Below are 55,481 nucleotides of genomic sequence, written 5' to 3' on the forward strand. Positions count from 1 at the left end.
GGGCCTGTTGGGGGGTGCGGGGATTGGCGTGAGTAGCGACGGCGTGCGGGAACGGGCTTGCGGCGGGGGGCCGTTGGAGGGCGTGTCGTACGGGAACGGGCGCGTGGCGGGGGCCTGTTGGGGGGTGCGGGGATTGGCGTGAGTAGCGACGGCGTGCGGGAACGGGCGTGCGGCGGGGGGCCGTTGGAGGGCGTGTCGTACGGGAACGGGCGCGTGGCGGGTGTCTGTTGGGGGGTGCGGGGGTCGGCGTGAGTAGCGACGGCGTGCGGGAACGGGCGTGCGGCGGGGGTCGTTGGAGGGCGTGCCGTACGGGAACGGGCGCGCGGCGGGGACCCCGTTAGGGGGCGCGGGGAACGGCGCGAGCAACCACGACGTACCGCAACGCGCACACGGCCCCCCGGCAGGGAACCGCGAGCAACCCGGGCCCACCCCGTAACCCGGCGGAGCCCCCCGCCTCAACCGCCCAGCGCCTCCCTCAACGCCGCCACAAACCCCGCACTGACCCCCCGATCCCGCACAGCGACCCGCACCCAATCCGCCCCCAGCCCCGGAAACGTATCGCCCCGCCGCACAGCAAGACCGCGCCCACGCAACTGCTCCCGCACAGCGCGAGCGCCCGGTACCCGTACCAGCACGAACGGCCCCTCCGCAGGGCCCGCCACCGACACCCCGAGACCGGCCAACTCCCGCAGCAGGCCCACCAGATACTCCCGGTCCGCCGCGACGGCCAGCGCCGCGTCGGCCGCCTCGGAGACCCCGCGCGCCGACACGCACGCCTGCGCGGCCGCCAGCGCGGGCGACGACACCGGCCACAACGGCTGAGCGTGCTCCAGCGCAGCCACCACCTGCGGCTCGGCCAGCACGTACCCGATGCGCAGGCCCGCCAGCCCCCACGTCTTCGTCAGGCTCCGCAGCACCACGAGACCGGGCACGTCCGTCCGCCCGGCCAGGGACTCCCGTTCACCCGGTACGGCGTCCATGAACGCCTCGTCGACGACGAGCACCCGCCCCGGCCGCGCGAGCCGGGCCACATCCTCGGCGGGATGCAGCACGGACGTCGGGTTCGTCGGATTGCCGACGACCACCAGATCGGCGTCCCGGGGCACCAGCGAGGCGTCGAGCCGGAACCCGTCCTCCTCCCGCAACAGCACCCGCCCGACCGCGTGCCCGGCATCCGCCAGCGCCGCCTCCGGTTCCGTGAACTGCGGATGGACCACCACCGGGCGCCGCACCCGAAGCGCCCGCGCCAGCAGGACGAACGCCTCGGCCGCCCCGGCCGTGAGCAGGACCCGCTCCACCGGCACCCCGTGCCGCGCGGCCACCGCCGCCCGCGCCGCCCGCCCGTCCGGATACGCCGCGAGGCCTTCCAGTGAGCCGGCGAGATGTTCCCGCAGCCACGTGGGTGGCGTACCGGTACGGACGTTCACGGCGAGGTCCGTCAACTTCTCGCCGTCGTCCCGCACTTCCGCGTCCCCGTGATGCCGGAGGTCGGGCCCGCCCGCCGCGTTCGACGGCCCGTCGGGGAACGTCCCGCGCCGCACCTCCACCTCCGGGCGCGCGTCGGCCCACCCCGAGGCATGCGCCCAGAACCGGTCCGACGGCAGCGCCTCGTACGGCAGCACGACCACCCGCCGCGCCCCGAGCGCCGCACACCGGTCGAGCCCCGAGGGCACGTCCGGCGCCGCCACCGACACAAAGGCGGGTTCGACCCCGGCGTACCCGCTGCCCTCCCACAACAGCCGTGCCGCCGCGCAGAGTTCGGCATTGACCGCGGGGTCGGCGGAGCCCTGCCCGACGAGCAGGACCATCACGTCGGCCCGGTCGTACGGGCCGCGGGCGTCGTCGAGCCGCCGCTCCAGGGCGGCGAGCTGGGCCGGGGGCGGAGTGTGCACGGGACGGGCTCCTTGCGGGGGACGTACGGGAAGACGTACAGGGGGCGTACGCAGTCTGAACACGAAAGTCACGAAAAGACGGGGCGCGGAAGGCGGAGAGGGACCGGACCCTACCCGGCCCGGGCCACGGCGCACGTCACCCGTCCGGCCCCGCCACCCGCCCCCGCCGAGATCCGTTTGGGTACGAGCAGCTCACCCCCGCCGGCGAGCGCGGCCGCCTCGGCGACCGACGGCGTGCCCACCGCACCGCGCGCCCTCCGCGAAGGGTGCGGGACCGGCACGGCGGCGAGCAGCCCGGCGGCGTACGTCACCAGAGGCACCCCGAGCGCCGCGGCCGCCGCCACGATCCCGGGCTCCCGCCCCTTCGCGTCGACCGTCGCGAGCGCCACCACGTCGCCCGCCCCGGCCCCCGCCTCCGCCAGGACGGACCGGACGAGCCCCAGCACCTCGTCGGAGGCCGCCCCGGCGCGCGCCCCGACCCCGACGACCACGGCGTCCGGACGGTGTCGGATGTGCGCCACGGGGGTCGGATGGGTTAGGCAGGGCCTATGGCGGTGTTCGTGGCGCTCGGCGCTTTTGTGATGACCCTGGTCGGCGGCTGGACCGCGAGGCGGGTCACCGACCGGCGCCACCTGGTGCTCGGTCTGGCGGGTGGGCTGATGCTCGGCGTGGTCGGCCTCGACCTGCTCCCGGAGGCCCTGGACGCGGCGGGCGGACCGGTCTTCGGGGTGCCGGCGGCGCTGCTGCTGTTCGTCGCGGGGTTCCTCGGCGCGCACGTCCTGGAACACCTCCTCGCCCAGCGCCAGGCCGCTCACGGTGGCGACGAGCACGAGCACGGCAGAGCCCCCGAGGTCGGCCTCACGGCGGCCGGGGCGATGGTCGGGCACAGCATGATGGACGGCATCGCGATCGGCGCCGCGTTCCAGGTGGGCGGCGGCATGGGCCTCGCCGTGGCGCTGGCGGTGATCGCGCACGACTTCGCCGACGGCTTCAACACGTACACGATCACGCGCCTGTACGGGAACGCCCGCCGCAAGGCGACGATGATGCTGCTCGCCGACGCGGCGGCCCCGGTGGTGGGCGCCGCGTCGACGCTCCTGTTCACCATTCCGGAGCAACTGCTCGGCGGCTATCTCGGATTCTTCGGCGGAGTGCTGCTGTACCTGGCCGCCGCCGAGATCCTGCCCGAGGCCCACCACGACCACCCCGCCCGCTCGACACTGCTGTGCACGGTCGCGGGAGCGGCGTTCATCTGGCTCGTCGTGGGCCTCGCCGGCTGAGCTCACGGCGCCGCGCACCGGTCCACGATGCGCCGGGCGATGTCCGGCAGCGCCGCCCAGTGGGTGTGCAGATAGCTGGCGTGCACCCCCTGCTGTACGAAGCCCTCGACGCGCGGTGCCGGCAGCCGCATGCCCCACGCGGGCGCGGGCCCGGCGCCCGGTTCGAGGGCGGTGCGGTGGAACTCGTGGCCGCGCAGCCGGGCGCCGGCCGGGGCGAGCACGCTGTCGGAGACGGCGACGGCGTCCCGGTAGCCGAGCGTGAGCCGGCTCGTCATCCGCGCGTCCGCGTCCAGCACGCCGCACATCTCCTGGCCGTCGAGGGACCGCGACAGGTACAGCAGGCCCGCGCATTCGGCGACGACGGGGGCGCCGGTGCGGGCCAGTTCCGCGACGGCCTTGCGGAGCCGGCCGTTGGCGGAGAGCTCGGGGGCGTAGACCTCCGGGAAGCCGCCGCCGATGACGATCGCGGCGGTGCCCTCCGGGAGCTGTTCGTCATGGAGCGGGTCGAAGGTGGCCACCCGGGCGCCCGCCGCGGTGAGCAGTTCGGCGTGCTCGGCGTAGGAGAAGGTGAAGGCGGGGCCGCCGGCCACCGCCACGACCGGGGCGGCGGCGCGCGGCCCGGCCGGCCGCTTCTCCTGGGGTGCGGGACTCCACGCCTCCGTCACCAGCGGCGGAGCCGTACGTGCCAGCGCCAGCAGGCCCTCCAGATCGCAGCCCTCGCGCACCATCGCCGCGGCCGCGCGCACCGAACCCACCGCATCGGAACTCCGCTCGGCCACCGGGACGAGCCCCAGGTGCCGTGCGGGCGTGGCCACTTGAGGTACCCGGCGCAACGCGCCGAAGACCGGCACACCGACCTCCTCCAGGGCCTCCCGGAGCAGCAGCTCGTGCCGCTCCGAACCGACCTTGTTGAGGATGACGCCCGCGAGCCGTACCTGTGGGTCGAACGAGGCGAAGCCGTGCACCAGCGCCGCCACCGAACGCGACTGCGACGAGGCGTCGACGACCAGCACGACGGGCGCCTTGAGCAGCTTGGCGACATGAGCCGTCGAGGCCAGCTCGCCCTGCCCCGAGGCGCCGTCGAACAAGCCCATCACGCCTTCCACGACGGCCAGTTCGCAGCCCTGCGCGCCGTGCGCGAACAGCGGGCCGACGAGGTCGGGCCCGCACATGTACGCGTCCAGGTTCCGGCCGGGACGTCCCGTCGCGAGGGCGTGGTAGCCCGGGTCGATGTAGTCGGGCCCGACCTTGTGCGGCGACACGGCGAGACCGCGCTCGGCGAACGCGGCCATCAGGCCCGTCGCCACGGTCGTCTTGCCGGACCCGGACGCGGGCGCGGCGATGACCAGCCGCGGAACGTCCACGGTCGCCCCGGTCGTGCCTGTCACCACTCGATGCCCCGCTGGCCCTTCTGGCCCGCGTCCATCGGGTGCTTCACCTTCGACATGTCGGTGACGAGATCCGCGAACTCGACCAGTTTCTCAGGGGCGTTGCGGCCCGTGATGACGACGTGCTGCGTGCCGGGCCGGTTGCGCAGCACCTCCACCACCTCGTCCACGTCGATCCAGCCCCAGTGCATCGGATACGCGAACTCGTCGAGCACGTACAGCTTGTACGTCTCGGCGGCCAGGTCCCGCTTCACCTGCTCCCAGCCCTCGCGGGCCTTCTCCTCGTTGTCGGAGTTGTCGCCGTGGATGCCGCGCTGCACCCACGACCAGCCCTCGCCCATCTTGTGCCAGTCGACGGTGCCGCCCTCGCCGGAGGCGCCGAGGACCTTCAGCGCGTTCTCCTCGCCGACCTTCCACTTCGCCGACTTGACGAACTGGAACACCCCGATCGGCCAGCCCTGGTTCCAGGCCCGCAGCGCGAGCCCGAACGCGGCCGTCGACTTGCCCTTGCCGATGCCGGTGTGCACGAACACCAGCGGGCGGTTGCGGCGCTGACGTGTCGTCAGCCCGTCGTCCGGTACGACACTCGGCTGTCCCTGCGGCATCAGGCGGCCCTCCTGCGGGTCTGGTTCGTTCCCTGTACGTCCTTGACGAGTCCGGCGATGGCGTCGGCCCGCAGTTCCTCCAACGTGACGGCGGAGCCGCCGAGTTGACCGGCCAGCTGCCCGGCGAGCCCGAGCCGCACCATGCCCGACTCGCAGTCGACGACGACGGACGCCGTCCCCTCGACGGCGTGCAGTCCGGCCGCGCGGCCGGCCAGCTTCACCGGCTCGGGCCCGCCCGTGGCCCGCCCGTCGGTCACCACGACCATCAGCGGCCGCCGCGCCGGGTCCCGCAGCCGCTCGACGCGCAGCACCTCGTGCGCCTTGAGCAGCCCCGCGGCCAGCGGCGTGCGCCCACCTGTCGGCAGCGATTCGAGCCGGGCCGCGGCCGTGTCCACGCTCGACGTCGGCGGCAGCGCCACCTCGGCCCCCGTCCCGCGGAACGTCACGAGCCCCACCTTGTCGCGCCGCTGGTACGCGTCGAGCAGCAGCGACAGCACGGCGCCCTTCACGGCGCCCATCCGCTGCCGCGCGGCCATCGACCCGGAGGCGTCCACGACGAAGAGGACCAGATTTCCCTCGCGACCCTCCCGGGTGGCCTGCCGCAGGTCGTCGCGGCGCACCACGAGCCCGCGCCCCGACCGTCCGCGCGCCCGCTGATGCGGCGCGGCCGCCTGCACCGTGGCGGCCAGGTGCAGCTTGGTCAGGGTGCCCCGGGGCCGGACGGCGCCCGTCGTGCGGCCGTGCTCGGTCCGCGCCCTGGACCGCCGCCCGGCGGCCCCCTCGCCCAGACCCGGGACGCTCAGCATCTTCGTACGGAACGGCTCACCGGCCGAGACGGCCCGCTGCTCCCGGGCGCCGCCGGGCGCGGGCGCGCCCGCCGGCTCCTCGGCGGCCTCCCGCGGCTCGGCGCCGTCCGCCTCGGGCCCGTCCTGCGAGGACCCGTCCTGCTCAGGGCCGTCCTGCGGGCCGTTCCGGGGCGGCAGGCCGCCGCCACCGCCGGGGCCCCCGTCGTCCGGGCCGTCGCCCCCGGGATCGTCATCGGGGTCGTCGGGCCCGAACTCGTCCAGGGTCTCGTCGAGCTTGTCCTCGTCGAGGCCCGGCGCGTCGAAGGGATTGCGGCGCCGCCGGTGCGGGAGCGCGAGCAGCGCGGCCTGCCGCACGTCCTCCGCGAGCACATCGGTGCGCCCCGCCCACGCGGCGAGCGCGGTCGCGGTACGGGCCATCACGATGTCGGCCCGCATCCCGTCCACCTCGAACGCGGCACACGTCGCGGCGATCCGGGTCAACGCCCCGTCACCGAGGCGCACTTGGGGCAGCAGGGCGCGGGCGGCGGCGATCCGCTCGCGCACGCCGGCCTCCTCGCCGGCCCAGCGCGCGGTGAAGCCCTCGGGGTCGTCGTCGTAGGCGAGCCGCCGCTTGACGACCTGCACGCGCTGCTCCGGCTCCCGCGACGCGGCGACCTCCACGGTCAGCCCGAACCGGTCGAGCAACTGCGGCCGCAGCTCGCCCTCCTCGGGGTTCATCGTCCCGACGAGGAGGAAGCGCGCCGCATGCCGTACGGAGACGCCCTCGCGCTCGACGTAGGAGGCGCCCATGGCCGCGGCGTCGAGGAGCAGGTCGACCAAGTGGTCGTGGAGCAGGTTCACCTCGTCGACGTAGAGGATCCCGCGGTGCGCGTCGGCGAGCAGCCCCGGCTCGAAGGCCTTCACGCCCTCGGAGAGCGCCCGCTCGATGTCGAGCGCGCCGACGAGCCGGTCCTCGGACGCGCCGACCGGCAACTCGACCATGCGCGCGGCCCGGTGAACTCCCGGGCCGACCTCGTGCGGACCGTCCGGGCACTGCGGGTCGGGCGCGGCCGGGGCGCACGAGAACCGGCATCCGGGGACGACGTCCACATCGGGCAGCAGCGCCGAAAGGGCCCGCACGGCAGTGGACTTGGCGGTCCCCTTCTCGCCGCGCACCAGTACACCGCCGACGGCGGGGGAGACGGCGTTCAGCAACAGGGCGAGCCGCAGGTCGTCCTGGCCGACGAGGGCGGTGAACGGGTACGGGGTGGGCATCAGCCGTCATCCTCCGATGAGTTGAGGCGCCCCGTGAGGGGCGCGGGGCTGTATCGATGAGCGGCTCCGCCGCGGGCCGCGAGAGTGCGTGCCGGGCGTCGCCGGGCAGAGGGGAGTTTGCAGACGGGCCCTAGGGGGGACCGGGGGCGCAGCCCCCGGGGCCGGGTCGGGTCGGGGCGGCGGGGGCGACCTCCCAGGGCTGCATGCGCGACGACACTCACGACGGGGCCCCCGGCGGAACAAACGGCAACCCGGCCGGGGCCCCGCCTTCGATCAGCCGCCACAAAGCCTCCGTATCGGCATACCGCTCCACCAGATCCCCGAGCCGGTCCAGCTGCTCCTCCCGCAACGCGGCGAACGACGTGTCCGGCGCCGGCACGAACCGCCGCCCGGCCGCCTCCGCGACCGCCCGCAGGAACGCCCGCCGGAACCCGTCCGACTCCAACGACCCGTGCCAGTGCGTCCCCCAGACGGCCCCCACCCGGCACCCGTCCAAGAAGGCGTCCCCGCCGAGCACCTCCGCGACCCCGTGATGGATCTCGTACCCCTCGACATACTCCCCGAGCGCCTCGCCCACCGGCCGCGCCAGGGTCTTCTCCCGCTCGAACCGCACGCGTACGGGAAGCAGCCCGAGCCCGCTCACGACACCGGCCCGTGACTCGACCTCGTCCTCGACGCGCTCCCCGAGCACCTGGAACCCGCCGCAGATGCCGAGCACCGGGCGCCCCTCGGCGGCCCGCCGCGCCAGCGCGTCCGCGAGCCCGCGCTCCCGCAGCCATTCCAGCGCCTTCACCGTTCCGCGCGTGCCCGGCACGACCACCAGATCGGCGTCCACCAGCTCCTCGGCGCGGTCCACGAACCGGACCACGACACCCGGCTCGGCGGCCAGCGCGTCGACATCCGTGAAGTTCGACATCAGCGGCACCGCGCACACGGCGACCCGCAGCACGTCCTCGCCGACGGGCGGCGCCACCACGGACTCGCGCACCGTGCCCCGCAGGGACACCCGCAGCCCGTCCTCCTCGTCGATACCGAGACCGTGCTGATAGGGGAGTACGCCGTAAGTGGGCCGTCCGGTAAGGGACTTGAGCATGTCGAGCCCGGGTTCGAGCAGGCTGACGTCACCCCGGAACTTGTTCACCAGATACCCGGCGAGCAGCTCCTGGTCCTCGGGCGCGAGCAGCGCCGTCGTACCGAAGAACGAGGCGAACACACCACCCCGGTCGATGTCCCCGACCACCAGCACCGGCAGCCGGGCCGCCCGCGCGATCCCCATGTTCACGATGTCGGTACGCCGAAGATTGATCTCGGCCGGGGAACCGGCCCCTTCACAGATCACGGCGTCATGGCTGCCCCGCAACTCCTCCAGGCATCCCACGACGGTGTCGAGCAACGCGCCCTGCCGCGCCCCGTGATAGCCCCGCGCGCTCATCTCACCCACGGGCTTGCCCATGAGCACGACCTGGCTGCTGCGGTCGCTGCCCGGTTTGAGCAGCACCGGATTCATCAGCGCGGTCGGCTCGACCCGGGCGGCCTGCGCCTGCATCGCCTGCGCCCGCCCGATCTCGGCGCCCTCGCGCGTCACGAACGAGTTCAGGGACATGTTCTGCCCCTTGAACGGCGCGACCTTCACGCCCTGCCGTACGAGCCACCGGCAGATCCCCGCGGTGACCACGCTCTTCCCGGCGTCCGACGTGGTCCCGGCGACGAGCAGCCCGCCTCCGCGCCCACTCATCGACGTCCTCGCAGAGACCCTCGCACCAACAACCGCCCGGCCACACAGACTCCCCACGCCGCCACACTCACCCGCCGCGACAACCGCGCGGCCCGCTCCACGTCCGACACCCGCACCGCGCGCCCGCGCGCGTTCAGCACGGGCCGGTGCTCGATCCTGCCCCCGTACGCCAGCGTCCCGCCGAGCCGCACCCCGAGCGCCCCCGCGAACGAGGCCTCGACGACCCCCGCGTTGGGACTCGGATGGCGCCCCGCGTCCTCGCGCCAGGCCCGGGCGGCCTCGCGCGGCCGCCCGCCCGCCAGCACGGCCAGCGCTCCCGTCAGCCGCGCCCCCGGCCACCCGGCCACATCGTCGAGCCGGGCCGAGGCCCAGCCGAACCGGCGGTATTTGAAGGACTTGTGCCCGACCATCGCGTCCAGCGTGTTCACGGCCCGGAAGGCGAGCAGGCCCGGCACCCCGCCCAGGGCGCCCCACACCAGCGCGCCCACGACGGCGTCCGAGGTGTTCTCGGCGACGGACTCGACGACCCCGCGCGCGATCCCGTCGGCGTCCAGTCCCTGCGGATCCCGGCCGCACAGCCGCGGCAGCAGCTCCCGTGCCAGCTCCACGTCCCCGGCCTCGAGCGCGGACCCGACGCCCCGCGCCTCCCGGCCCAGCGAGGTGCCGCCGAGCACGGCCCAGGTGGCGGCGGCGGTCAGCGCGACGGAGGCGGCGGGGGAGCGGCGTACGGCACGGGCGGCGAGGGCGCCGACAGCGGCGGCTCCACCCGCGCAGATCACGGTGTGCGCGGCTCCCCACCCACGGTGGTCCCGCCACAGCACACGTTCCACGGCTCCCGCGGCCCGGCCGAAACCGGCGACGGGGTGCCCTCGACGCGGATCACCGAACAGCAGGTCGGCGAGGAGTCCGGCGGCGGCACCGGACGCGAAGACGCGCTCGGCCCGCGCCGCGCCGCGCAGGGCGAACATGGCGGTAGTTGTCCTCACTCAGGGTGTCCACGCCCTGGTTCGACGAGACCGGCAGCGAGAGTTCCTGGCTCGCCCTCCCCGGAGGAGGGCTCACAGTGGCGGGACCGCGCCGGATTCGCACCGGCTTCCTCGGACTGCTGCCGTATATGGCCCGGGAAGTCCACCACGGTCCGCGAAGGCGCGTCAACTCGCCGTTGACCTGGGAGAGCGGAGTGTGGGGAGGTCCACACAGAGGCCCCGACGCGCCGGACACGCGTCCGACCCCGCCCCAGCGCGCAAAACAAAGGCGGGCCGCTACGGCACGCGACGGCAAGGGCCGCGGACGAACCGAGCAGCAGGGACAACTGGAGAGCGACGCCTGCGTGGAAGCGGCCATCGACGAGACGTACGTACAGGTACGGGACGGGAGGCCGTGCCGCCGTCCTTCTCCTCGTCCCCGCGCGGACGACGGTGGACGACGGACGACGGCGCCCCACGGACAAGGAGTCCGTGGGGCGCCGTCGTCGGTTCGGGTCGGGGCAGGTCCAAGTCAGGCCACGATCAGAAAGATTCCGTACGCCACGGCGGCCGCGCACAGCGCGAAGCACAGGTACGCGCCGGACGTGGCGACCGTCGCCGAGCCGCCGCGCTGCGCCGTGGACTCCCGCTTGGAGAGGCCCACGATGCCGAGGGTGAACAGGCCCACCAGGGCCACGGTGACCACGAGACTGACCCCGAAGACGGAGCCGAGAGCCGCCCAGTCGATCTTCATAGCTGGTCCTGCTTCCTTACAGCGTGGCGCCGGCGGGGCGCGCGGGGTCGGCCACGGCCGGGGCCGGTGCGGGGATCGTGGACTTCATCTCGGCCGATGCCCCGGACTCCACGAGCGCGGCGATCGGCGGCGGGCTGACGGCGGCGATCGCCGTGGTCACGACGCCCGCGGGCTCCTCGGCGGAGTCGGCCGCGTCGGGGGTGACGCTCGTGTGGTCGACGGAGTCGCGGCGGGACAGCTTCCAGATGACCGCGGCGCCGCTGATCAGGAGAAGCGCCGTGAGTCCGACGCCCCACGGGCCCTGCTTGGTGAGGAACTCGGCGCCCGCGCCGACGAGACCGGCGGCCGGCAGGGTCAGGCCCCACGCGACGAACATCCGGGTGGCGGTCGACCAGCGGACGACACCGCCCTTGCGGCCGAGCCCGGAACCCATCACGGCGCCGGAGCAGACCTGGGTGGTGGAGAGCGAGAAGCCGATGTGCGAGGAGGCGAGGATCGCGGTCGCGGCGCTGGTCTGCGCGGCGAAGCCCTGCTGCGGGGCGAGGTCGGTGAGGCCCTTGCCCATGGTGCGGATGATGCGCCAGCCGCCCAGGTAGGTGCCCATCGCGATGGCCATGCCGGCCGAGACGATGACCCACAGCGGCGGGTTCGCGCCCGGCGCGAGGACGCCGCCGGTGATCAGGGCGAGGGTGATGATGCCCATCGTCTTCTGCGCGTCGTTCGTGCCGTGCGCGAGGGAGACGAGGCCGGCCGAGGCGATCTGCCCGGCGCGGTAGCCCTTGGCGGTCGCCTTCTGGTCGGTCTTCTTGCTGATGCGGTAGGTGAGGCGCGTGGCGAGCATCGCGGCGAGACCGGCGACGATCGGCGCGGCGACCGCGGGCAGCAGCACCTTGGTGACGACGGTGCCGCCGTTCACCGACGACCAGCCCATCGACATGACCGCGGCGCCGATGAGGCCGCCGAACAGCGCGTGCGAGGAACTGGACGGCAGGCCGACCAGCCAGGTCAGCAGGTTCCAGAGGATGGCGCCGACGAGCGCCGCGAAGATGACCTCGGTCTTGAGGCCGTCCTCGTTGATGATGCCGCCGGAGATGGTCTTCGCGACCTCCACGGAGAGAAACGCTCCGACGAGGTTCAGCACGGCGGACATGGCCACCGCCGTCTTCGGCTTGAGGGCGCCTGTCGAGATGGTCGTCGCCATCGCGTTGGCGGTGTCGTGGAAACCGTTGGTGAAATCAAAGACCAGCGCGGTAACGATCACGATCGCAAGGAGCAGCGTGATGTGTTCCATTTACCCAGGCTTCGTTCGGACGTCAGTGGCACGATGAACGTAAGCAAGCCGAGTGAACGGAAGATGAACTGGGTCGGGCTGTGCGGTGACCGCAAGCGGAGTGCTGCCGCTCCGCTTCGTCCGGCGCGGCGGCGGAGGTTCCGGATCGGTCCCGCGGAGGGCCCGGAATCAAGGGTTCCGCGGGACTGCCGGCCCCGGTCGGCTACCCCCGGGCGAACCTCTTCAATTGGGCCATCGAGCCGTTGAACACATTCTGGTCACCCGGCAGGCTGCCGCCGTTGTCGTACTGCCAGAAGGTCCAGTACGACCACCCGGCGGGCAGCGCCCCGGAGCTCTCGTCGTAGCGGGCGAGCCACAGGGCGTGGTTGGCGGCGAAGGCCTGGCTGTTGCCGGTGCACTTCTTCCACCAGTTGTAGTTCGTGTAGATCACCGGGCGCCGCCCGGTCGCGCGCCTGACCTCGTCGCTGAAGGACCTGATCCACGAGACCATCCGGGCCTTGCTCAGGCCGTAGCACTTCTTCGCGCTGTACGGGTTGTATTCGATGTCGAGCGCGGGTGGCAGCGTCCAGCCGTCCCCCGACCAGGCCCCGCCGTTGCGCACGAAGTACGAGGCCTGCGTCCTGCCCGACGACTTGTTGGGCACGGCGAAGTGGTAGGCGCCCCGGACGATGCGGGCCTGGCGTGCGCCGTTGTACTGCTGTGTGAAGTAGGGGTTCTTGTAGGTCGTCGACTCGGTCGCCTTCACGTAGACGAACCGGGCCCCCTTGCTTTTCGCTTTACCCCAGTTGACGTGCTTCTGGTGCGAGGAGACGTCGTGGCCCCGCGGCAGGCCCGCGGCGTGTGCGGGCAGTTCTGCCAGTGCGGTCCCCCCCAGTGTCAGAGCGGCCACCGACGTCGCCGCCGCGATGGTGACGCGGCGGCGGGACGGTTTGTGATCACGAGCCATGTTTCCCCCCGGATGGCGACGTTCATGACAAATCTCCCAGAGATTACTGGAAGATCCCGTCTTGCCCGTCGAAGGCCAGCCAATGGTTCTGAGAGGGCGATCTATGCCCTTATGTCGTATTACGTATACCTGACAGGATGCGTTCCATGACGGAACTCGCGCAGGCGTGGGAAGAACTGGTGGCGACAGCCCGCAGGACAGTGAGCGACGGGCTGGTCGTGGGCACTTCCGGCAATGTCTCCGTACGCGTCGGAGAGGCCGTCCTCGTCACCCCGAGCGGCGTCCCCTACGACCGGCTCGGCCCGCGCGACCTCGTCGCCGTCGATCTCGACGGCAGACAGCACACCGGCACGCTCGCCCCCACCAGCGAACTCCCGATGCACCTGGCCGTCTACCGGCACACCGGCGCGCGCGCCGTCGTGCACACTCACGCGGTGCACGCCACCGCGGTGTCCACGCTCGTCACCGAACTCCCGCCCGTCCATTACATGACGGCGGCCCTGGGAGGCTTGGTGCGTGTCGCCCCTTATGCGACGTACGGAACGGACGAGTTGGCCGAGAACATGCTCGTCGCCCTGGCCGGACGCTCCGGGTGCCTGCTGCAGAATCACGGGACCGTCACATACGGATCCACCCTCACCGCCGCCTACGACCGCACAGCACAACTGGAGTGGATGTGCCGCCTCTGGCTCACCGCCCACTCCGTCCCCGGCCGCACCCCCTCTCTCCTCACCGACGAGCAGCTGCGGGAGGTGGGGGAGCGGCTGAGCGGCTACGGGCAGCAGCCGGGCGCCGAGTAGGCTGGCCCCTCCCCGGAAAATCCGACCCGCCCGGCACGCGGGCCGACGGGTGTCACTCCCACCCGCCGCCCCACTGGCCCGCGCGGGCCCGTCCGTCGACACTGGACGGGTGCGTACCGTCAAAGCGACAGCCGCTGCCGTCACCGCCGTGCTCGGGGTCTCCGCCGCCGCGATCGCCGCCGGCCGGCTGGCCAGCGACGCCGCGCTCAAGGCACCCGCGGGGCGCCCCCTGCCCACCGAGCCCCGGCTCACCGTCCACGCCGTCGCCGCGGGCCGGATCACCCTCACCCGTGACCTGGCCTCGCTGCGTCCCGGCACGTACGGCCTCGCCGGCGACAACTACCACGCGGTCGTCGGACCCGTGATCGAATCGGCGCCGCACGCGGCGGACACCGTCGTACGCCGCCTGGAGCGCGTCACCCACGGCACCGTCGAACCCGGCGGCAAGGGGTGGCTCACGCCGCAGGTGCACATCGGCGACCCCAAGTCCGCGCTCGGCCTCGACCACGCCGACGTCGACGTCCCGGGCGAACTCGGGGCGCTGCCCGCCTGGTTCGTGCCCGGCGTGCGCGACACCTGGGTCATCACGGTGCACGGCCTCGGCACCACGCGCGAGCACCCCATGAACGTCATGGGGTTCCTGCACCACCAGCAGTTCCCGGTGCTCTCCCTCGCCTACCGCGGCGACCTCGGCGCGCCCCGCTCCCCGGACGGCCTCGGCCACCTCGGCGAGACGGAGTGGCGCGACCTGGACGCCGCGATCCGCTACGCCGTGCGTTTCGGCGCCCGGAACGTGATCCTGCACGGCTGGTCCACGGGGGCCGCCATGGCCCTGCACGCCGCGGCGCACTCGGCGCTGCGCGACCGCGTCACGGGCCTGGTCCTCGACTCCCCGGTGCTCAGCTGGGAGGCGACGCTGCGTGCCCTGGCCGGCGCCCGGCGCACGCCGGCGCCACTGCTGCCGCTCGCGGTGCGGGCCGCGCAGGGTCGCACGGGCCTGAGCGGCGACCGGCTCACCGAGGCCGTCGACCCGCGCGCCCTCAAGGTCCCCACGCTCGTGCTGCACGGCCCCGACGACGAGGTGGCGCCCTGGGCGCCCTCCCGCAGGCTGGCGGACCGGCGCCCGGACCTGGTCACCCTGCACACGGTCGACGACGCCCCGCACAACGCGATGTGGAACGCGGACCCGGAGAGGTACGAGGAGACGCTGCGGCGCTTCCTGACACCGCTGATGTGAGCCGCCGACGGCCCCGGCGAACCGCGGGCCGAACACCGAACAACAGCTCCCGTTTGGGAATTCGCGGGGTGACCCTGGACACTGCTCCAGTGACGTCCCGTACCCCGCGCGACTCCAGGCTCCGACTCGTCGGCCCGCGCCGCCAGCCCCTGGCCGCCGCCGCCCCGCGCACCGCGGTCCGGCGGCCCGCGCCGCGCCCCCCGGAGGGCACCCCGCCGCCCGCCGAGCTGGCCCGTGCCGCCCGGCAGGGCCTGGCCGCCGCCGTCCGCGTGGCGCGCTGGGCGGACTCCACGCTGAGCCCCGGCAACGGCACCGGCACGGATGACGGCAAGGGCACCCTCTCGGACGCCACCGCGCGCCGCGCCGCCGCCGATCTGGGCCTGACCGTCGGCCAGGTCCGCGCCGACTGGGACACCGCACGGCTGGCCGGCCTCGTCGAGGTGCACGGCGACATCGCCCGGCCCGGCTGGCGGCTGCGCGTCTGGGATCGCGACGACACGGCCGTGCTGCGCGGCTGGGTCGCCCTGTTCGACGCCTGGTCGCTCGTCCACCCGGCGCCGGACTCCCTGGAGCCCGCCTCGGTGGCCGAAGTCGTCGAGGCCGTACCGCAGTTGCTCTCCTTCTGCCAGCTGATGGCGGGCCCGGTGCCGGCCGCCCAGCTCCTCGACCTCCTCGACCAGCGCGTCGCCGAACTGCGCACGGAGCGCTGCGAGATCCCCTACGGGCCGCAGCCCGAGCCGGTGCCGCCCGAGGACACCCCGCTCCTTCCCCTGCTCGACTGGTCCCTCGCGGGCCTGGCCTCCGTCGGCGCGCTGACGTACGCCGACGAGGCCGCCACCCTTACGCCGCTGGGCAGTTGGGCGGTCTGGGTCAAGCTGGAGCAGATCTGCGTCGCCGCCCAGTCCCCGGCCGGGAACATCGAGGTGGCCGCCGAGGACATGCTGCGCGGCTGCGCGCGCCTGCGTCCGAACGCGGCCCGCGCCGAGTACCGCGCCTGGCTCGCCGCCCGCGACGTCGGGAACGCCATCACCGAACTCCTCGGCGCCGCCCGCGGGGAGGACGCGCTCCTGCGCGGCCTCGCCTTCGAGGCGCTGCGTGTCGTCGGCGCGCCGGCCGAGCCCGAGGTACGCCGCTGCGCGGAGGAGCCGGGCCTGCGCGCCTACGCCCTGCTGTGGCTGGCCGAGTACGAGGGCGCCGACCCCGAGGACGTGCACACGGTCCTCACCCGCGAAGAGGCCACCTGGCTCTGGGTCGACACGGCCGCGGCCGTCGCCGATCACGGTGAAGCACCGCTGCTCGTACGGCACTTGGAGTCCGCGGTGCAGCCCACCGTGCCCGCGCTGATCGAAGAGGTCCGCGCCGTCGGCCACCCCCGCACCGTGCAGGTCCTGGTCGCCCTCGCCGCCGCACACCCCGACCCGGCCCTCGCGAAGGCGGTACGCCGAGCGGCGTTCCAGGTCCACACCGGCGGGGCCTGACCGCAAGGAACGGCTCACCGCCGAACGGGGGACGGCCGCCGGCCCGCCCGCCGTGTCGCCGCCGTCCGCGAACCCCGCACCCCTTGCCGCCGCTACGCTCTGCGCTTGATTTGTGCCTGGTGGTGAGGGAGGGGGCGTGGGATGGCGGTCGTACCGCTCGACGTGACGACAGAGGCGGGACCCGCACGGCGGACCGCCCCGCCACCGCTGCCGCGCCCGGAGCCCGCGCCTCGCCGCCCGCGCGAAAGCTTCCTGCGGCCGCTCGCCGCCGTCCTCCTCGCCCTGCCCCTGATCGCCGCCGCCCACCACCTCCGGCCCGCCCCCTTCGGGGACCACCTCACCCGCCACGCGCGCGTGGCCGCGGATTCCGCGCAGGGCGCTCCCCGGCTGCGTACGAGAGGCGGGGCGGTCGAGGCCTTCGACACCGCCCTGCGCTGGCGGCACACCCGGGAAGGGCGCCGTCCGCTCGCCGTGCTGGCCGCGCCCGGGCAGGCCCTCGCGCTGTGGAGCGACGGCATGGTCACCGACACCGAGGGCGCCGACGGGCGCGCCGTCCGCTGGCACCGGGTGGTCCCGGACGCCGCGGCCTGGCTGCGTACGCCGGGCGCGCGCGGCGGTGCCGGGGTGCTGCAGCCGCTCGACCCCGGCGGCCGGATGCTCGCCGTCGTCACACCGCACCGCATCGCCGCCTACCGCACCGCCGACGGCGACCTGCGCTGGGTGCTGCCCGCGCGCGCGGGTTGCGCGTTCGAACCGGCCACCTACGTAAGACGGCAATCCGCTCTGCTGGTCGCCCAGCCCTGTGCGGACGGCGCGGACGACGCGGAGGGTGAGGTGGCCTGGAGCGAGCAGATCGTGGCCGTCGACGGCCTGGGCAGGATCGTTCCCCGCCGTACGCCCCTGGGCAACGAGCTGCCGGGCACCGCCGGCACCGCCCGGTCCACGGCCCCGGCAAATCCGTTTGCATCCCACCGTTAAACTGGCTCGTATGACGTTTTCTCTCTGGGTGGTCTAGCGGCGCCGACCGGCCCTCGCCTTGTCAACCAGCCGTTAACCCTGTCCTGGAGTACCCCCGTGATCACCGCATCCGGTATCGAACTGCGCGCCGGCGCCCGCATCCTCATCGAGAACGCCTCTTTCCGTATCGCCAAGGGCGACCGCATCGGTCTGGTCGGGCGCAACGGAGCGGGCAAGACCACCCTGACCAAGTGCCTCGCCGGTGAGGGCATCCCGGCCGGCGGCACCATCTCGCGCTCCGGTGAGGTCGGCTATCTGCCGCAGGACCCGCGCACCGGCGACCTCGACGTGCTGGCCCGCGACCGCATCCTGTCCGCGCGCGGCCTCGACAGCCTGATGCGCAAGATGCGCGAGAACGAGCAGCGCATCGCGACCGGCTCGGGCGCCACCCAGACGAAGGCGCTCAAGCAGTACGAGCGCCAGGAGACCGAGTTCCTCACCAAGGGCGGGTACGCGGCGGAGGCCGAGGCCGCCACCATCGCCGCCGCGCTGAACCTGCCCGACCGCGTCCTCGGCCAGCCGCTGCACACGCTCTCCGGCGGTCAGCGGCGCCGTATCGAGCTGGCCCGCATCCTCTTCTCGGACGCGGACACCCTGCTCCTCGACGAGCCGACCAACCACCTCGACGCCGACTCGATCGTCTGGCTGCGCGACTACCTCAAGACGTACAGCGGCGGCTTCATCGTCATCTCCCACGATGTCGAGCTCGTCGAGACGGTCGTCAACAAGGTCTTCTACCTGGACGCCAACCGCTCCCAGATCGACGTCTACAACATGGGCTGGAAGCTCTACCAGCAGCAGCGCGAGGCCGACGAGAAGCGCCGCAAGCGCGAGCGCCAGAACGCCGAGAAGAAGGCCGGCGCGCTGAACGCGCAGGCCGACAAGATGCGCGCCAAGGCGACCAAGACGGTGGCCGCCCAGAACATGGCCAAGCGCGCCGACAAGCTCCTCGCCGGCCTTGAGGAGGTGCGCCGTTCCGACAAGGTCGCCAAGCTGCGCTTCCCCGAGCCCGCGCCCTGCGGCAAGACCCCCCTCATGGCCGAGGGGCTCTCGAAGTCGTACGGCTCGCTGGAGATCTTCACGGACGTCGACCTGGCCATCGACAAGGGGTCAAGGGTCGTCATCCTCGGCCTCAACGGCGCGGGCAAGACCACCCTGCTGCGGCTGCTCGGCGGCGCCGAGAAGCCCGACACCGGGCAGGTCATCGAGGGCCACGGCCTCAAGCTCGGCTACTACGCGCAGGAGCACGAGACCCTCGACCCCGAGCGCACGGTCCTGGAGAACATGCGCTCCTCCGCCCCCGACCTCGACCTGGTCGAGGTGCGCAAGACGCTCGGCTCGTTCCTGTTCTCCGGCGACGACGTCGACAAGCCGGCCGGGGTCCTCTCGGGCGGCGAGAAGACCCGGCTGGCCCTGGCGACCCTGGTGGTCTCGGCGGCGAACGTACTGCTCCTCGACGAGCCCACGAACAACCTCGACCCCGCCAGCCGCGAGGAGATCCTCGGCGCGCTGCGCACCTACAAGGGCGCCGTCGTCCTCGTCACGCACGACGAGGGCGCCGTCGACGCGCTCCAGCCGGAGCGCATCATCCTGCTCCCGGACGGTGTCGAGGACCTGTGGGGCCAGGGCTACGCGGACCTGGTCGCGCTGGCCTGACGCGCTTCGGGGCCGATTCGGCGCGAATCGGCCCCGCTGTGGACGCGTCAGCACGGCTTGATCGAATGATTGATCCACTTGGTATGGATCATTCGGCCGATCCGTGATCCCTCATCTGAGTGAGATCGCCTCGTACCGCGGTGTGTCATACACGGATTTTCTCGCGGTCCGGTCCTTGTCGGCCTTGTGGCGCCTGGGATATCGCTGACCTGCCAGTTCTTCGATACGGAGGGTTCCGGCCGGTGCGCGAGGCGTCCGGAATTTCGAATTCCAGTCGTGTGGAACACCGTGCCGCCAGGAATTGAGCGCCCACGGACCTTGCCGAATGGGTGGCCAGGAACGCCGCAAGGGGTGATCATGGGAAATCCAGAGCGCACTTCCCATGAGGAGGCACGGGTGGCCGAGACTCTGAAGAAGGGCAGCCGGGTAACCGGCGCCGCGCGCGACAAGCTCGCGGCAGACCTGAAGAAAAAGTACGACTCCGGTGCGAGCATCCGGGCACTGGCCGAGGAGACCGGTCGCTCGTATGGCTTCGTTCACCGGATGCTGAGCGAGTCCGGGGTCACGCTGCGAGGTCGCGGCGGGGCCACACGAGGCAAGAAGGCCGCGGCGAACTGACGCGTCCTGGCTCGTTGTTTCCTTCGGTGACCACCCGGTCGGTCAGCTGATCGGCCGGGTGGTTACTGTGCAGTCACTTATGACCGCGCAGACTCGGAGGTCCAGATGACCATGCCCGCACCGCTGCTCGACCAGGACGGCGTCCGGCTCACCGTCGACGACGCGATCGCCACGGTGTCCCTGACCAACCCGGACAAGCGCAACGCCCAAAGTCCCGCTCTGTGGCGGGCGTTGGCCGAAGCCGGGAGGTCACTGCCGGGTTCCGTGCGGGTCGTCGTGGTGCGTGGTGAGGGCAAGTCCTTCTCCGCGGGCCTGGACCGTCAGGCGTTCACGCCCGAGGGGTTCGACGGCGAGCCGTCCTTCATCGAGATGGCACGCGGCGGCGAGGAGTTCCTCGACTCCACGATCGCCGAGTACCAGTCCGCCTTCACCTGGCTGCGGCGCGGCGACATCCTCTCCGTCGCCGCGGTCCAGGGGCATGCGATCGGCGCGGGCTTCCAGCTCGCCCTCTCGTGCGACCTGCGCGTCGTCGCCGACGACGTGCAGTTCTCCATGCGCGAGACCAGCCTCGGGCTCGTCCCCGACCTCACCGGTACGCACCCCCTCGTCTCGCTCGTCGGATACGCGCGGGCGCTGGAGATCTGTGTCACCGGGCGCTATGTGCAGGCCGACGAGGCCGTGGCCAGCGGCCTGGCCAACGTCGCCGTGCCCGCCGACCAGGTGGACGCCGCGACGCAGGATCTCGTCGCGGCGCTGCTCGCCGCTCCGCGGGACGCCGTGATCGAGACCAAGGCGCTGTTGCAGGGTGTGGGCGGACGCACGCTGGACGAGCAGCGCGCGGCCGAGCGCGCCGCGCAGGGGCGGCGCTTGCGTGACCTGGCCGGACTCGGCGACTGAATTCCTGCCGGGTCCCTCCCGGGTCCCTCATTCGGGTCAGCCCGCGGAAAGTGTCGCGCCCCCTGCCGTTCGGGGCGCGATCTCAATGATCAGCACCGCGACGGTCGGGGCGTCGGAGAGCGCCGCCGTCACGGAGTTCCGGACCGCCCGCGTGACGTCGAGGGCGCGGGTTCCGTCCGACACCGCCAGCTCCACCCGCACATGACGCCGCGGCAGCGCCGCCGCCTCCGCCCGCTCCTCGATGTGGATCGCGCGGCCCAGACCGCCCAGGGTGCCCGTCAGCCAGGCCACGCCGGGCACGGCCCGCGCCGCCTGCGCCACGCGCTCCTCGTCGCCGGAGAGTGACGCCGGCTTCTCGGTCGACCCCGGTTCCGACTCCTTCTCCGGGGCCGGCTCCGTCCCCGCGTCGGCGTCCAGCAGCGCCGTGACGTGCAGGTCCACCTCCGCCACCACCAGACCCAGGCCCTCGTCCGCCGCCCGGGAGAGCGCCGCCCGCAGCCGGGCCGTGGCCGACGGCAGCGGCTCGTCGGCCGTCGCCGTGCATTCCGCCACGATCCGCAGCGGCCCCGGCGGCAGCGCGCTCGGCGGGGCGGGCACCACGGATTCGTACTCCCCGTCGGGGTCGGCCGGCGACAGCCGCACCGAACCCAGGCGCACGCCGCGCACCCCGGCCACCGCCCGGCCCAACACCTCCCGCGCCGCGGACTCCACGATCCACGCCCCGTCACCCGGCCCGCCCAACGGCAGCAGCCTGCCGATCCGCAGCTGTTGCCGTACCGCCTGTGCCCATCGGTCTACCGTCATTGCCCCAGGCTGCCCCATAGCGGGCGCGGGACGGGGGAACCGCACTTAATGTGGGCAAAAGAAAGCACCACCCCACCTGGATCACACCTCATAGAGGGGACGGCCTGATGAGCGACACCGCGCAGAAGCCGGGCGACATGTCCGCGGCCCCCGCCGGAAAGACCAACGTCACCAAGCGAGGCGGAGGCGACCCCGCGAGCCGCGGACGGACCACCATCGCCGACGGCGTCGTAGAGAAGATCGCCGGTCTCGCGGCGCGCGACGTGGACGGCGTCCATGCGATGGGCAGCGGCCTGTCCCGGACCTTCGGCGCCGTGCGGGACAAGGTGCCCGGCGGCTCCAAGTCCGTGTCGCGCGGCGTGAAGGCCGAGGTCGGCGAGGTCCAGACGGCGCTCGATCTGGAGATCGTCGTCGAGTACGGCGTGTCGATCGCGGACACCGCGCGTGCCGTGCGGGAGAACGTCATCGTGGCGGTCGAGCGCATGACCGGGCTGGAGGTCGTCGAGGTCAACATCGCCGTCAGCGACGTGAAGCTGCCGGACGACGAGGACGACGACGAGCAGGAATCGCGGCTCCAGTGACATCCCGGTCCGTACGCAGCGTAGGCAAGAGGAGCGCACGATGAATCTGGCCGTGATCGGAATGATCGCCGGCATGGCTCTCGGATTCGCCGGCTACTTCGGCGGTTTCGGGGCGTTCGTGCTGGTGGCGGCGCTCGGCGCCATCGGCTTCATCGCCGGGCGGTTCCTCGAAGGGGACCTCGAACCCGGCGAGTTCTTCCGCTCGCGCGGCGACCGGCGGCGGTGACCCGTGGCGACACAGGTCGCGCCCGCCGAGCGCGGCGCGACCCGGATCGCCGACCGGGTCGTCGCGAAGATCGCCGCGTACGCGGCACGTGAGGCGCTGGACGGCGTCCCGGACGACGGGTCGCCGCCGCACGCCACGGTCACCGTGCACCACGACACCGCTCGCGTCCGCATCAGCCTGGAGCTGGACTATCCGGCGGACATCGGCACCCAGTGCGGTGCCGTGCGCCGTCAAGTCACCGAGCGGGTGAGGACGTTGGCGGGAATGGAGGTGCCGGAGGTGGCGGTCCAGGTGGAACGGCTGCACCCGGCCCGCACACGCGGCACGGCCCGGGGGAGGATCCGGTGAGCGAACCCACCCAGCGGTTGCCCGTCATCGAGCGCGAGGAGACGGATCCCGACGACCGGTCGGCGTCCCACGCGGCGAACCCCGCCGGGAACAGCGGCAAGAAGTCCGGCCGCTTCTGGTCGGCCCGCCGCATCCCGGCTGCGCTGACCGCCCTGGTGCTCCTCGGCGCCCTGGGCATCCTGCTCTACGACATCGCGTCGGTACGCTCCGGACGCCCGGCCATGCAGTGGCGCCGCAGCCTCGTCCGGGAACTCGCCGAACGGCCGCTGGAGAACACCGGTGTGCTGGTCGGCGCGGGCATCGCCGCGGCGCTCGGCCTCTGGCTGCTCGTCCTCGCGATCACCCCCGGGCTGCGCGGCGTCCTGCCGATGCGCCGCACCCACCCCGACGTACGGGCCGGGCTGCACCGGGACGCGGCCGCGATGGTGCTGCGCGACCGGGCCATGGAGGTGTCGGGCGTGCAGTCCGTGCGCGTCCGCGTGAAGCGCTCCAAGGCGGATGTGCGGGCGGTCTCGCACTTCCGTGAACTCGACGACGTACGGGCCGACTTGGACTCCGCGCTGGGCGACGGCATCAGGGGGCTCGGGCTCTCCAGGGACCCCAAGCTCGCCGTGCGTGTCGCGCGGCCCGGCAGGAAGGGATGAGCGGCGTGCTCAGAACCGTGAACCGGATCGTGCTCGGGCTGCTCGGCCTCGTCCTGGTGGTCGCCGGCGGCTCCGTGCTCGCCGTCGGCCTCGGCGCGAAGCCACCGTCCTGGTGGATCTACGACAGCCGCAAGGACGTCCTGCTCGGCGTCGCCGACCGGCAGCGCTGGCGCGACGAGGGCTGGTGGTGGCCGACGGTGATCGCCGTGCTCGGCGTCCTGGTGCTGCTCGCGCTGTGGTGGCTGGTGGCACAGTTCCGGCGCCGTCGCCTCACCGAGGTGCTCGTCGACACCGGGGACGGCGAGGGCGCGCTGGTGCGCGGCCGGGCCCTGGAGAGCGTCCTGGTGAGCGGCGCCGAGGAGCTGGACGGCGTGGCGCACGCGGGTGCCACCCTGACCGGCCGCCGCTCGGCGCCGCGGGCCCGGGTGAACCTCACCCTGGAACCGCACGCGGCGCCCGGTGAGGCCCTGCGGCTGCTCGGCGAGGACGCGCTGGCACAGGCGAGGAACTCGGCGGGGCTGGAGTCACTGCCCGCTGAGGTCCGGCTGCGGGCGGTCAAGCACCGCGCGGAGCGGGTGAGTTGAGCGCTGTCCTTCGGGCCCGTCCGGTGTCACAGGGCGGGCCCGAAGGGCGATGAGCGCTTCGCAAGGCGCAGAACCCCAGAACCCCAGAAGCTCAGAACCCGTGTCGGTAGCCGCCGTCGACCGGCAGCATGACCCCGGTCAGGTACGAGGCGGCCGGCGACAGGAAGAACGCGGCGGCCCGGCCGAACTCGGCGGGCGTCCCGTACCGCCGCAGCGGAATCCGCGACTCGTTGGCCACCCGGGTCGCCTGCGGATCGGCCGACATCCCGTCCAGCTCGCGGACGCGGTCCGTGTCGATGCGGGCCGGCAGCAGCCCCACCACGCGGATCCCGTGCGGGCCCAGCTCGTCCGCGAGGGACTTGGCGAACCCGGCGAGGCCCGGGCGCAGCCCGTTCGAGATGGTGAGGCCGGGGATCGGCTCGTGCACGGAGCCGGAGAGCACGAACCCGATGACACCGCCCTCACCGAGTTCGGCCGCCGCGGCCCGCGCGAGCCGCACCGCACCGAGGAACACCGACTCGAACGCGGACTGCCACTGCTCGTCCGTGTTGTCCGCGACGAAGCCGGGCGCGGGCCCGCCCACGCTGACGAGGATCCCGTCGAACCGGCCGAACTCGGCCCGCGCCGCCCCGATCACCTGCTCCGCGACCCGCGGATCGGCGTTGTCGACCGCGACACCCAGCGCGTTCGGGCCGAGTTCGGCCGCCGCGTCCTTGGCCTTCTCCTCGTCGCGCCCGGTGATGACGACCTTCGCGCCGTCGGCGACGAGTTCGCGCGCGGCGGCGTTGCCGAGGCCACGGGTGGCGCCGGTGACTACGTAGACACGGTCCTTCAGTCCAAGATCCATGGTTCCTATCCTGCCCTTTCGGTGCCGGTGGTGCCGAACAGGGTCAGCGCCGTGGTCACCAGGCCGACGTGGCTGAACGCCTGCGGGAAGTTGCCGAGCTGGTGGCCCGCCCGGGGGTCGTACTCCTCGGCGAGCAGCCCCACGTCGTTGCGGAGCGACACGAGCCGATCGAACAGCTCGCGCGCCTCCTTCGTGCGCCCTGTCATGTGCAGCGCGTCCGCCAGCCAGAACGAGCAGACGAGGAAGGCCCCTTCCTGCCCCGGCAGGCCGTCGACGGAGTTGTGGTCCGTGCTGTAGCGGCGAACGAAACCGTCCCGGGCCAGCTCCGCGCGGACCGCGTCGACGGTGCCGATCACCCGTGGGTCGTCCGGTGGCAGGAAACCCACGCGCGGGATGAGCAGCGTCGCCGCGTCGAGTTCGGTGGAGCCGTACGCCTGCGTGAAGGTGCCCCGCTCGGCGTCGTAGCCGCGTTCGCACACGTCCTGGTGGATGGTGTCCCGCAGCTTGCGCAGCCGCTCCAGGTCGCCCGGCAGCTCCGGGTGGTCCTCCAGGGCGCGTACGGTGCGGTCGACCGCGACCCACGTCATGACCTTCGAGTGGACGAAGTGGCGGCGCGGCCCGCGCACCTCCCACAGCCCTTCGTCCGGCTCGCGCCACGCGTCCTGAAGGAAGTCCAGGAGCGCCAACTGCAGCTGCCAGACGTGGGGTTTGTCGTGCAGGCCCGCGTGACGGGCCAGCGCGAGCGAGTCGACGACCTCGCCGTACACGTCGAGCTGCAACTGCTGCACGGCGTCGTTCCCGCTGCGGACGGGGCGTGAGCCACGGAATCCGTCCAGCCAGGTCAGGTCCTGCTCGGGCAGCCGGCGTTCGCCCGCGAGGCCGTACATGATCTGCAGCTTCGCGGGGTCGCCGGCGGCCGCGCGCACCAGCCAGTCGCGCCAGGCCTCGGCCTCGTCCAGATATCCGGCGGAGACCAGCGCGTTCAGGGTGAGGGTGGCGTCGCGCAGCCAGCAGTAACGGTAGTCCCAGTTCCGTACGCCGCCGATCTCCTCCGGCAGCGAGGTGGTGGGCGCGGCGACCATGCCGCCGGTCGGCGCGTAGGTGAGCGCCTTCAGGGTCAGCAGGGAGCGCAGCACGGCGTCCTGGTGCGGGCCCTTGTAGCGGCACCGGTCCGCCCACGCCTGCCAGTCCGCGAGGCTGTGCCGCAGCGACTCGTGCGGGTCGATGAGGTCGGGGCGCGCCTCGTGCGAGGGGTGCCAGGTCAGCACGAAGGCGACCGTCTCGCCCGCCTCGACGGTGAACTCGGAGTGGGTGCCGAACGACTCGCCCCAGGTGTGCACCTCGGGTTCGCTGCGCAGCCAGGCCGCGTCCGGTCCTGCGACGGCCACCCGGTGCCCGTCGCAGCGCCGGACCCAGGGCATGACATGGCCGTAGTCGAACCGCAGCCGCAGCGTGCCGCGGACGGTGACGCGGCCGCTGATCCCCTCGACGATCCGCACGAGATCGGGTGCTTTGTCACGCTGTGGCATGAAGTCGGTGACCCGGATGTGGCCCTCGTCGCTCTCCCACTCCGTGTCGAGGATCAGGGAGCCGGGCCGGTACGCGCGGCGCGTACAGGTGTCGGCGTCCTTGAGGTTCTTGGGAGCTAGCCGCCAGTGGCCGTTCTCCTCGTCGCCGAGCAGCGCGGCGAAGCAGGCGGGGGAGTCGAACCGCGGCAGGCAGAGCCAGTCGACGGAGCCGTCCCGTCCGACCAGGGCCGCGGTCTGTTCGTCGCCGATGAGGGCGTAGTCCTCGATATGTGGGTGCACGCGGTGCGAGTTCCCGGCGCTCCGGTGCGGCAATCCAGGACGGGACCGGGCGAGTGAGAAAGGTGAGGGCGGAGGGGGTCAGACCGCGGCCGGCGTGGTCTCCTCCGCCGCCTGCTCGGACTCGGCCTTCCTGCGGCGGTCGCGCCGTTCGCGCCGGACCAGGATCACCCAGCCGACGGGCACGGCCGCGGCGAACAGCCACCACTGGTAGGCGTACGCGAAGTTCAGCGCGGAGTCCTCCATACCGGGCTTGCCGATCAGCTCAGGGGTGTCGCCCTTGGGCTCGGGCGCGGTCTGCGCGAGGTAGCCGCCGAGTACCTGCTTGCCGAGCCGCTTCGCCTGCTGTTCGCTGTTGACCAGCATGATCTGCCGGTCGGGCAGCCCCTTGAGGTCCTTGATGCCGCTCGCCTCGGTCGTCTCGTCGGGCATCAGGCGCCCGGTGACGGTGACCTCGCCGCGCGGCGGGGCGGGGACCTTGGGGAAGGTGGACTGGTCGGTGTCGTCGTCCGGGATCCAGCCCCGGTTGACCAGGATCACCTTGCCGTCGTCCAGGACGAACGGGGTCAGGACGTGATAGCCGACCTCGTCGTCGGAGTTGGTTCGGCGGCGCACGACGACCTCGTCGTCGGTGTCGAAGCGGCCCTTCGCCGTCACGGCGTGGTAGCGCTCGCTGCTGGTGACGGTGTGCCCCGACCTCGTCAGCCCCTCCACCGGTACGGGCTTCGCGTTGAGCGCGTCGGTGACCAGCTGGTTCCGGGCGGCACGCTCCTCGTAGCGGTGCATCTGCCAGATGCCCAGCCGGATCATCGTGGGGATGAGGACGAGAGCGACCAGGGTGAGGATCACCCACTGCCGGGTCAACAGGAAGCGGTACACCCCATGACCGTACCGCTCGGGCATGGGGTGTTTTCAGCGGGGTGCGCCCGGTTGGGGCGGGCGGGCCGTGGCGGGGGTCAGACGTTGTCGACGATGCCCACCTTCCCCTCCGCGCGGGAGCAGTGCGCCCCGCAGAACCAGTGCCCGTCGACCTCGACGCCCTGCCCGATGATGCGGCACCGGCAGTGCTCGCAGATCGGTGCCATGCGGTGGATGGCGCAGGAGAAGCAGTCGAAGACGTGCACTGCTCCTTGGGCGTGGACCTCGAACGACATGCCGTAGTCGTTTCCGCAGACTTCGCAACGTGCCATGCGCCTCAGGGTGAGCGCCGGGGCGGCGCCGGACGGGCGGGCGCGGGGCGAGTCGCCCCGCAAATCACCCGTCTGTCCCTCAGGCCCCGCCCGACGCGTCTGCTACGTCTCGCAACAGCTGTCCGAACGCCGCCTCGTCCATGACCGGAGTCCCGAACTGCTTGGCCTTCACGACCTTCGACGTGTACGAGTCCGGGTCATTGGTCACCAGCAGGCTCGTCAGCCGGGACAGGCTCGTCGCCACATGGAGGCCCGCCTCGACCGCCCGGTCCTCCAGCAGCTCGCGGTCGACGGAGGTGTCCCCGGAGAACGCGACACGCATGCCCTGCTTGAGTGGTTTGCCCGGTTCGTACCGGCCGGGATTCGGGTACGGGCACGCCGGCCGCTTCCGGGAAGGACGCCAACTGCCCGCGCCGCCGCCCCGGTACGAGGCCGCCGGCTGCCGCGGCACCGACGGCTCCGACCACTCCGTGAGGGGGAGGCACTCCAGGAGCGGCAGCCGTACGTTCCCCACGGCGGCCGCTCGCAGGCTCGGCCGGAACGCCTCCGCGAGCACGCGCGCGTCGTCGAGCGCGTGGTGCGCGCGCTCCTGTACGACTCCGAAGTGCGCGGCCAGCGACTCCAGCTTGTGGTTGGGCAGCGGCAGGCCCAGCTCCTTGGAGAGCGCGATGGTGCACAGCCGCTGCCGGACCGGAGCCGTGCGCCGGGCGCGCGCGTACTCGCGGGCGATCATCGACCAGTCGAACACCGCGTTGTGCGCGACCAGGACGCGGCCGTCGAGACGGGCGGCGAACTCCTCCGCGATGTCCGGGAACAGCGGCGCGCCGGCCAGGACGTCGGTCGTCAGACCGTGGATCCAGACGGGGCCCGGATCGCGCTCCGGGTTGACCAGCGTGTACCAGTGGTCCTCGACCTCGCCCTGCGCGTCGAGACGGTAGACGGCGGCCGAGATTATCCGGTCGTCCCTGGAGAGGCCGGTGGTCTCCACGTCGACGACCGCATATCCCTCGGGGTACGCGGTCGGCCAGGGGGCTGCGGACGCAACGGTCGGCGGGCGGTCTTCGAGCATGGTCCCTGAGGATACGGGCCGTCACTGACACTCCGGTGGCCGCCCGGCCCGAAAACCGGCGGCGGCCTCAAGCGCCCGTCTCCAGGAGGGACTTCACCAGCGCGCGTACGGAGATGGTGAAGATGTGCTCCGGATCGACCGGCGCGGCGAGCGCCCGGGCGAGGGCCCGGTCGTCCTCGGCGGCGGCCGTGTCCGGTGCGGCCCACAGCTCCTCCTCGCCGGGCCGCTGCACGGGCGCCCGCTCCCGGTTCCGCTCGACCAGGACGTGCCCGACGACCTGGAACTGCACCGCGCGTACGGCCTCGGCGGCGCGGGCCCCGCGCAGCCCCGCCGCGTGCACCTCGTGCACCAGGGCCTGTTGCGCGGGCAGGAACATGCGCTCGGTGAGGCCGCGCTCGTGGACCATCGCCACCAGGTGCGGGTGCGCCCGCAGCTGCCGGCGCAGCGCCCGTGCGACGGAGACGACGCGCTCCTGCGGGGTGGCGCCGCGCGGCCGGATCTCGCCGAGGTCGGCGACCGTGCGCTCCACGAGGGCGTCGAGCAGCGATTCGCGGTTGCCGACGTGCCAGTAGATGGACGTGACGGCCGTGCCGAGTTCGGCGGCGAGCTTGCGCATGGTCAGCGCCTGCGGGCCGTCCTGCTTGACCAGGGCCGCGGCGGCGGCGAGCACCTCGTCGCGGGTGAGCGGTGAACGTGCCATGCCCCGCCCCCTCTCCTCGCCGGCCCGGACCGGCCGGTGCACGTGTCTTTACCCTTCATCGCCGCCGGTGTAACTGTGTTACAGGCGCCACGCGAACGACCCCCGACACGTCACGGACGAAGGGCGGTACGACATGGCACGCGTACGGTACGGAGCGCGCACCGAGGCGGAGATCGCCGCCGCGCGCACCGCGAGCAGCAAGCTTCCCGACATCTGGTCCACCGGCGTGGTCGCCGTGTGGGAGTCCGACCCGGACACGGTGGCGGCGGTGCTGCCGCCGCCGCTGAAGCCCGCCGCGCGGCCCCTGGTGCGGGTCAACATCAGCAGGGTCGATCTGCCGGGCTATCCGCTGGGCGCGGGTTCGGTCGCCGTCGCCGCCGAGCACGGCGGGGTGGCCGGCTGGTATCCGCTGGTCATGCCGATGACCCACGAGCGGGCCCTGATCGGCGGCCGCGAGGTGTTCGGCGAGCCGAAGAAACTCGGCGACGTCACGGTGGAGCGCGACGGGCTCGTGGTGCGGGCGGCACTGGCCCGGCACGGCATCGAGTTCGTGGAGGTGCGGGGCGCCGTGAGCGAGAGCCTGCCCCTGCCGGAGCCGTCGCAGAAGACGGACTTCTACTTCAAGTTCCTTCCGGCGGTGGACGGTTCGGGGTTCGACGCCGATCCGGTCCTTGTGCACTGCGTACGCAACGAGAAGGTGAGGAAGCTGGAGCGGATCACCGGGGACGTCGTACTCCGGGAGTCCATGTACGACCCCGTCGCCGACCTCCCCGTCCGCACACTCGTGGAGATCACCATCGGCGAGAAGACCACCGACCAGCGGGGCAGAGTCGTCGAACGCGTCAGCGGCCAGGCGCTGCTGCCGTACATCCACCAGCGCTACGACGACCCGCGGCAGATCCTCGACGGCCCGCCCGAGGGGAGCGCCTGATGCGGCTGGAGGCGGGTCGGGTCGCCGTCGTCACGGGCGCGGCGAGCGGCATCGGACTCGCGATGGCGCGGCGGTTCGCGGCGGACGGTCTGAAGGTCGTGCTCGCGGACGTGGAGAAGGGCGCCCTGGAGACCGCGGCCGAGGGGTTGCGGGCGGACGGGGCGACGGTGCACGCGCGCGTGGTCGACGTCGGCGAGCGCGAGCAGGTCATGGCGCTGGCCGAGGACACGTACGCGACGTTCGGCGGCTGCCATCTGCTGTGCAACAACGCGGGTGTCGGCTCGGGCGCCGAGGGCCGTATGTGGCAGCACGAACCCAACGACTGGAAGTGGGCGTTCGCCGTCAACGTGTGGGGCGTCTTCCACGGCATCCAGGCGTTCGTGCCGCGCATGATCGAGAGTGGTGAGCCAGGCCACATCGTCAACACGTCCTCCGGGGACGGCGGGATCGCACCGCTGCCGACCGCGTCCGTGTACGCCGTCACGAAGGCGGCCGTCGTGACGATGACCGAGTCGCTGTACGCGCATCTGAAGGCGGAGCACGCGCGCGTGGGCGCGTCCGTGCTGTTCCCCGGCCCCCACATGCTGCGTACGGGCCTGTGGGAATCGCACCGCAACCGGCCCGGCCGGTACGCGAAGGAGCGCCCCCGCAAGACGCCCTACCGCAGTCTCGGCCAGTGGGAGGCCGCCATGAAGGAGGCCGGTCACGAGGTCGCCTTCACGCCGGTCGAAGAGGTGGCGGACCTCGTCGCGGAGGGCATCGCGGCGGAGCGGTTCTGGCTGCTTCCCGAGAGCGAGCACAGCGACCGGCAGATCCGCGCCAGGTCGCAGTCGATGCTGGACCGGGCGAACCCGGCGTACCTGGAGAGCTTCATTCTCGACTGAGGGACGACATCCGATGACGGCTCAGCAGCACCACGACCCGTACCTGATCATCTCCTCCGACTGCCACGCCGGGCTGCCCACCGAGGAGTACCGGCCCTACCTGGACAGCCGTTTCCACCGCGCCTTCGACGACTTCCTCGGCGAGCGGGACGCCCGCCGCGAGGAGGCGACCCGGCTCGGCATCCGCAACGACGCGTTCGCCGCGAAATGGTTCGCCGACAACGAGGAGGGGCTGCGCGGCGGCTGGGACGCGGCACAGCGCCTCAAGGAGCTCGACGGCGACGGGGTGGCCGCCGAGGTGGTCTTCCCCGACGCGGACGCCGTCGACAGCCGGACGGCGGCGCCCTTCGGCGTCGGGCTCGGCCTCTCCGGCGACCAGGACCCCGAACTCGGCATGGCCGGCGCGCAGGCCCACAACCGCTGGCTCGCCGAGTTCGTCGCGCAGAACCCCGAACGGCACTGCGGCGTCGCCCTGTTGCCCATCACGGCGGACCCGGACAAGGTCGTCGCCGAGGTGCACCGCGCCAAGGAGTCGGGGCTCGGCGCGCTGATGATCCCCTCCATGTGGGTCGGCAAGGACCCCTACCACGCGAGCCGTTACGACCCCGTGTGGGCGGCGGCGGCCGAGTGCGGGATGCCGGTCGTGACGCATTCGGGCGCGGCGCCGCGCCACGAGTACGGCGACCATCTCGGCATCTACGTGAGCGAAGTGACGTGGTGGCCCGCGCGTCCGCTCTGGTTCCTGCTGTGGTCGGGCGTCTTCGAGCGGCATCCGGGGCTGAAGTTCGGGATCGCGGAGTCGGGCTGCTGGTGGCTGCCCAACCTGCTGTGGTTCATGGACCGCCTCTACCTGGGCGCCCACGGCGGCAAGAAGCTGTCGCCGTTCGCCGAACTGAAGCGCTCGCCGCACGAGTACCTGGACCGGCAGGTCTTCATCTGCGCCACCAACACCAAGCGCCGCGAACTGGCCCAGCGCTACGAGATCGGCGTCGACAACATCCTGTGGGGCAGCGACTTCCCGCACCCCGAGGGGACCTGGCCGGACACGCGCGCGTGGCTGCGGAAGACCTTCCACGACATCCCGGTCGCGGAGACGCGGCGCATGCTCGGCCTCGCCGCGGCCGAGGTCTTCGGCTTCGACACGGGCAAACTGGCTCCGCTCGCGGCCCGCGTCGGCCCGACCCCGGCCGACGTCGGCCAGGACGCCGACCAGAGCGCCGTCGAGGCGTCCTGGGCCCGCTCGCGCGACGTGGGCAGGCACTGGCTGACCGACCACGACTTCCCGGTCCTCGGGGTGACCTCATGATCCCTTCCCAGGACAGGCACACGGACAGGCACACGGACAGGCACACGGACCGGTACACGGTGATCTCGGCGGACTGCCACGCGGGCGCTGATCTCCTCGACTACAAGCCGTACTTGGAGCGCGCGCACCACGACGCCTTCGACGCGTGGGCCGCCACCTACGTCAACCCGTACGAGGACCTGCTCGCCGACACCGCCGACCGCAACTGGAACTCCGGGCGCCGCGTCGAGGAGCTGGAGCGCGACGGCATCGTCGCCGAGGTCGTCTTCCCGAACACCATCCCGCCGTTCTTCCCCTCCGCTTCCCTGATGGCCCCCGCGCCCTCGCGCGCGGAGTTCGAGCAGCGCTGGGCGGGCCTGCGCGCCCACAACCGGTGGCTCGCGGACTTCTGCGCCGCCGCCCCGGGCCGCAGGGCGGGCGTCTTCCAGATCCTCCTCAACGACGTCGAGGAGGCCGTGAAGGAGATCCGCCGGTCGGCCGACGCGGGCCTGAAGGGTGGCCTGCTGCTGCCCGGTACGCCGCCGGGCTCGGGCCTTCCCGAGCTGTACTCGGCGACGTACGACCCGATCTGGCGGACCTGCTCCGAACTCGGCATCCCGGTCAACCACCACGCCGGTTCGGCGTCGCCGCCGCTCGGCGACGAACCGGCCGCGCGCGCCGTCTTCATGGTGGAGACGACCTGGTTCTCGCACCGCGCGCTGTGGCACCTGGTCTTCGGCGGCGCCTTCCGTAAGCACCCCGGCCTGAGGCTCGTCCTCACCGAGCAGGGGTCCGGGTGGATCCCCGGCGTGCTCGACATGCTGGACTATTACCACGGGCGGCTCGTCGCGGCGGCCACGAAGTCGGACACGGCGGAGTCCAAGTTCGGTGCGGGGCTCGCCGATTCGATGGGCAAGGGCCCCTCTACGGTATGGCGGGAGAACTGCTATGTAGGCGCGAGCTTCATGCGCCCCCATGAAGTGCCGCTACGGGACCGCATCGGCCTCGACAAGATCATGTGGGGCAGCGACTACCCGCACGACGAAGGCACGTACCCGTACACGCGTGAAGGGCTGCGCGTCGCCTACGCGGGCCTGCCCCGCGAGGAGGTCGCCGCGATGGTCGGCGGAAACGCCGCCCGCGTCTATGGCTTCGACCTGGCTCTCCTCGGCCCGATCGCCGCCCGCGTGGGCCCCACGGTCGCCGAGATCGACGAACCCCTCAAGGAGCCGCCTGCCGACGCGACGAGCCCGGCGTTCGCGAAGGGCGGGTCGGTCCGGGTCTGGTGAGCGTGACGAGCCCCGGCGGAAACGGGTCGGCCCTTCTGCCGCGTACCGGCGGTAATACTTGTCGGTAACAACCCCTAGCCGGGGCCCGTCACCTGCCCTTACGGTGCACGCATGTCGTCGCCGAACCTGCCCGATGTCGTGCTGTGGTCGATACCCGCCTTCGTGCTGCTCACCGTGATCGAGATCGTGAGCGTGCGCATCCACCCCGATGAGGACGCCGCCGGGTACGAGACCAAGGACGCGGCGACCAGCATCACCATGGGCCTGGGAAGTCTCGTCTTCGACCTCCTGTGGAAGATCCCCATCGTCGCCATCTATACGGCGGTCTACGAACTGACGCCGCTGCGCGTGCCCGTGCTCTGGTGGACGATCCCGCTCATGCTGCTCGGCCAGGACTTCTTCTACTACTGGTCGCACCGCGGGCACCACGTCATCCGCGTCCTGTGGGCGTGCCACGTGGTGCACCACTCCAGCCGCAAGTTCAACCTGTCGACGGCGCTGCGCCAGCCCTGGACGAGCCTCACCGTATGGCCGTTCTACCTGCCCCTCATCGCATGCGGGGTGCACCCGGCGGCACTCGCGTTCTGCTCGTCGGCCAACCTCGTCTACCAGTTCTGGATCCACACCGAACGCATCGGAAAGATGTGGCGCCCCTTCGAGTTCGTCTTCAACACGCCCTCACACCACCGCGTCCACCACGCCTCCCAAGGCGGCTACCTGGACCGCAACTTCGGCGGCATCCTCATCGTCTGGGACCGCCTCTTCGGGTCCTGGGTCGCCGAGGTCGACCGCCCGGTCTTCGGGCTCACCAAGAACATCGACTCCTACAACCCGCTGCGCGTCGCCACCCATGAGTACGCGGCCATCGCCAGGGACCTGAAGAAGGCGGCGAGTTGGCGCGAGCGGGCCGGACGCGTCTTCCGGGGCCCCGGCTGGCAGCCGCGTCCCGCGAGCACCCCGAACGTCCCGCGGAAGGTCCCCGAGGGCGCCGCGTGACCCTGCCCCGGGCGCTGCGCACCGGCTTCCTCGTCGTGTGCGCCGTCGACCTCGGCGCGCTCCTCGCCGGATCGGACGCGACGCACACCGCCGCCAAACCGCTCCTCATGCCCCTCCTCGCGGCGTACGTCATCGCGCGCGGCGCGCCCCGACTGCTGTGCGCCGCGCTGCTGTTGGGGTGGGGCGGCGACGTCCTGCTGCTGTTCGACCAGGACGCCGCGTTCCTCGCCGGGATGGGCTGCTTCGCCGCCGGGCACCTCTGCTACCTCGCGCTCTTCCGGAGGCACGGGCGGGCACGCGAGCATGGCCGCCTGCTCGGCGCCGGGTACGCGATCGCGCTCGTCACCATGATCGCGTCGCTGTGGCCGGATCTGCCCGCGGGCATGCGCGGGCCCGTCGCCGCGTACAGCGTGTTGCTCACCGCCATGGCGTACGGCGCCTCCCGGCTCGGGACGGCCGCGGGCATCGGCGGCGCCCTCTTCCTGCTCTCCGACACGCTCATCGCGCTGGGCGTCGCCGACTGGCCGCGCCTGCCGCCGGCCGACTTCTGGATCATGCTGACGTACGTGGCGGCCCAGTACCTGCTGGCCCGGGGCGTGCTCGGGGAGCGGGAGAGGACCGGTGCGGCGTACCGTGAAAGGCGCGTCGAAACCCGGCGCACCCCTCACTGACCTGCACAAAGGAACACCCCCCATGCGCGCCACCACCATCCACGCCCCGTTCGACATGCGGGTGGAGGACGTCCCCGACCCCGTGGTGGCCCTGCCCACCGACGCCGTCGTGCGCGTGCTGCGCGCCTGTATCTGCGGCAGCGACCTGTGGGCCTACCGGGGCGAGGCCGCGCGGCAGCCGGGCCAGCGCATCGGACACGAGTTCCTCGGCATCGTCGAGGAGACCGGCACCGAGGTGTCCACGGTCGGCCGCGGTGACCTGGTGGTCGCCCCCTTCATGTGGTCGGACGGCGTCTGCGACTACTGCCGCGAAGGCCTGACCACGTCGTGCGAGCACGGCGGGTTCTGGGGCGCGGTCGGCTACGACGGCGGTCAGGGCGAGGCCGTGCGCGTCCCGTACGCCGACGGCACCCTCGTGCGGCTGCCGGCCGCCGCGGCCTCCGACGACCACCTGCTCTCCGCCCTCCTCACGCTCTCCGACGTCATGGGCACCGGCCACCACGCGGCCCTCGGCGCGGGCGTCCGCGAAGGCGCCACGGTCGCCGTCGTGGGGGACGGCGCGGTGGGCCTGTGCGGCGTTCTCGCGGCCCAGCGGCTCGGCGCCGAACGGATCATCGCGCTGGGCCGCCATGAGGTGCGTACGGACATCGCGCGCCGCTTCGGCGCCACCGACGTCGTCGCCGAGCGCGGCGACGCGGCCGTCGAGGCGATCCGCGAACTCACCGGCGGCCAGGGCGCGCACGCCGTGATCGAGGCCGTCGGCACCGAGCAGTCCATGCGCACCGCCGTGAACATCACCCGCGACGGCGGCGCCATCGGCTTCGTCGGCGTCCCGCACGGCAGCGCCACCGGCCTCGACCTGAGCGTCATGTTCGACCGGAACATCGCGCTGCGCGGCGGCGTCGCCCCCGTCCGCACCTACATCCCGGAGCTGCTGCCCGACATCCTCGACGGCACGATCGACCCGTCGCCCGTCTTCGACATGACGGTCGGCGTCGAGGGCGTGCCCGACGGCTACAAGGCGATGGACGAGCGGACCGCCCTCAAGGTCATGGTCACCAACTAGCGCGCGCGTAGCGGTACCTACCAGCGGATCGGCAGCGGCAGCGCCGTGAGCACCGCCGACACCGCCACGACGACGGCAAGCACCGCGACCTCCGCGCGCGCGGGAACGTACGCGCGCGTGCGGTCCCGCGCCCGGCGCGACCGCAGCCGCGCCACCACGGCCAGCGCGGCGACGACGGCCACGAGCAGCACCTTCGCCAGCAGGGTGCGCCCGTAGGCCGTCGTCGTCAGCTGGTCCAGGACCGTGCTCGGCGGCATCCGGCGCAGCGTGCTGCACAGCCCCGTCGCCGTGATCGCCGCGAGCAGCACCGCGGCCACGCGCGCGTAGAGCCCGAGCAGCGCCGTGCCCGCCTCCGGGGCGGTCGTCCGCCAGGCACGCATCGTGCGCAGTATGTACAGCAGGCCGCCCACCCACAGCGCGGCGCAGGTCAGATGGACGAGGGTGAGCGCCGAGCCGACGAGCGGGGTGTCCTCGGTGCCCGGGTGGGCGCGCAGCGCCTCCGCGACGGCCACGGCGGCCAGCGGCAGCAGCGCGGCCGCCGGGCGGCGGGAGCGTGCGCACAACGCGGCCACCAGGAAGGCGTTGACCTCCAGCAGGGCGAGGGTGCCGTCCCGTGTCCCGTACAGGCCGCCGATGTCCAGGGCGGCGAGGCTGTGCGGGATCAGGTTCCCGGCGGCCACCACGGACGCGAGCCCGAGCGCGGCCGCGAACCCCGCCCACGACGCGTACGCCGACCAGGCACGCGGCGGCTCGTTCCGCGGGGCGACCCTGCGGGCGAGGAGCCCGGCGAACACCTCGCCCGCCTGCACGGACAACGCGGCGAACAGCACCGTCCGCAGCAGCGCGATCCCCCCGACGCCGGGCGCGGCCGCCTCGCCGGTGCCGTCGAGCGCCGCCCGCGGCCCGAACATCGGGATCAGCGCGGCGGCGACGACGAGCACGAGCACCGCGACGGGCCGCCCGACGCCGGGTCTGCGGGCGGGCACCCCGTCCCCTGCGGGGGAGTCCGACATCTCGGTGGCCGGCGGTAGGGAAGTCACGCTCGGATCTTCACCAGTCGGCACAGACCGGGGCAAGCGCGCAGGAACAACTGGAGCGGAGCGATCCGGCCACACGCGCCCCTCAACCACGCGCGACCCACTCCGGTGCGTCCGCGCCCCAAAGGCCCGGCGGCCGCGCCCAGTCGGAGGGCCCGCCGGCGAACGACACCGGTGACGGCGCGTACCGCAGCCGGCCCAGCTCGCTGTCGGTCTCCGCCAGCCGGTGTCCGGGACCTGGCACACCGCCGGCAGTCTCCGGATCCGCCGGACGCGGCGCGTTCATCAGCCACCCCGCCGTCTGCGCGAGCGCGAGGCGCAGCACGCGGGAACCGCCGTCCCGCGCCTGGTCGGTCAGTGCGCGCAGCACCCCCGCCGCGATCAGGTATCCCGTGCCGTGGTCGAGCGCCTGCGCGGGCAGGGCGCCCGGCTCCCGCGCCGAGCCCTCCACCGCGGCGATGCCGGTCGCCACCTGGACGAGGCTGTCGAAGCCGCGCCGCCCGCCCCAGGGCCCGTACGCGCCCCACGCGGACAGCGACGCCACCACGAGCCCGGGACGCCGCTCGACGAGCGCCTCGGGGGCCAGCCCGAACCGGTCGAGGGCGCCCGGCCGGTAGCCCGTGACCACCACATCGGCGCCGGCCAGCAGTTCCTCGAAGATCCGCCGGTCCGCACCGGCCCTCAGGTCGAGCCGCGTCGAGCGCTTCCCGAACCCGGTGTCGGCGTGCGCGTCCGGGTCCTCGGGCAACTGCGGCGTGTCCACCCGCAGCACATCCGCGCCGAGCAGGGCGAGCGTGCGCGTGGCGACGGGGCCCGCGATGACCCGGGTGAGGTCGAGGACGCGCGGCGGAGCGGCGCCCCGCACGGCACGCGGCGGGGCATCGTCGAGCCGGTCCCGCGTCAGCAGTGGGCGGGCCGCGACCGCGACGCCCTGCGGATGCGCCGCCCACTGCTCGGGCGTGCGCAATGCGACGGCCAGGCCCCCGGCGGCGTACACCGTCTCCTCGACCTCGTACGCCGACCGCCCGGCGAGCAGGGCCGCCACCTCCTCCACCGTCGCGTCCGCGCCGACGCCGAGCGCCGCGCGCAGCCGCGCCCGGTGGTGCGGATAGTTCGCGTGGGTCCGCAGCCAGCCGTCCTCGGTATGCCAAAAACGCGACAAGGGGGCGAAGTTGACCGGTGCGCGGCCGTTGATGAGCAGATGCCGCTCACTGGTGAAGGCGGTCGCGACCGCGCCGTCGTCGACCAGCGCACCGCCCACGGGCTGCCCCGCGCGCGTGGCGGCCAGTTCCGCACCCGCGAGGGCGCACGCGCCCACGCAGGCGCGAGCCAGTCCGATCACGGGCAGGCGGGCGGGCAGCGCGCCCGCGCGTGTGCGGTACGAGATGCGGGACAGCAGGGCGGGGTCGCCACCGAGTGCGTCCCAGACAGCTGCGATGCCGGGTGCGTGTGTCATGCAAGCACTATGCCGGAAGGGGCGGCCTGACAGAGCGGGGAGGGGCCACCCGGCCCCTCCCCGCAATCCCGCCTCGCGAGCGGCTACTTGGTCACGGCGTCCAGCGCGTCCGCCGTCCCCGCTCCGTAGAAGCTGTTCTTGTTCTTGCCTCCCACACACACGGCGTCGACCTTGCCGTCACCGTCGATGTCGTACGGGTCGGTGCACGGCGTCGCGTCGGCCTCCTTGTAGAGGAGCGCCTTCACCTGCGCCGCCGAGGCGTGCGGGTGCGTCGACTTGATGAGGGCGACGACGCCCGCGACGTGCGGCGACGCCATCGACGTACCCGCCTTGTAGCCGTACTTGCCGCCCGGCAGCGTCGACAGGATCAGGCCGCTGGTCGCCGGGGGAGCGGGCGTCTGGTAGGTGGTGCTGTCGCCACCCGGCGCCGTGATGTCGACGACGTTCTTGCCCCAGTTCGAGTACGACGCCTTGATGCCCTTGGCACCCGTCGCGGAGACGGTGACCACGCCGGGCAGCTGCGACGGTATGTCGAGGCAGTCCTTCGTCCTGACCGTCCGCGGTACCGGAGTCGTGTCGTCGGGCGAGGAGTTGTCGACTATCTCGTCCTGCGCGAGGTCCGTCTCGGCGTTCCCGGCCGCCGCGACATTCACGGCGCCCTTGCGCTCCGCGTACTGCGAGGCCCGGGTGACCGCCGTGACGAGCGCCTTCTGGTCGGCGTCCGTCTTGCAGTTGAACAGCCAGGGGTCGGTGTAGTAACTGGAGTTGGTGACGTCGACGCCGTGATCGGCCGCCCACACGAAGCCGCAGACCACGGCCTCCGTGTAGTACATGCCGGTGGCCGGCTCGGCCACCTTCAGGCTCGCCACCTTCACGCCGGGCGCGACACCGGTGACGCCGACGCCGTTCTTCGCGGCGGCGATGGTGCCCGCCACGTGCATGCCGTGGTCGGACTCGCCGGCCACCGGTCGCCACGCGTTGTCCTTCTGCACGGGCACGCCGCCCAGGCAGCTGGCCGACGCGTTCCTGTCGAAGTTCGGCGCGATGTCCGGGTGGGTGTCGTCGACGCCCGAGTCGAGCACGCCGACCGTCACCTTGGAGCTGCCCAGCGACTTCTCGTGGGCCCGGTCCGCCTTGATGGCGGGCAGGTCCCACTGCAACGGCTCCAGCGGATCCTGTGCCGAAGTCGCCTGCGCGGACGCCTTCTTGATCTCGGCCGCGCTCAGCACCTGCTCGGTGGCGAGGTCGTCGCTGGACTGCGCGGCCAGCGGCGCGGTGCGCGTGGCACCGGCCGACTGGACGCCCCGCACGGTGCGGATCGTCTTCGCGAAGTCGGGGTTCTTCGAGTGGGCGACGATGACGCCGATCTTGTCGTACGCGATGACGACGGTGCCGCCGGCCTTGCCGATGGCCTTCTGCACTCCGGCCGAACCGCCGTGCCCGGCACGGACGTTGACGACATAACTGAGGTCGGGGCCGTCCGTCTTGGCGGTGTCCGCGGCGGGCGCCGCGGAGGCCGCCGCGTTCGGCAGGAAGGCCAGGGCCGTGACGGTGGCGATGCCGAGCGGCACGGACAGGGCGCGGCGCGCGCTCCGGGCCCGCGGGTGAGGCGAGGTCATGGATCTCCCGTTCGTTCAGAAACGTACGTTCAGGTACGTAGGTTCAGGTACGAAAGTGGCAGTACGGCCGGTACGGCCAGCACGTAAGTCCGTGGAGCGGAGCGCTACTTGACGGCCCTGAGCGCGTCGACGATGCCGTGGCCGTAGAAGCCGTTGCGCTGCTTGCCGCCCTTGCAGGTCGCGTCGACGACGCCGTCACCGTCACCGTCGTACGAGGCCGGGCAGACCTCCTCGTCGGCCTGGGCCTTCATCAGCGCCTGCAACTGCGCCGGGGACGCCTTCGGGTGCGTCGACTTGAGGAGCGCGGCGACACCGGCCGCGTGCGGCGAGGCCATCGAGGTGCCCTGGAGCCAGCCGTACTCGCCGCCCGGCAGCGTGGAGAGGATGCGGCCGTTCTGCGACGGGGTGTCCGAGGGGATCTGGAGCTTGTCGCCGCCCGGCGCCGCGATGTCGATGACGCCGTCGCCGTAGCTGGAGTAGTACGACTTGGCCTTGTTCACCCCGGTCGCGCTGACCGTGACGACACCCGGGAGCTGCGTCGGGATGTCGAGGCAGGTGTGCGGGTCGATCGTGCGGTCCACCGCGGTCGAGTCGTCCGGGCTGGAGTCGTCGAGGATCGCGTCGGAGTCCAGGTCGTGGTTGGAGTTGCCCGCGGAGGCGAGGCTCAGGGTGCCCTTCTTCTGGGCGTACAGCTGGGCCCGGTTCACCGCGTCGACGATCGCCCGCTGGTCGGGGTCGTCCGCGCAGTTGTACATCCACGGGTCCACGTAATAGCTGTTGTTGGTGACCTCGATGCCGTGGTCGGCGGCGAACACGAAGGCGCACACGACGCTCTCCGGGTAGAACAGCTCGCTGACCGGGTCGGCCACCTTGATGCCCGCGACCTTCACGCCCGGCGCGACGCCCGCGACGCCGACTCCGTTGCGCGCGGCGGCGATCTCACCGGCGACATGCGTGCCGTGGTAGTGGTCCGGGTTCGCGGGCCGCCAGGCGCCCGGGGAGGTGTCCGCCTTGCCGCCGACACAGCTCGCCGACTGGGAGGCGGAGAAGTTCGCGGCGAGGTCGGGGTGGGTGTCGTCGACGCCGGTGTCGATGACGCCGACGGTGACCTTCCGGCTGCCCGGGTTGATCTTCGCGGCCTTGTCCGCGCCCATCGCCCGCAGGTCCCACTGGTCGGCCTCGAGCGGTTCCTGAGCCGAAGTGGCCTTCTTCGACAAGGCGTTGACGTCGGCCTTCGACAGCTTCTGTACGGCGCCCTCGTCGGTCGTGCCGGCCAGGCTGAGCGGCGCGGTGCGGGTCGCGCCCGCCGAGGCCACGCCCCGCGCGGCGCGTATCTGCTTGCCGAAGTCGGGGTTCGAGGAGTGGACGACGATGACGCCGATCTTCCCGTACCCCTCGACTATGGAGCCGCCGGCCGCGGATATCGCCTTGCGCACCGAGGCGAGCGTGCGGCTGTCGGTGCCGCGCGTGTTCACCACGTAAGCGAGCGAATCCGCTGAATCCGCCGAACTCGCCGATACCGCCGGGGAGTCGGCGGGCACGGCGGCCGCGGACGGCAGGAAGCCGAAGGAGGCCGTCAGTGCGATGCCGATCGGCAGGGCGAGGGCCAAGCGGCGTCTGGCAGGCAGATGAGCCATGGGATCTCCACATCATCCGTCGTATTCGGTGAATACGGAAAAGCCCGAACACAAGTGGTGCTCGGGCAGGTACATGACGCGTGGTGCGGTGTGAACGTATCTCTAGTCACCGCAGGTCAGCAACGAGTTCCAAAAGAAATCAGGGGAGTTGAACCACGGCGCGCAGGCCTCCGTGCCGTTGTGCAGGGGGCACGCGCACGCTCCGGCCCCCTGTTGGATCACGCCGGGGAGCCCTACGATCGCGACCCGGCTCACGTGATCCACATCACTGTGAAACGTACCCGTCCCCGACAGCACCCGCATCACGAGGAGACTCCGTGGCCACCGACGCACCACCGCCCCAGAAGGGCAGCCCCGACACCGCTCCGGCGCTGCCCTCCACCGAGGAGTTCGTCGAGGTGCAACAGAGCGCGGAGTTCGGTGAACTGCGCCAGGCGCACCGCTCGTTCGCCTTCCCGCTCACCATCGCCTTCATCGCCTGGTACCTGGTCTACGTCCTGCTCTCCAACTACGCGGGCGACTTCATGGGCACCAAGCTCTTCGGCAACATCAACGTCGCCCTGGTGCTCGGCCTCGCCCAGTTCCTCACCACGTTCCTCATCGCCTGGTGGTACTCGCGGTACTCCGCCGCGAAGCTCGACCCCAAGGCCGAGGCCATCAAGACCCGTATGGAGGGCGGCGCATGAGCCCCGCACAGCACGTACTCGCCGCCGGAGAAGCCGGCGAGCACCGCCCGCTGATCATCAGCCTGTTCGCGGTGTTCGTCCTCGCGACCCTCGTCATCACGGTCTGGGCGGGCCGGCAGACCAAGAGCGCGTCCGACTTCTACGCGGGCGGCCGCCAGTTCACCGCCTTCCAGAACGGCCTCGCCGTCTCCGGCGACTACATGTCCGCCGCGTCGTTCCTCGGCATCGCGGGCGCCATCGCCCTCTTCGGCTACGACGGCTTCCTCTACTCCATCGGCTTCCTGGTCGCCTGGCTGGTGGCGCTCCTCCTGGTCGCCGAACCGCTGCGCAACTCCGGCCGCTACACGATGGGCGACGTCCTCGCCTACCGCATGCGCCAGCGCCCGGTCCGCACGGCCGCGGGCACCTCCACGATCGTCGTCTCGATCTTCTACCTGCTCGCGCAGATGGCGGGCGCGGGCGTCCTCGTCTCGCTGCTGCTCGGCATCACCTCGGACGCGGGCAAGATCGGCATCGTCGCGCTCGTCGGCGTCCTGATGATCGTCTACGTCACCATCGGCGGCATGAAGGGCACCACCTGGGTGCAGATGGTCAAGGCCGTCCTCCTCATCGCCGGCACCATCCTGCTCACCTTCCTGGTCCTGCTGAAGTTCGACTTCAACATCTCGGACCTGCTGGGCACCGCCGCCGACAACAGCGGCAAGGGCTCGGCGTTCCTGGAGCCCGGCCTGAAGTACGGCGCCACGGCCACCTCGAAGATCGACTTCCTCTCGCTCGGCATCGCCCTCGTGCTCGGCACCGCGGGCCTGCCGCACATCCTGATCCGCTTCTACACGGTGCCGACCGCCAAGGCCGCCCGTAAGTCGGTCAACTGGGCCATCGGCATCATCGGCGCCTTCTACCTGATGACGATCGCGCTCGGCTTCGGTGCCGCCGCCCTGATCAAGCCGGCCGAGATCATCGCCTCGAACCCGGCCGGCAACACGGCGGCCCCGCTGCTCGCCCTCCATCTGGGCGGCGTGGACTCCAGCTGGGGCGCGATCCTGCTGGCGTCCATCTCCGCGGTCGCGTTCGCCACGATCCTCGCGGTCGTCGCGGGCCTCACCCTCGCCTCGTCCTCCTCGTTCGCGCACGACATCTACGCGAACGTCATCAAGAGGGGCAAGGCGACCGAGAAGCAGGAGATGCAGGCCGCCCGCTGGGCCACCGTCTTCATCGGCATCGTCTCGATCGCCCTGGGCGCCCTCGCCCGCGACCTCAACGTGGCGGGCCTGGTCGCCCTCGCGTTCGCCGTCGCCGCGTCCGCGAACCTGCCGACGATCCTCTACAGCCTCTTCTGGAAGCGGTTCAACACCAACGGAGCGCTGTGGTCGATCTACGGCGGCCTGTTCACCGCCGTCTTCCTCGTCCTGTTCTCCCCGGTCGTCTCCGGCAACCCGAAGACCTCCATGTTCAAGGGCGTCGACTTCCACTGGTTCCCCCTGGAGAACCCGGGCATCATCTCGATCCCGGTCGGCTTCCTGCTCGGCGTCCTCGGCACCTACCTGGCCAAGGAGAAGGCCGACAAGGGCAAGTACGCCGAACTCGAGGTCCGTTCGCTCACCGGCACCGGAGCCCACTGATCCGCTCTGCCCCGCGCCCCCGTCGTAGAGCCCTCGTACCTCTCTACGACGGGGGCGCGGCATGCTCGTGGGATCACAGGCCTGCCTCTGTCGGACCCGTCACGTAGGCTCGGACGACAGAAGAGAAGGCCACGTATCAGGGAGGGGGCCCACGTGCTCATCGACACTTATGGCCGAGTCGCCACCGACCTGCGGGTTTCACTGACGGACCGGTGCAATCTGCGGTGTACGTACTGCATGCCCGAAGAGGGCCTCCAGTGGCTGGCCAAACCGGACCTGCTGACCGACGACGAGATCGTCCGCCTCGTCCGCATCGCCGTCACCCACCTCGGCATCACCGAGGTCCGCTTCACCGGCGGCGAGCCCCTGCTGCGCCCGGGCCTGGTGGGCATCGTCGAGCGGGTCGCCGCACTGACCCCCCGCCCCAAGATGTCCCTGACGACGAACGGGATCGGCCTCAAGCGCACCGCGGCCGCCCTGCGGCAGGCGGGCCTGGACCGGGTCAATGTCTCCCTCGACACGCTGCGCCCCGACGTCTTCAAGACCCTGACGCGCCGCGACCGCCACAAGGACGTCGTCGAGGGCCTCGCCGCCGCGCACGACGCGGGACTGACCCCCGTGAAGATCAACACGGTGCTGATGCCGGGGCTGAACGAGGACGAGGCCCCCGAGCTGCTGGCCTGGGCGGTCGAGCACGGCTACGAGCTGCGCTTCATCGAGCAGATGCCACTCGACGCCCAGCACGGCTGGAAGCGCGACGGCATGATCACCGCGGGCGACATCCTCGCCTCCCTCCGCACGCGCTTCGAGCTCACCGAGGAGGGTTCCGGGGAGCGCGGCTCCGCCCCGGCCGAGCGCTGGGTCGTCGACGGCGGCCCGCACCGCGTCGGCGTCATCGCCTCGGTGACCCGCCCGTTCTGCTCGGCCTGCGACCGCACCCGGCTGACCGCCGACGGCCAGGTCCGCACGTGCCTGTTCGCCACCGAGGAGACGGACCTGCGCGCCGCGCTCAGGGCCGAGGGCCCCGAGGGCAGCGACGAGAACATCGCCCGTATCTGGAAGCTCGCGATGTGGGGCAAGAAGGCGGGCTCGGGCCTCGACGACCCGACGTTCCTGCAGCCCGACCGCCCCATGTCGGCGATCGGCGGCTGACCCGGGAGAGGGGCGCCTCACTGCGGGAGGGCGCCTCAATCCACGCGGGCGTCCCACTCCGCCAGCGTCACGACATCCTTCAAAAAGCCGCGTACGCCGAGGAACTGGGTGAGGTGCTCGCGGTGCTCCTCGCACGCGAGCCACGTCTTGCGCCGCTCCGGCGTGTGCAGCTTCGGGTTGTTCCACGCGAGCACCCACACCGCGTCGGCGCGGCAGCCCTTGGCCGAGCACTGGGGGGTCGTGGGGGCCGGTCCTGAGAGGTTCGCGAGGTTCACGCGTCCACCCTAAACGCCCCGAAAAGGCCCTGGAAAACACCCCGGAAATGGCGACGCCGAGCAGCCACGGGGGGAGCTGCCCGGCGTCGGTCCGTCGCTCCGACGGGGGATGCGGAGCGCGTACGCAGTATGTCACGCGCGACCCGCCACCCGGCACCGGAACCACATGATTGATCTGAGCTTTTCTTGAGGTTCGAGGGCCGGTTGCCCGGTCCGCCGCGCGCGTACGCAGACGGCTACGGTCAGCCGCGGTCCTCCGGCACGGCTTCCGCCGGCCCGCCGCCCGCGGTGGGCGCGATCATGGGCCGCGTCGGGGCGGGCACGAAGGTCGACGGCAGCCCCGGCGCGTTCTCCCGGCCCGCGTTGGCGAAGACCACCGCGACGTAGGGGAGCAGGGCTCCGAGCACCAGCGTCACGATGGCGACGGGCCGCTCGACGTTCCACAGCACGGCCGTGAGGATCACCGCGAGGGTACGGACCGACATCCCGATGACGTACTTGCGCTGTCGGCCGCGCACGTCGTCCGCGAGCCCCTGCCGGGCTCCTGTGATCCGGAAAACCTGTGCTCCGCCGTTGCTGTTGCGCTTCCGCATCACATTCCACCACCCGACGATTCGCCGGACTCTCCCCGGACCGGACTGCCTCCACGGTACGCCCGGTGTGCGTCCGCTACGAGACCGGGGGAGGCCTGGGACGGGCGTGTGGCCTGCGCCGTACCTCGTACGGAGCTGCCCGACATGCGCCGTACGAGGTACGGACAGAGACTGAACGCATGGTGCGCATGCGCGCATTCTCACGCCGCATGAGGAGGCGACGGCATGAGCTGGTTGTGGGCAATCATCGTGGGTCTCGTGCTCGGTCTGATCGCGAAGGCGATCCTGCCGGGCAAGCAGCAGATCCCGCTGTGGCTGACGGCGGTCTTCGGAATCCTCGGCAGCGTCCTGGGCAACTGGGCCGCCACGGGCCTCGGAGTCAACGACACCAAGGGCATCGACTGGATCCGGCATCTGCTGCAGCTGATCGGTGCGGTGGTGGTGGTCGGCGTCGGCGAGATGGCCTGGGTGGCCCTGCGCGGCAACAAGCGGAAGGCGTAGCCGACGCGAGAGGGGCCGGTTCCTTCGTGAGGTACGAAGGAACCGGCCCCTCAGGGCTGTGCGGTCAGGCCTTGACCTCGACCGCCGCCAGGTTCTTCTTGCCGCGCCGCAGCACCAGCCACCGCCCGTGCAGCAGCTCGTCGGCGCCCGGCACGTAGTCCTCGGCGGCGACCTTGACGTTGTTCACGTACGCGCCGCCCTCCTTCACGGTGCGGCGCGCGGCGGACTTGCTGGCGACGAGGCCGACCTCGGCGAACAGCTCGACGACCGGGCCGAGCTCGGCGACCTCGACCTTCGGCAGCTCGGACAGCGCGGCGGCCAGCGTCGCCTCGTCCAGGTCCGCCAGATTCCCGTCGCCCTGCCCGAACAGCGCCTTCGAAGCGGAGATCACCGCGGCCGTCTGGCCGGCGCCGTGCACCAGCGTCGTCAGCTCCTCGGCGAGCGCCCGCTGCGCGGCCCGCGCCTGCGGGCGCTCCTGCGTCTGCGTCTCCAGCTCCGCCAGCTCCTCGCGGGACCTGAAGGACAGGATGCGCAGGTACGTCGAGACGTCCCGGTCGTCCACGTTCAGCCAGAACTGGTAGAACGCGTACGGCGTCGTCATCTCCGGGTCCAGCCAGATGGCGCCGCCCTCGGTCTTGCCGAACTTGGTGCCGTCCGCCTTCACCATCAGCGGCGTCGCGATGCAGTGCGCCGACGCCTCCGGCTCCAGGCGGTGGATCAGGTCGAGGCCCGCCGTGAGGTTGCCCCACTGGTCCGAGCCGCCGAGCTGCAGCGTGCAGTCGTGGCGCCGGTACAGCTCCAGGAAGTCCATGCCCTGGAGCAGCTGGTAGCTGAACTCCGTGTAGCTGATGCCCTCCTGGGACTCCAGACGCCGGGCGACCGAGTCCTTGGTGAGCATCTTGTTGACGCGGAAGTGCTTGCCGATGTCGCGCAGGAACTCGATGGCCGACAGCCCGGCCGTCCAGTCCAGGTTGTTCACCATGAGCGCCGCGTTCTCTCCCTCGAAGGAGAGGAACGGCTCGATCTGCGAGCGCAGCCGCGACACCCAGTTCGCGACCGTCTCCGGATCGTTCAGCGTGCGCTCCGCCGTCGGACGCGGGTCACCGATCTGGCCCGTGGCGCCGCCGACCAGAGCCAGCGGGCGCAGGCCCGCCTGCTGGAGGCGGCGCATGGTCAGCACCTGCACCAGGTGGCCGACGTGCAGCGAGGCCGCGGTCGGATCGAACCCGATATAGAACGTGACGGGACCGTCCGCGAGAGCCTTGCGCAATGCGTCCTCGTCAGTGGACTGGGCGAACAGCCCGCGCCACTTCAGCTCGTCGACGATGTCCGTCACGGTTCTGTGTCTCCTTGAACAGTTCTGCTGGGTCCCGCCCAGTCTATGGGCGAATACCCGAGGGTCAGACGCCCTGGCTGACGGAGCTCATATTGAAGTCCGGCACCCGCAGCGCGGGCATCGCGGCCCTGGTGAACCAGTCGCCCCACTCGCGGGGCAGCGTCTTTTCCGTGCGCCCGGCCTCGGTGGCCCGGCTCAGCAGATCGACCGGCGACTCGTTGAACCGGAAGTTGTTCACCTCGCCCACGACCTCGCCGTTCTCCACCAGGTACACCCCGTCCCGGGTCAGCCCGGTCAGCAGCAGCGTGGCCGGGTCGACCTCGCGGATGTACCAGAGGCAGGTCAGCAGCAGGCCGCGCTCCGTCGCGGCGACCATCTCCTCCAGCGACTTCCCGGAACCGCCGTCGAGGACGAGGTTGTCGATGGCGGGCGCCACCGGCAGCCCGGTGAGCCCCGCGCTGTGCCGGGTCGTCGTCAGATGCCGCAGCTCGCCCTCGGAGATCCACTCGGTGGCGGTCAGCGGCAGACCGTTGTCGAAGACCGACACGTCGTCCCCCGAGGCGTGCGCCAGCACGAACGGCGCGGACTCCAGACCCGGCTCGTGCGGATCGCTGCGCAGCGTCAGCGGCAGTTCGCTCAGCCGCTCGCCCACCCGCGTCCCGCCGCCGGGCTTGGAGAACACGGTCCGGCCCTCGGCCGCGTCCCGCGCGCCCGCCGACCACAGGTGGTAGATCAGCAGGTCCGCCACGGCCGTCGGAGGCAGCAGCGTCTCGTACCGCCCCGCGGGCAGGTCGATACGGCGCTCGGCCCAGCCGAGCCGCTTCGCCAGCTCCGCGTCGAGCGCCGCCGGGTCCACGTCCTTGAAGTCCCGCGTGGAGCGGCCCGCCCAGGCCGAACGCCTGCGGTCCGGCGACTTGGCGTTCAGCTCCAGCGTCCCGTTGGGCTGGTCATGACGCAGCCGCACACCCGTGGACGTACCGAGATAGCTGGACGTCAGCTCGTGATGGGCGAAGCCGTACAGTTCGCGATCGCCGGCCCGGGCCCGCGCGAACGCCTCGCCGAGCGCGGGCGCGAACTCGGCGAACACGGCCGACGACGTCTCGGCCGGCGCCTCCGTGAAATCGGGGGAGTGCGGTACGCCGTCGACGAGCGGCTGCGCGTCCTCGGCGGGCCCGGCCTTCGCGGCGGCCTCCTCGGCGGCCCGCACCAGCGGTTCGAGGTCGGTGGCGGTGACGGCGGACCGGGAGACGACCCCCGAGGCCACGCCCTCCTTGCCGTCGACGGTCGCGATGACGGTCAGCGTCCGCCCGCGGGTGACCCCGTTCGTCGTGAGCGCGTTGCCCGCCCAGCGCAGATTGGCCGAGGACGTCTCGTCGGCGATGACGACACAGCCGTCGGCCCGGGACAGCGTCAGGGCACGCTCGACGATCTCGTAGGGCTTGTTGTTACGAGGGCTCATCGGCCCGCCTCCTGCGTCGTGTTCAGAATATTGACGCCCTTGAAGAGGGCCGAGGGGCAGCCGTGCGAGACGGCCGCGACCTGGCCCGGCTGGGCCTTTCCGCAGTTGAAGGCGCCGCCGAGGACGTAGGTCTGCGGGCCGCCGACCGCCGCCATGGAACCCCAGAAGTCGGTCGTCGTCGCCTGGTAGGCCACGTCACGCAGCTGGCCGGCGAGCCGACCGTTCTCGATCTTGAAGAAGCGCTGTCCCGTGAACTGGAAGTTGTAGCGCTGCATGTCGATGGACCAGGACCGGTCCCCGACGACGTAGATCCCGCGGTCGACCCCGCCGATCAGATCCTCCGTGGAGAGCCCGCCCGGATCCGCCTGCAGCGAGACGTTCGCCATGCGCTGTACGGGGACGTGCCCGGGGGAGTCGGCGTACGCACACCCGTTGGACCGCTCGAACCCGGTCAACCTGGCGATCCTGCGGTCGAGTTGATAGCCGACCAGCGTCCCGTCCTTCACCAGGTCCCAGGACTGCCCGGCCACCCCCTCGTCGTCGTACCCGACGGTGGCGAGCCCGTGCTCGGCCGTGCGGTCACCCGTCACGTTCATGATCTCGGAGCCGTACTTGAGCTTGCCGAGCTGGTCGAACGTGGCGAAGGACGTGCCCGCGTACGCCGCCTCGTAGCCGAGCGCGCGGTCCAGCTCGGTGGCGTGGCCGATCGACTCGTGGATGGTCAGCCACAGATTGGACGGGTCCACGACCAGGTCGTACGAGCCCGCCCGCACGCTGGGCGCCCGCATCTTCTCGGCGAGCAGCCCGGGGATCTCGGCCAGCTCCCGGTCCCAGTCCCACCCGGTACCGGTCAGGTACTCCCAGCCCCGGCCGGCCGGCGGCGCGATCGTGCGCATCGAGTCGAACTCGCCGCTCGAATCGTCCACGGCCACCGCCGTCAGCTGCGGATGCAACCGCACCCGCTGCTGCGTCGTGACGGTCCCCGCCGTGTCCGCGTAGAACTTGTTCTCGTGCACGCAGAGCAGCGAGGCGTCCACATGGCTCACCCCGTCGGCCGCGAGCAGCCGCGCGCTCCAGTCGGCCAGCAGCCCGGCCCGCTCCTCCTCCGGCACGGTGAAGGGGTCGATCTCGTACGAGGAGACCCAGGTCCGGTCCGCGTGCACCGGCTCGGCCGCCAGCTCCACGCGCTCGTCCGAGCCCGCGGCCTTGATGACCTGTGCGCTCAGCTTCGCCATCGCCACGGCCCGGGACGCCACCTTCGCCGCGGCGTCCATCGTCAGATCGACGCCGGACGCGAACCCCCAGGTCCCCCCGTGCACCACCCGCACCGCGTACCCGAGGTCTGTGGTGTCGGACGAACCGGCGGGTTTGGCGTCCCGTAGCCGCACCGCTCCACTGCGTACGCGCTCCAGGCGGAAGTCCGCGTGGTCCGCGCCCAGAGCCCGCGCGCGGGCGAGGGCCGCGTCGGCGAGGGCCCTCAGGGGGAGCGCCGTGAAGGCTTCATCGATCGTATGAGGCACGAATGTCTCCCTGTCGTCACGTCGTCGCCCGATCATGTCGCGCGGCGGGGCGCGCGGCCAGACCTTTCTGTAGGGACTCGACAGCGAGTCGGGTACGCCACTGTCGGTGGTCGATTCTCCGTACCGAGGGTCGTACCGATAGGTTTTCGAGGTACCACCACCGCTATCGAAAGGGTGATCCGTTGAGCCGCTCGGTTCTCGTCACCGGAGGAAACCGGGGCATCGGCCTCGCCATCGCCCGCGCATTCGCGGAGGCCGGCGACAAGGTTGCGATCACGTACCGCTCGGGCGACCCCGCGGAGCTCGAAAAGCTCGGCTTCCTGGCCGTCAAGTGCGACATCACCGACACCGAGCAGGTGGAGCAGGCCTACAAGGAGATCGAGGAGAAGCACGGCAACGTCGAGGTCCTGGTCGCCAACGCCGGCGTCACCAAGGACCAGCTCCTGATGCGCATGTCCGAGGACGACTTCACGGCCGTCCTCGACACCAACCTCACCGGCACCTTCCGGGTCGTCAAGCGCGCCAACCGTGGCATGCTGCGCGCCAAGAAGGGCCGCGTCGTGCTGATCTCCTCCGTCGTCGGCCTGCTCGGCTCGGCGGGGCAGGCGAACTACGCCGCCTCGAAGGCGGGACTGGTCGGCTTCGCGCGCTCCCTCGCCCGTGAGCTCGGATCGCGCAACCTCACCTTCAACGTCGTCGCCCCCGGTTTTGTCGACACCGACATGACCAAGGTGCTCACGGACGAGCAGCGCGCGAACATCGTGGCGCAGGTGCCGCTCGGCCGGTACGCGCAGGTCGAGGAGATCGCCGCCGCGGTGAAGTTCCTCGCGAGCGACGACGCTTCGTACATCACTGGTGCCGTCATCCCGGTTGACGGCGGATTGGGCATGGGGCACTGAGAACTATGACGAACACTGGCGGAATTCTCGAGGGCAAGCGCATCCTCATCACGGGTGTGCTGTTGGAGTCCTCCATCGCCTTCCACGCCGCGAAGCTGGCGCAGGAGCAGGGCGCGGAGATCATCCTCACCGCCTGGCCGCGGCCGACGCTCACCGAGCGCATCGCCAAGAAGCTGCCCCGGCCGGACGACGTCAAGGTGCTGGAGCTCGACGTCTCCAACGACGAGCACCTCGCGCGCCTCGAGGGCCAGGTCCGCGAGCAGCTGGGCGACCGGCTCGACGGCGTCGTGCACTCCATCGGCTTCGCCCCGCAGGACGCGCTCGGTGGCAACTTCCTCAACACGCCGTTCGAGTCCGTGGCCACCGCCATGCACGTCTCGGCCTTCTCCCTGAAGTCGCTGACGATGGCGCTGCTGCCGCTGATGAGCGAGGGCGGTTCCGTCGTCGGCCTCACCTTCGACGCGCAGTTCGCCTGGCCGCAGTACGACTGGATGGGCCCGGCCAAGGCCGCCTTGGAGGCCACCAGCCGTTACATGGCGCGTGACCTGGGCAAGCAGAACATCCGCTGCAACCTGGTCTCGGCGGGCCCGCTCGGCTCCATGGCCGCGAAGTCCATCCCCGGGTTCGGCGAGCTGGCCTCCGTGTGGGACAGCCGCTCCCCGCTGGAGTGGGACCTCGCTGACCCCGAGCCCGCGGGCAAGGGCATCGTCGCCCTGCTGTCCGACTGGTTCCCGAAGACGACGGGCGAGATCGTCCACGTGGACGGCGGCCTGCACGCCATCGGAGCCTGACCGCCCGATCAGCAGAGCCTGAAACAGGTCTTCCCCCGTTCGGCCCACCGGCCGGGCAGGCACCAGGGACCTCCCCGCACGCTGGGTGCGAGGAGGTCCCTTTTGTGCGCCTGCCCCTGTCCCACCGCATCGCTCCCGCCCTCACCGCCGTGGTCCTGCTGGTCGCTCTGCCGTACGACGCGGCGTCCGACACGGCCGAGAACTCCGGCCACGCGCGCGTGGCAGAAAAGAAGCGCGAACTCTTCGGCGCCGGGTGCCGGATCAAAGTCGACGGGACCCGGGTGACCGCCTCCTGCCACAACTCGTATCCGGGGGCCGACCGGGTCGCCCTGCACGTCGAGTGCGACCTGTGGTGGGACATCGACACCGACTCGGCGCCGGTCGAGGTCGGCCCGGCCGGGACCGTGCGCCTCGCCGGCCGGTGCTGGAAGAACGTGCGGACCGCCTGGGTCAGCCACCGGAAGGCGGCGTGAGCCGGCCCGGCCGGCACAGGAACGGGTAGGACGCCGCCTCGGCCGCGGCCGCTTCCGCGTCGCCCTCCCGGATCGCGTCGACCAGGCGCGTGTGGTCCATGTGGTTCTCGGCGGTGAGCCGCTCGCCCACGTCCTCGCGCAGCCAGTCCCGCAGGACCTCGCCCAGGTCCGCGTACATCGCCGTCATCACGTCGTTGTGGGACGCGGCCACGACAGCCATGTGGAACGTCGCGTCCGCGGTCACGAACGCCTCCGCGTCGCCCGCCTCCCACGCCTCCTCACGGCGTACGTGCAGGGCGTCGAGCTGCTTCAGGTCGCGTTCGGTGCGCCGCTCGGCGGCCAGTTTCGCCGCGCTCGACTCCAGCGTGGAGCGCAGCTCGGCGATGTGCCGGGGGTCGGCGTCGGCGAACCGCCGCTGCATCACGCCCGCCAGCTCGCTGGTCGCGACGACGTAGGTGCCCGAGCCCTGCCGGATGTCGAGCAGCCCGTTGTGCGCGAGGGCGCGGACGGCCTCCCGCACCGTGTTCCTGGCCACACCCAGCTGCTCGACGAGCTCGGGCTCCGTGGGGATGCGGGAGCCCACCGGCCACTCGCCGGAGGAGATCTGCGCGCGCAGAGCGGAGATGACCTGCTCGGACAGGGCCGAGCGGCGGGGCGAGGTCAGGGGCATCGACGGTCCTTCGTGACGCTGACATGTGACGGAACCAGATTGGACAGCCAATCATCCCATGATTCTAAGATGGGTCTCATGGCTAGTGAGGAAACACCGACCCCGACGATGGCACCGCCGACCGCGCAGGCCGCGATACCCACCGAGAAAAGTGCCGCCCCGCGCGCGTGGGCCGTCCGCCTGGTGACCGTCGGCATCGTCCTCGCCGCCCTGAACCTGCGGCCCGCCATCACCAGCCTCGGCGCCCTCCTCGAAGAGGTGCGCGACGGGCTCGGCATGAGCGGCAGCCTCGCCGGACTGCTCACCTCCGTACCGCCGCTCTGTTTCGCGATCTTCGGCGTGATGGCGCCGCGCCTCGCCAGGCGCTTCGGCGCCGGCGCCGTCGTCTGCGCCGGCATGGTGGCGATCGCCGCGGGCCTGATCATCCGCCCGTACACCGGCAACACCGTCGGCTTCCTGATCGCCAGCGCCCTCGCCCTGATGGGCATCGCCGTCAGCAACGTGCTGATGCCGGTCATCGTCAAGCGCTGGTTCCCCGACCGCGTCGGCTCCATGACCGGCCTGTACTCGATGGCCCTCGCCCTCGGCACCTCACTGGCCGCCGCCGCGACCGTGCCCCTGACCGACGCGCTCGGCGGCAAGTGGCAGACCGGGCTCTCCATGTGGGCCGTGCTCGGCGTCGCCGCGGTGCTCCCCTGGATCCCGCTCGTCCGCGCGAAGGGCGCGGCCCCCGCCGAACCGGCCCGGTCGGCCACCGGCGCCGACGACGGACTGCGCATCACCCGCAGCCGCACCGCGTGGGCGCTCGCCGTCTTCTTCGGGCTCCAGGCCACGGCCGCGTACATCACGATGGGGTGGATGGCGCAGATCTTCCGGGACTCCGGGGTCTCCGCGTCGACCGCCGGCGTGCTGCTCGCCGTCGTCATGGCGATGGGCGTCCCGCTCGCCTTCGTCATCCCCCGCGTCGCCGCCCGGCTGCCCAGCCAGGGCCCGATCGTCATCACCCTCGGGATGTGCGGACTGGCCGGTTACGCGGGCCTCTACTTCGCGCCCGCCTCCGGCGCCTGGGCGTGGGCGGTCCTGCTCGGCATCTCCAACTGCGCCTTCCCGCTGGCCCTGACGATGGTCGGGATGCGCGCCCGCACCGGCGCCGGCGTCGCCAAGCTGTCCGCGTTCGCGCAGTCCACCGGCTACCTGATCTCGATCCCCGGGCCGC

At 72.1% G+C, this 55,481-nt stretch carries 55 protein-coding genes, 1 pseudogene and 1 riboswitch (1 of these 57 cut by a window edge); of the genes and pseudogenes, 28 read left to right on the forward strand and 28 right to left on the reverse strand.

The genetic code is table 11. The features are described 5' to 3' along the window. Positions 1–455: 455 nt before the first annotated feature. The 3 genes and pseudogenes from cobC to AB0J02_RS15595 form a co-directional block, all read right to left on the reverse strand. Positions 456–1,541 carry an Rv2231c family pyridoxal phosphate-dependent protein CobC gene (gene cobC / locus AB0J02_RS15585; RefSeq protein WP_363194258.1) on the reverse strand — a complete coding sequence of 362 codons (1,086 nt, stop codon included), beginning with the start codon at positions 1,539–1,541 and terminating at the stop codon, positions 456–458. A gap of 81 nt (positions 1,542–1,622) precedes the next feature. Further along, a pseudogene (locus AB0J02_RS15590) lies at positions 1,623–1,808 on the reverse strand (CbiX/SirB N-terminal domain-containing protein); the annotation flags it as partial. 194 nt (positions 1,809–2,002) lie between these two features. Then, positions 2,003–2,413: a cobalamin biosynthesis protein gene (locus AB0J02_RS15595; protein ID WP_363194173.1), complete on the reverse strand. Its 411-nt coding sequence runs from the start codon at positions 2,411–2,413 to the stop codon at positions 2,003–2,005. 27 nt (positions 2,414–2,440) lie between these two features. Between AB0J02_RS15595 and AB0J02_RS15600 the strand changes: the two genes are divergently transcribed. Continuing rightward, the gene (locus AB0J02_RS15600; RefSeq protein WP_363194174.1) at positions 2,441–3,172 is read left to right on the forward strand and encodes a ZIP family metal transporter; all 732 of its coding nucleotides are present in this window, start codon (positions 2,441–2,443) and stop codon (positions 3,170–3,172) included. Between the two features lie 2 nt (positions 3,173–3,174). On the opposite strand, the gene AB0J02_RS15605 is transcribed toward AB0J02_RS15600, so the two are convergent. The 8 genes from AB0J02_RS15605 to AB0J02_RS15640 form a co-directional block, all read right to left on the reverse strand. Then, positions 3,175–4,560 carry a cobyrinate a,c-diamide synthase gene (locus tag AB0J02_RS15605; protein ID WP_363194175.1) on the reverse strand — a complete coding sequence of 462 codons (1,386 nt, stop codon included), beginning with the start codon at positions 4,558–4,560 and terminating at the stop codon, positions 3,175–3,177. After that, positions 4,557–5,165: a cob(I)yrinic acid a,c-diamide adenosyltransferase gene (gene cobO, locus AB0J02_RS15610; RefSeq protein WP_363194176.1), complete on the reverse strand. Its 609-nt coding sequence runs from the start codon at positions 5,163–5,165 to the stop codon at positions 4,557–4,559. Before cobO ends, AB0J02_RS15605 begins: the two co-directional genes overlap by 4 nt. After that, positions 5,165–7,225: a putative cobaltochelatase gene (locus AB0J02_RS15615; protein WP_363194177.1), complete on the reverse strand. Its 2,061-nt coding sequence runs from the start codon at positions 7,223–7,225 to the stop codon at positions 5,165–5,167. Before AB0J02_RS15615 ends, cobO begins: the two co-directional genes overlap by 1 nt. A 217-nt stretch (positions 7,226–7,442) precedes the next feature. Then, positions 7,443–8,960 (reverse strand): cobyric acid synthase, encoded by a 1,518-nt coding sequence (locus AB0J02_RS15620; RefSeq protein WP_363194178.1) that lies wholly within the window; start codon positions 8,958–8,960, stop codon positions 7,443–7,445. Continuing rightward, on the reverse strand, positions 8,957–9,928 hold the full coding sequence (locus AB0J02_RS15625) for a cobalamin biosynthesis protein (RefSeq protein ID WP_363194259.1): 972 nt from the start codon (positions 9,926–9,928) through the stop codon (positions 8,957–8,959). The genes AB0J02_RS15620 and AB0J02_RS15625 overlap by 4 nt, the downstream gene beginning before the upstream one ends. A 58-nt stretch (positions 9,929–9,986) precedes the next feature. Next, positions 9,987–10,059: riboswitch (cobalamin riboswitch) on the reverse strand. A gap of 398 nt (positions 10,060–10,457) precedes the next feature. After that, positions 10,458–10,679, reverse strand: coding sequence for a hypothetical protein (locus AB0J02_RS15630; protein ID WP_363194179.1), 222 nt, complete (start codon positions 10,677–10,679; stop codon positions 10,458–10,460). Positions 10,680–10,695: 16 nt separating this feature from the next. Then, positions 10,696–11,970 (reverse strand): inorganic phosphate transporter, encoded by a 1,275-nt coding sequence (locus AB0J02_RS15635; RefSeq protein ID WP_363194180.1) that lies wholly within the window; start codon positions 11,968–11,970, stop codon positions 10,696–10,698. 202 nt (positions 11,971–12,172) lie between these two features. After that, complete coding sequence (locus tag AB0J02_RS15640; RefSeq protein WP_363194181.1) at positions 12,173–12,916, reverse strand: lysozyme; 744 nt, start codon at positions 12,914–12,916, stop codon at positions 12,173–12,175. 146 nt (positions 12,917–13,062) lie between these two features. On the opposite strand from AB0J02_RS15640, the gene AB0J02_RS15645 reads away from it, so the two are divergent. From AB0J02_RS15645 to AB0J02_RS15675, 7 genes are all read left to right on the forward strand, one after another. Further along, a complete protein-coding gene (locus AB0J02_RS15645; protein ID WP_363194182.1) occupies positions 13,063–13,716 on the forward strand; it encodes a class II aldolase/adducin family protein in 654 nt (217 codons plus the stop codon). 109 nt (positions 13,717–13,825) lie between these two features. Beyond that, entirely contained in the window at positions 13,826–14,953 is a 1,128-nt protein-coding gene (locus tag AB0J02_RS15650) for an alpha/beta fold hydrolase (protein WP_363194183.1), read from the forward strand. An 89-nt stretch (positions 14,954–15,042) separates the two neighbouring features. Then, complete coding sequence (locus AB0J02_RS15655) at positions 15,043–16,431, forward strand: hypothetical protein (protein WP_363194184.1); 1,389 nt, start codon at positions 15,043–15,045, stop codon at positions 16,429–16,431. Positions 16,432–16,572: 141 nt separating this feature from the next. Beyond that, positions 16,573–17,409 (forward strand): hypothetical protein, encoded by an 837-nt coding sequence (locus AB0J02_RS15660; RefSeq protein ID WP_363194185.1) that lies wholly within the window; start codon positions 16,573–16,575, stop codon positions 17,407–17,409. A gap of 96 nt (positions 17,410–17,505) precedes the next feature. Next, positions 17,506–19,104 (forward strand): ABC-F family ATP-binding cassette domain-containing protein, encoded by a 1,599-nt coding sequence (locus AB0J02_RS15665; RefSeq protein WP_363194186.1) that lies wholly within the window; start codon positions 17,506–17,508, stop codon positions 19,102–19,104. A gap of 396 nt (positions 19,105–19,500) precedes the next feature. Further along, positions 19,501–19,722: a helix-turn-helix domain-containing protein gene (locus AB0J02_RS15670; protein WP_324772334.1), complete on the forward strand. Its 222-nt coding sequence runs from the start codon at positions 19,501–19,503 to the stop codon at positions 19,720–19,722. A 105-nt stretch (positions 19,723–19,827) separates the two neighbouring features. Beyond that, positions 19,828–20,619: an enoyl-CoA hydratase/isomerase family protein gene (locus AB0J02_RS15675; protein WP_363194187.1), complete on the forward strand. Its 792-nt coding sequence runs from the start codon at positions 19,828–19,830 to the stop codon at positions 20,617–20,619. A gap of 36 nt (positions 20,620–20,655) precedes the next feature. On the opposite strand, the gene AB0J02_RS15680 is transcribed toward AB0J02_RS15675, so the two are convergent. Beyond that, positions 20,656–21,423, reverse strand: coding sequence for a nucleopolyhedrovirus P10 family protein (locus tag AB0J02_RS15680; protein WP_363194188.1), 768 nt, complete (start codon positions 21,421–21,423; stop codon positions 20,656–20,658). A 107-nt stretch (positions 21,424–21,530) separates the two neighbouring features. Between AB0J02_RS15680 and AB0J02_RS15685 the strand changes: the two genes are divergently transcribed. From AB0J02_RS15685 to amaP, 5 genes are read left to right on the forward strand one after another with little or no spacing between them, the layout of a single operon-like run. After that, positions 21,531–22,004, forward strand: a complete 474-nt coding sequence (locus AB0J02_RS15685; RefSeq protein WP_363194189.1) for an Asp23/Gls24 family envelope stress response protein — start codon at positions 21,531–21,533, stop codon at positions 22,002–22,004. Between the two features lie 40 nt (positions 22,005–22,044). Next, the gene (locus AB0J02_RS15690; protein ID WP_363194190.1) at positions 22,045–22,230 is read left to right on the forward strand and encodes a hypothetical protein; all 186 of its coding nucleotides are present in this window, start codon (positions 22,045–22,047) and stop codon (positions 22,228–22,230) included. 3 nt (positions 22,231–22,233) lie between these two features. After that, the gene (locus AB0J02_RS15695; protein ID WP_363194191.1) at positions 22,234–22,578 is read left to right on the forward strand and encodes an iron-sulfur cluster assembly protein; all 345 of its coding nucleotides are present in this window, start codon (positions 22,234–22,236) and stop codon (positions 22,576–22,578) included. After that, positions 22,575–23,222, forward strand: a complete 648-nt coding sequence (locus AB0J02_RS15700) for a DUF6286 domain-containing protein (RefSeq protein ID WP_363194192.1) — start codon at positions 22,575–22,577, stop codon at positions 23,220–23,222. Before AB0J02_RS15695 ends, AB0J02_RS15700 begins: the two co-directional genes overlap by 4 nt. Further along, the gene (gene amaP / locus AB0J02_RS15705) at positions 23,219–23,806 is read left to right on the forward strand and encodes an alkaline shock response membrane anchor protein AmaP (RefSeq protein ID WP_363194193.1); all 588 of its coding nucleotides are present in this window, start codon (positions 23,219–23,221) and stop codon (positions 23,804–23,806) included. The genes AB0J02_RS15700 and amaP overlap by 4 nt, the downstream gene beginning before the upstream one ends. Positions 23,807–23,897: 91 nt before the next feature. Here amaP and AB0J02_RS15710 read toward each other — a convergent pair whose 3' ends face one another. From AB0J02_RS15710 to AB0J02_RS15735, 6 genes are all read right to left on the reverse strand, one after another. After that, entirely contained in the window at positions 23,898–24,653 is a 756-nt protein-coding gene (locus tag AB0J02_RS15710) for an SDR family oxidoreductase (RefSeq protein WP_363194194.1), read from the reverse strand. A gap of 5 nt (positions 24,654–24,658) precedes the next feature. Beyond that, positions 24,659–26,461: a glycoside hydrolase family 15 protein gene (locus AB0J02_RS15715; protein ID WP_363194195.1), complete on the reverse strand. Its 1,803-nt coding sequence runs from the start codon at positions 26,459–26,461 to the stop codon at positions 24,659–24,661. Between the two features lie 78 nt (positions 26,462–26,539). Beyond that, positions 26,540–27,337 carry an SURF1 family protein gene (locus AB0J02_RS15720; RefSeq protein ID WP_363194196.1) on the reverse strand — a complete coding sequence of 266 codons (798 nt, stop codon included), beginning with the start codon at positions 27,335–27,337 and terminating at the stop codon, positions 26,540–26,542. A gap of 77 nt (positions 27,338–27,414) precedes the next feature. Continuing rightward, complete coding sequence (locus tag AB0J02_RS15725; protein ID WP_266721084.1) at positions 27,415–27,648, reverse strand: hypothetical protein; 234 nt, start codon at positions 27,646–27,648, stop codon at positions 27,415–27,417. A gap of 79 nt (positions 27,649–27,727) precedes the next feature. Beyond that, positions 27,728–28,717: a DEDDh family exonuclease gene (locus AB0J02_RS15730; protein WP_363194197.1), complete on the reverse strand. Its 990-nt coding sequence runs from the start codon at positions 28,715–28,717 to the stop codon at positions 27,728–27,730. Positions 28,718–28,784: 67 nt separating this feature from the next. Beyond that, positions 28,785–29,417 (reverse strand): TetR family transcriptional regulator, encoded by a 633-nt coding sequence (locus AB0J02_RS15735; RefSeq protein ID WP_363194198.1) that lies wholly within the window; start codon positions 29,415–29,417, stop codon positions 28,785–28,787. Between the two features lie 133 nt (positions 29,418–29,550). Between AB0J02_RS15735 and AB0J02_RS15740 the strand changes: the two genes are divergently transcribed. The 7 genes from AB0J02_RS15740 (at position 29,551) to AB0J02_RS15770 (ending at position 36,539) form a co-directional block, all read left to right on the forward strand. After that, a complete protein-coding gene (locus AB0J02_RS15740; protein WP_363194199.1) occupies positions 29,551–30,348 on the forward strand; it encodes an acetoacetate decarboxylase family protein in 798 nt (265 codons plus the stop codon). Beyond that, complete coding sequence (locus AB0J02_RS15745) at positions 30,348–31,232, forward strand: SDR family NAD(P)-dependent oxidoreductase (RefSeq protein ID WP_363194200.1); 885 nt, start codon at positions 30,348–30,350, stop codon at positions 31,230–31,232. Before AB0J02_RS15740 ends, AB0J02_RS15745 begins: the two co-directional genes overlap by 1 nt. Before the next feature lie 13 nt (positions 31,233–31,245). After that, positions 31,246–32,538 carry an amidohydrolase family protein gene (locus AB0J02_RS15750; protein WP_363194201.1) on the forward strand — a complete coding sequence of 431 codons (1,293 nt, stop codon included), beginning with the start codon at positions 31,246–31,248 and terminating at the stop codon, positions 32,536–32,538. Then, positions 32,535–33,806: an amidohydrolase family protein gene (locus tag AB0J02_RS15755; RefSeq protein ID WP_363194202.1), complete on the forward strand. Its 1,272-nt coding sequence runs from the start codon at positions 32,535–32,537 to the stop codon at positions 33,804–33,806. Before AB0J02_RS15750 ends, AB0J02_RS15755 begins: the two co-directional genes overlap by 4 nt. 111 nt (positions 33,807–33,917) lie before the next feature. Beyond that, positions 33,918–34,802, forward strand: coding sequence for a sterol desaturase family protein (locus AB0J02_RS15760; protein ID WP_363194203.1), 885 nt, complete (start codon positions 33,918–33,920; stop codon positions 34,800–34,802). Further along, positions 34,799–35,473, forward strand: coding sequence for a lysoplasmalogenase (locus AB0J02_RS15765; protein ID WP_363194204.1), 675 nt, complete (start codon positions 34,799–34,801; stop codon positions 35,471–35,473). Before AB0J02_RS15760 ends, AB0J02_RS15765 begins: the two co-directional genes overlap by 4 nt. Before the next feature lie 22 nt (positions 35,474–35,495). Further along, positions 35,496–36,539: a zinc-dependent alcohol dehydrogenase family protein gene (locus tag AB0J02_RS15770; protein WP_363194205.1), complete on the forward strand. Its 1,044-nt coding sequence runs from the start codon at positions 35,496–35,498 to the stop codon at positions 36,537–36,539. 17 nt (positions 36,540–36,556) lie between these two features. On the opposite strand, the gene AB0J02_RS15775 is transcribed toward AB0J02_RS15770, so the two are convergent. The 4 genes from AB0J02_RS15775 to AB0J02_RS15790 all read right to left on the reverse strand — a co-directional run bounded on the left by AB0J02_RS15775 (position 36,557) and on the right by AB0J02_RS15790 (position 42,288). Continuing rightward, positions 36,557–37,552 (reverse strand): CopD family protein, encoded by a 996-nt coding sequence (locus AB0J02_RS15775; protein ID WP_363194260.1) that lies wholly within the window; start codon positions 37,550–37,552, stop codon positions 36,557–36,559. A gap of 109 nt (positions 37,553–37,661) precedes the next feature. Then, a complete protein-coding gene (locus AB0J02_RS15780; protein ID WP_363194206.1) occupies positions 37,662–39,032 on the reverse strand; it encodes a CoA transferase in 1,371 nt (456 codons plus the stop codon). Positions 39,033–39,115: 83 nt separating this feature from the next. Then, entirely contained in the window at positions 39,116–40,651 is a 1,536-nt protein-coding gene (locus AB0J02_RS15785; protein ID WP_363194207.1) for a S8 family serine peptidase, read from the reverse strand. Between the two features lie 104 nt (positions 40,652–40,755). After that, complete coding sequence (locus AB0J02_RS15790) at positions 40,756–42,288, reverse strand: S8 family serine peptidase (RefSeq protein WP_363194208.1); 1,533 nt, start codon at positions 42,286–42,288, stop codon at positions 40,756–40,758. A gap of 317 nt (positions 42,289–42,605) precedes the next feature. Here AB0J02_RS15790 and AB0J02_RS15795 point away from each other — a divergent pair, with 317 nt between their 5' ends. The 3 genes from AB0J02_RS15795 to moaA all read left to right on the forward strand — a co-directional run bounded on the left by AB0J02_RS15795 (position 42,606) and on the right by moaA (position 45,748). Next, the gene (locus AB0J02_RS15795) at positions 42,606–42,974 is read left to right on the forward strand and encodes a DUF485 domain-containing protein (RefSeq protein ID WP_363194209.1); all 369 of its coding nucleotides are present in this window, start codon (positions 42,606–42,608) and stop codon (positions 42,972–42,974) included. Then, on the forward strand, positions 42,971–44,596 hold the full coding sequence (locus AB0J02_RS15800; protein ID WP_363194210.1) for a cation acetate symporter: 1,626 nt from the start codon (positions 42,971–42,973) through the stop codon (positions 44,594–44,596). The genes AB0J02_RS15795 and AB0J02_RS15800 overlap by 4 nt, the downstream gene beginning before the upstream one ends. 153 nt (positions 44,597–44,749) lie before the next feature. Next, positions 44,750–45,748: a GTP 3',8-cyclase MoaA gene (gene moaA, locus AB0J02_RS15805; RefSeq protein WP_363194211.1), complete on the forward strand. Its 999-nt coding sequence runs from the start codon at positions 44,750–44,752 to the stop codon at positions 45,746–45,748. Between the two features lie 35 nt (positions 45,749–45,783). Here the strand turns inward: moaA and AB0J02_RS15810 are convergent, their stop codons facing one another. After that, positions 45,784–46,023 carry a hypothetical protein gene (locus AB0J02_RS15810; protein WP_363194212.1) on the reverse strand — a complete coding sequence of 80 codons (240 nt, stop codon included), beginning with the start codon at positions 46,021–46,023 and terminating at the stop codon, positions 45,784–45,786. 242 nt (positions 46,024–46,265) lie between these two features. Then, positions 46,266–46,616: a DUF3099 domain-containing protein gene (locus AB0J02_RS15815; RefSeq protein ID WP_363194213.1), complete on the reverse strand. Its 351-nt coding sequence runs from the start codon at positions 46,614–46,616 to the stop codon at positions 46,266–46,268. Between the two features lie 225 nt (positions 46,617–46,841). Here AB0J02_RS15815 and AB0J02_RS15820 point away from each other — a divergent pair, with 225 nt between their 5' ends. Next, on the forward strand, positions 46,842–47,117 hold the full coding sequence (locus AB0J02_RS15820; protein ID WP_363194214.1) for a GlsB/YeaQ/YmgE family stress response membrane protein: 276 nt from the start codon (positions 46,842–46,844) through the stop codon (positions 47,115–47,117). 64 nt (positions 47,118–47,181) lie between these two features. Here AB0J02_RS15820 and tyrS read toward each other — a convergent pair whose 3' ends face one another. The 3 genes from tyrS to AB0J02_RS15835 form a co-directional block, all read right to left on the reverse strand. Beyond that, complete coding sequence (tyrS, locus tag AB0J02_RS15825) at positions 47,182–48,453, reverse strand: tyrosine--tRNA ligase (protein WP_363194215.1); 1,272 nt, start codon at positions 48,451–48,453, stop codon at positions 47,182–47,184. A gap of 64 nt (positions 48,454–48,517) precedes the next feature. Continuing rightward, the gene (locus AB0J02_RS15830; protein WP_363194216.1) at positions 48,518–49,912 is read right to left on the reverse strand and encodes a TldD/PmbA family protein; all 1,395 of its coding nucleotides are present in this window, start codon (positions 49,910–49,912) and stop codon (positions 48,518–48,520) included. Continuing rightward, positions 49,909–51,432, reverse strand: coding sequence for a TldD/PmbA family protein (locus AB0J02_RS15835; RefSeq protein ID WP_363194217.1), 1,524 nt, complete (start codon positions 51,430–51,432; stop codon positions 49,909–49,911). The genes AB0J02_RS15830 and AB0J02_RS15835 overlap by 4 nt, the downstream gene beginning before the upstream one ends. Positions 51,433–51,614: 182 nt before the next feature. Here AB0J02_RS15835 and fabG point away from each other — a divergent pair, with 182 nt between their 5' ends. The 3 genes from fabG to AB0J02_RS15850 all read left to right on the forward strand — a co-directional run bounded on the left by fabG (position 51,615) and on the right by AB0J02_RS15850 (position 53,595). Next, positions 51,615–52,331, forward strand: coding sequence for a 3-oxoacyl-[acyl-carrier-protein] reductase (gene fabG, locus AB0J02_RS15840; RefSeq protein WP_363194218.1), 717 nt, complete (start codon positions 51,615–51,617; stop codon positions 52,329–52,331). Between the two features lie 5 nt (positions 52,332–52,336). Then, complete coding sequence (fabI, locus tag AB0J02_RS15845; RefSeq protein ID WP_363194219.1) at positions 52,337–53,122, forward strand: enoyl-ACP reductase FabI; 786 nt, start codon at positions 52,337–52,339, stop codon at positions 53,120–53,122. A 104-nt stretch (positions 53,123–53,226) separates the two neighbouring features. Further along, complete coding sequence (locus AB0J02_RS15850; RefSeq protein WP_363194220.1) at positions 53,227–53,595, forward strand: hypothetical protein; 369 nt, start codon at positions 53,227–53,229, stop codon at positions 53,593–53,595. Here the strand turns inward: AB0J02_RS15850 and AB0J02_RS15855 are convergent. Continuing rightward, the gene (locus AB0J02_RS15855; RefSeq protein ID WP_363194221.1) at positions 53,573–54,265 is read right to left on the reverse strand and encodes a FadR/GntR family transcriptional regulator; all 693 of its coding nucleotides are present in this window, start codon (positions 54,263–54,265) and stop codon (positions 53,573–53,575) included. The genes AB0J02_RS15850 and AB0J02_RS15855 overlap by 23 nt on opposite strands. Before the next feature lie 108 nt (positions 54,266–54,373). On the opposite strand from AB0J02_RS15855, the gene AB0J02_RS15860 reads away from it, so the two are divergent. Continuing rightward, a protein-coding gene (locus AB0J02_RS15860) for a CynX/NimT family MFS transporter (RefSeq protein ID WP_363194261.1) crosses the window boundary here: on the forward strand, positions 54,374–55,481 show its 5' portion. 155 nt of this gene lie beyond the right edge of the window; 1,108 of the gene's 1,263 nt are visible here — the first part of the coding sequence; its start codon is at positions 54,374–54,376; its stop codon lies off the right edge, out of view.

This window comes from Streptomyces sp. NPDC050264, from assembly GCF_040655895.1.
In the GTDB taxonomy this organism is placed as follows: Bacteria; Actinomycetota; Actinomycetes; order Streptomycetales; family Streptomycetaceae; genus Streptomyces.

What these genes read in the sequence shown, in the direction of transcription:
- AB0J02_RS15830 (WP_363194216.1), bottom strand. Translation starts at nt 49,912, where the DNA reads ATGAGCCCTCGTAACAACAAGCCCTACGAGATCGTCGAGCGTGCCCTG.
- AB0J02_RS15600 (WP_363194174.1), top strand. Translation starts at nt 2,441, where the DNA reads ATGGCGGTGTTCGTGGCGCTCGGCGCTTTTGTGATGACCCTGGTCGGC.
- AB0J02_RS15745 (WP_363194200.1), top strand. Translation starts at nt 30,348, where the DNA reads ATGCGGCTGGAGGCGGGTCGGGTCGCCGTCGTCACGGGCGCGGCGAGC.
- AB0J02_RS15645 (WP_363194182.1), top strand. Translation starts at nt 13,063, where the DNA reads ATGACGGAACTCGCGCAGGCGTGGGAAGAACTGGTGGCGACAGCCCGC.
- AB0J02_RS15725 (WP_266721084.1), bottom strand. Translation starts at nt 27,648, where the DNA reads ATGGCACGTTGCGAAGTCTGCGGAAACGACTACGGCATGTCGTTCGAG.
- AB0J02_RS15815 (WP_363194213.1), bottom strand. Translation starts at nt 46,616, where the DNA reads ATGCGGAAGCGCAACAGCAACGGCGGAGCACAGGTTTTCCGGATCACA.
- AB0J02_RS15630 (WP_363194179.1), bottom strand. Translation starts at nt 10,679, where the DNA reads ATGAAGATCGACTGGGCGGCTCTCGGCTCCGTCTTCGGGGTCAGTCTC.
- AB0J02_RS15760 (WP_363194203.1), top strand. Translation starts at nt 33,918, where the DNA reads ATGTCGTCGCCGAACCTGCCCGATGTCGTGCTGTGGTCGATACCCGCC.
- AB0J02_RS15820 (WP_363194214.1), top strand. Translation starts at nt 46,842, where the DNA reads ATGAGCTGGTTGTGGGCAATCATCGTGGGTCTCGTGCTCGGTCTGATC.
- AB0J02_RS15775 (WP_363194260.1), bottom strand. Translation starts at nt 37,552, where the DNA reads ATGTCGGACTCCCCCGCAGGGGACGGGGTGCCCGCCCGCAGACCCGGC.
- AB0J02_RS15625 (WP_363194259.1), bottom strand. Translation starts at nt 9,928, where the DNA reads ATGTTCGCCCTGCGCGGCGCGGCGCGGGCCGAGCGCGTCTTCGCGTCC.
- AB0J02_RS15785 (WP_363194207.1), bottom strand. Translation starts at nt 40,651, where the DNA reads ATGACCTCGCCTCACCCGCGGGCCCGGAGCGCGCGCCGCGCCCTGTCC.
- AB0J02_RS15660 (WP_363194185.1), top strand. Translation starts at nt 16,573, where the DNA reads ATGGCGGTCGTACCGCTCGACGTGACGACAGAGGCGGGACCCGCACGG.
- AB0J02_RS15730 (WP_363194197.1), bottom strand. Translation starts at nt 28,717, where the DNA reads ATGCTCGAAGACCGCCCGCCGACCGTTGCGTCCGCAGCCCCCTGGCCG.
- AB0J02_RS15790 (WP_363194208.1), bottom strand. Translation starts at nt 42,288, where the DNA reads ATGGCTCATCTGCCTGCCAGACGCCGCTTGGCCCTCGCCCTGCCGATC.
- AB0J02_RS15740 (WP_363194199.1), top strand. Translation starts at nt 29,551, where the DNA reads ATGGCACGCGTACGGTACGGAGCGCGCACCGAGGCGGAGATCGCCGCC.
- AB0J02_RS15770 (WP_363194205.1), top strand. Translation starts at nt 35,496, where the DNA reads ATGCGCGCCACCACCATCCACGCCCCGTTCGACATGCGGGTGGAGGAC.
- AB0J02_RS15685 (WP_363194189.1), top strand. Translation starts at nt 21,531, where the DNA reads ATGAGCGACACCGCGCAGAAGCCGGGCGACATGTCCGCGGCCCCCGCC.
- AB0J02_RS15780 (WP_363194206.1), bottom strand. Translation starts at nt 39,032, where the DNA reads ATGACACACGCACCCGGCATCGCAGCTGTCTGGGACGCACTCGGTGGC.
- cobO (WP_363194176.1), bottom strand. Translation starts at nt 5,165, where the DNA reads ATGCCGCAGGGACAGCCGAGTGTCGTACCGGACGACGGGCTGACGACA.
- AB0J02_RS15710 (WP_363194194.1), bottom strand. Translation starts at nt 24,653, where the DNA reads ATGGATCTTGGACTGAAGGACCGTGTCTACGTAGTCACCGGCGCCACC.
- AB0J02_RS15640 (WP_363194181.1), bottom strand. Translation starts at nt 12,916, where the DNA reads ATGGCTCGTGATCACAAACCGTCCCGCCGCCGCGTCACCATCGCGGCG.
- AB0J02_RS15675 (WP_363194187.1), top strand. Translation starts at nt 19,828, where the DNA reads ATGACCATGCCCGCACCGCTGCTCGACCAGGACGGCGTCCGGCTCACC.
- AB0J02_RS15855 (WP_363194221.1), bottom strand. Translation starts at nt 54,265, where the DNA reads ATGCCCCTGACCTCGCCCCGCCGCTCGGCCCTGTCCGAGCAGGTCATC.
- AB0J02_RS15615 (WP_363194177.1), bottom strand. Translation starts at nt 7,225, where the DNA reads ATGCCCACCCCGTACCCGTTCACCGCCCTCGTCGGCCAGGACGACCTG.
- AB0J02_RS15735 (WP_363194198.1), bottom strand. Translation starts at nt 29,417, where the DNA reads ATGGCACGTTCACCGCTCACCCGCGACGAGGTGCTCGCCGCCGCCGCG.
- AB0J02_RS15800 (WP_363194210.1), top strand. Translation starts at nt 42,971, where the DNA reads ATGAGCCCCGCACAGCACGTACTCGCCGCCGGAGAAGCCGGCGAGCAC.
- amaP (WP_363194193.1), top strand. Translation starts at nt 23,219, where the DNA reads ATGAGCGGCGTGCTCAGAACCGTGAACCGGATCGTGCTCGGGCTGCTC.
- AB0J02_RS15620 (WP_363194178.1), bottom strand. Translation starts at nt 8,960, where the DNA reads ATGAGTGGGCGCGGAGGCGGGCTGCTCGTCGCCGGGACCACGTCGGAC.
- AB0J02_RS15635 (WP_363194180.1), bottom strand. Translation starts at nt 11,970, where the DNA reads ATGGAACACATCACGCTGCTCCTTGCGATCGTGATCGTTACCGCGCTG.
- AB0J02_RS15680 (WP_363194188.1), bottom strand. Translation starts at nt 21,423, where the DNA reads ATGACGGTAGACCGATGGGCACAGGCGGTACGGCAACAGCTGCGGATC.
- AB0J02_RS15755 (WP_363194202.1), top strand. Translation starts at nt 32,535, where the DNA reads ATGATCCCTTCCCAGGACAGGCACACGGACAGGCACACGGACAGGCAC.
- AB0J02_RS15750 (WP_363194201.1), top strand. Translation starts at nt 31,246, where the DNA reads ATGACGGCTCAGCAGCACCACGACCCGTACCTGATCATCTCCTCCGAC.
- AB0J02_RS15690 (WP_363194190.1), top strand. Translation starts at nt 22,045, where the DNA reads ATGAATCTGGCCGTGATCGGAATGATCGCCGGCATGGCTCTCGGATTC.
- fabI (WP_363194219.1), top strand. Translation starts at nt 52,337, where the DNA reads ATGACGAACACTGGCGGAATTCTCGAGGGCAAGCGCATCCTCATCACG.